The sequence below is a fragment of the Pilosibacter fragilis genome, from assembly GCF_032490495.1.
Lineage (GTDB): Bacteria > Bacillota > Clostridia > Lachnospirales > Lachnospiraceae > Pilosibacter > Pilosibacter fragilis.
Genome location: NZ_JAVYJB010000008.1, coordinates 57672 through 115342 on the forward strand (window position 1 = coordinate 57672; position 57671 = coordinate 115342).

The 57671-nt window shown below is 48.2% G+C and carries 52 protein-coding genes, 1 tRNA gene, 1 pseudogene and 1 riboswitch (2 of these 55 cut by a window edge); of the genes and pseudogenes, 50 read left to right on the forward strand and 4 right to left on the reverse strand.

The features are described from left to right. The 20 genes from ABCW45_RS09350 to ABCW45_RS09445 all read left to right on the forward strand — a co-directional run. Positions 1-125, forward strand: partial view of a plasmid recombination protein gene (locus ABCW45_RS09350; RefSeq protein WP_117484573.1) — the final stretch only. The gene continues 1165 nt to the left of window position 1, outside the view; 125 of the gene's 1290 nt are visible here — the last part of the coding sequence; the start codon falls outside the window, past its left edge; its stop codon occupies positions 123-125. 15 nt (positions 126-140) lie between these two features. Further along, positions 141-326: a hypothetical protein gene (locus tag ABCW45_RS09355; RefSeq protein WP_117484572.1), complete on the forward strand. Its 186-nt coding sequence runs from the start codon at positions 141-143 to the stop codon at positions 324-326. Positions 327-414: 88 nt separating this feature from the next. Continuing rightward, complete coding sequence (locus tag ABCW45_RS09360; RefSeq protein WP_040894231.1) at positions 415-645, forward strand: helix-turn-helix domain-containing protein; 231 nt, start codon at positions 415-417, stop codon at positions 643-645. Continuing rightward, positions 617-2584, forward strand: coding sequence for a recombinase family protein (locus ABCW45_RS09365; RefSeq protein WP_485020647.1), 1968 nt, complete (start codon positions 617-619; stop codon positions 2582-2584). The genes ABCW45_RS09360 and ABCW45_RS09365 overlap by 29 nt, the downstream gene beginning before the upstream one ends. Before the next feature lie 183 nt (positions 2585-2767). After that, the gene (locus tag ABCW45_RS09370; RefSeq protein WP_343220710.1) at positions 2768-4018 is read left to right on the forward strand and encodes a hypothetical protein; all 1251 of its coding nucleotides are present in this window, start codon (positions 2768-2770) and stop codon (positions 4016-4018) included. A 123-nt stretch (positions 4019-4141) separates the two neighbouring features. Continuing rightward, on the forward strand, positions 4142-5089 hold the full coding sequence (locus tag ABCW45_RS09375) for a hypothetical protein (protein ID WP_117484570.1): 948 nt from the start codon (positions 4142-4144) through the stop codon (positions 5087-5089). A 117-nt stretch (positions 5090-5206) separates the two neighbouring features. Then, positions 5207-6565, forward strand: a complete 1359-nt coding sequence (locus tag ABCW45_RS09380) for a YodL domain-containing protein (protein ID WP_117484569.1) — start codon at positions 5207-5209, stop codon at positions 6563-6565. 9 nt (positions 6566-6574) lie between these two features. Beyond that, entirely contained in the window at positions 6575-6745 is a 171-nt protein-coding gene (locus ABCW45_RS09385) for a hypothetical protein (protein ID WP_165860058.1), read from the forward strand. Between the two features lie 51 nt (positions 6746-6796). Further along, positions 6797-7729, forward strand: coding sequence for a hypothetical protein (locus ABCW45_RS09390; protein WP_015554928.1), 933 nt, complete (start codon positions 6797-6799; stop codon positions 7727-7729). Then, positions 7729-8496 (forward strand): hypothetical protein, encoded by a 768-nt coding sequence (locus ABCW45_RS09395; RefSeq protein ID WP_117567912.1) that lies wholly within the window; start codon positions 7729-7731, stop codon positions 8494-8496. The genes ABCW45_RS09390 and ABCW45_RS09395 overlap by 1 nt, the downstream gene beginning before the upstream one ends. A 390-nt stretch (positions 8497-8886) precedes the next feature. After that, entirely contained in the window at positions 8887-9633 is a 747-nt protein-coding gene (locus ABCW45_RS09400) for a PepSY domain-containing protein (protein ID WP_343220711.1), read from the forward strand. Positions 9634-9880: 247 nt separating this feature from the next. Next, positions 9881-11161 (forward strand): glycosyl hydrolase family 65 domain-containing protein, encoded by a 1281-nt coding sequence (locus ABCW45_RS09405; protein ID WP_343220746.1) that lies wholly within the window; start codon positions 9881-9883, stop codon positions 11159-11161. 202 nt (positions 11162-11363) lie between these two features. Then, positions 11364-12203, forward strand: a complete 840-nt coding sequence (locus ABCW45_RS09410) for a tyrosine-type recombinase/integrase (RefSeq protein WP_181968083.1) — start codon at positions 11364-11366, stop codon at positions 12201-12203. Between the two features lie 634 nt (positions 12204-12837). Then, positions 12838-13068, forward strand: coding sequence for a PepSY domain-containing protein (locus ABCW45_RS09415; protein ID WP_147326504.1), 231 nt, complete (start codon positions 12838-12840; stop codon positions 13066-13068). A 45-nt stretch (positions 13069-13113) separates the two neighbouring features. Next, on the forward strand, positions 13114-13818 hold the full coding sequence (locus ABCW45_RS09420; RefSeq protein ID WP_343220712.1) for a hypothetical protein: 705 nt from the start codon (positions 13114-13116) through the stop codon (positions 13816-13818). After that, a complete protein-coding gene (gene lepB, locus ABCW45_RS09425) occupies positions 13811-14359 on the forward strand; it encodes a signal peptidase I (protein WP_117469893.1) in 549 nt (182 codons plus the stop codon). Before ABCW45_RS09420 ends, lepB begins: the two co-directional genes overlap by 8 nt. 69 nt (positions 14360-14428) lie before the next feature. Further along, positions 14429-15217 carry an EAL domain-containing protein gene (locus ABCW45_RS09430; RefSeq protein ID WP_343220713.1) on the forward strand — a complete coding sequence of 263 codons (789 nt, stop codon included), beginning with the start codon at positions 14429-14431 and terminating at the stop codon, positions 15215-15217. A 23-nt stretch (positions 15218-15240) separates the two neighbouring features. Continuing rightward, on the forward strand, positions 15241-15399 hold the full coding sequence (locus ABCW45_RS09435) for a hypothetical protein (RefSeq protein ID WP_181968492.1): 159 nt from the start codon (positions 15241-15243) through the stop codon (positions 15397-15399). 44 nt (positions 15400-15443) lie between these two features. Next, entirely contained in the window at positions 15444-23183 is a 7740-nt protein-coding gene (locus tag ABCW45_RS09440; protein WP_343220714.1) for a hypothetical protein, read from the forward strand. 14 nt (positions 23184-23197) lie between these two features. Next, positions 23198-23395 carry a hypothetical protein gene (locus ABCW45_RS09445; RefSeq protein ID WP_117485702.1) on the forward strand — a complete coding sequence of 66 codons (198 nt, stop codon included), beginning with the start codon at positions 23198-23200 and terminating at the stop codon, positions 23393-23395. Positions 23396-23654: 259 nt separating this feature from the next. Here the strand turns inward: ABCW45_RS09445 and ABCW45_RS09450 are convergent. Both ABCW45_RS09450 and ABCW45_RS09455 read right to left on the reverse strand, forming a co-directional pair. Further along, a pseudogene (locus tag ABCW45_RS09450) lies at positions 23655-23771 on the reverse strand (IS66 family transposase); the annotation flags it as partial. A 30-nt stretch (positions 23772-23801) separates the two neighbouring features. After that, positions 23802-24134, reverse strand: coding sequence for a winged helix-turn-helix transcriptional regulator (locus tag ABCW45_RS09455; protein WP_117469890.1), 333 nt, complete (start codon positions 24132-24134; stop codon positions 23802-23804). Positions 24135-24341: 207 nt separating this feature from the next. On the opposite strand from ABCW45_RS09455, the gene ABCW45_RS09460 reads away from it, so the two are divergent. From ABCW45_RS09460 to ABCW45_RS09495, 8 genes are all read left to right on the forward strand, one after another. Next, positions 24342-24719 (forward strand): hypothetical protein, encoded by a 378-nt coding sequence (locus ABCW45_RS09460; protein ID WP_343220715.1) that lies wholly within the window; start codon positions 24342-24344, stop codon positions 24717-24719. Between the two features lie 112 nt (positions 24720-24831). Beyond that, positions 24832-25227, forward strand: coding sequence for a pyridoxamine 5'-phosphate oxidase family protein (locus ABCW45_RS09465; protein ID WP_343220716.1), 396 nt, complete (start codon positions 24832-24834; stop codon positions 25225-25227). Positions 25228-25245: 18 nt separating this feature from the next. Further along, a riboswitch (FMN riboswitch) is annotated at positions 25246-25360 on the forward strand. A gap of 9 nt (positions 25361-25369) precedes the next feature. Beyond that, a complete protein-coding gene (locus ABCW45_RS09470; protein ID WP_343220717.1) occupies positions 25370-25705 on the forward strand; it encodes a ferredoxin family protein in 336 nt (111 codons plus the stop codon). Positions 25706-25707: 2 nt separating this feature from the next. Further along, positions 25708-26487: a protein-ADP-ribose hydrolase gene (locus tag ABCW45_RS09475; protein WP_343220718.1), complete on the forward strand. Its 780-nt coding sequence runs from the start codon at positions 25708-25710 to the stop codon at positions 26485-26487. Continuing rightward, positions 26432-27298: an SIR2 family NAD-dependent protein deacylase gene (locus ABCW45_RS09480; protein WP_343220719.1), complete on the forward strand. Its 867-nt coding sequence runs from the start codon at positions 26432-26434 to the stop codon at positions 27296-27298. Before ABCW45_RS09475 ends, ABCW45_RS09480 begins: the two co-directional genes overlap by 56 nt. A 298-nt stretch (positions 27299-27596) precedes the next feature. Beyond that, entirely contained in the window at positions 27597-28211 is a 615-nt protein-coding gene (locus ABCW45_RS09485; protein WP_117469886.1) for a DUF6088 family protein, read from the forward strand. Beyond that, positions 28208-29206, forward strand: a complete 999-nt coding sequence (locus tag ABCW45_RS09490) for a nucleotidyl transferase AbiEii/AbiGii toxin family protein (RefSeq protein WP_117469885.1) — start codon at positions 28208-28210, stop codon at positions 29204-29206. The genes ABCW45_RS09485 and ABCW45_RS09490 overlap by 4 nt, the downstream gene beginning before the upstream one ends. A gap of 149 nt (positions 29207-29355) precedes the next feature. Next, the gene (locus ABCW45_RS09495; protein ID WP_343220720.1) at positions 29356-30126 is read left to right on the forward strand and encodes a TraX family protein; all 771 of its coding nucleotides are present in this window, start codon (positions 29356-29358) and stop codon (positions 30124-30126) included. Between the two features lie 89 nt (positions 30127-30215). Here ABCW45_RS09495 and ABCW45_RS09500 read toward each other — a convergent pair whose 3' ends face one another. Then, positions 30216-32144 (reverse strand): S9 family peptidase, encoded by a 1929-nt coding sequence (locus ABCW45_RS09500; protein ID WP_343220721.1) that lies wholly within the window; start codon positions 32142-32144, stop codon positions 30216-30218. 377 nt (positions 32145-32521) lie between these two features. Between ABCW45_RS09500 and ABCW45_RS09505 the strand changes: the two genes are divergently transcribed. From ABCW45_RS09505 to ABCW45_RS09585, 17 genes are all read left to right on the forward strand, one after another. Further along, positions 32522-33250 (forward strand): YebC/PmpR family DNA-binding transcriptional regulator, encoded by a 729-nt coding sequence (locus tag ABCW45_RS09505; protein ID WP_015554900.1) that lies wholly within the window; start codon positions 32522-32524, stop codon positions 33248-33250. 126 nt (positions 33251-33376) lie between these two features. Further along, positions 33377-35002, forward strand: a complete 1626-nt coding sequence (locus ABCW45_RS09510; protein ID WP_425518600.1) for a Na+/H+ antiporter NhaC family protein — start codon at positions 33377-33379, stop codon at positions 35000-35002. Between the two features lie 145 nt (positions 35003-35147). Then, a tRNA-Pro gene (locus ABCW45_RS09515) sits at positions 35148-35221 on the forward strand. Positions 35222-35380: 159 nt separating this feature from the next. Next, positions 35381-35755, forward strand: a complete 375-nt coding sequence (locus ABCW45_RS09520; RefSeq protein WP_117469921.1) for a DUF3783 domain-containing protein — start codon at positions 35381-35383, stop codon at positions 35753-35755. 76 nt (positions 35756-35831) lie between these two features. Next, a complete protein-coding gene (gene pap / locus ABCW45_RS09525) occupies positions 35832-37313 on the forward strand; it encodes a polyphosphate:AMP phosphotransferase (protein WP_117552210.1) in 1482 nt (493 codons plus the stop codon). Beyond that, entirely contained in the window at positions 37310-38539 is a 1230-nt protein-coding gene (locus ABCW45_RS09530) for a BaiN/RdsA family NAD(P)/FAD-dependent oxidoreductase (protein ID WP_343220722.1), read from the forward strand. The genes pap and ABCW45_RS09530 overlap by 4 nt, the downstream gene beginning before the upstream one ends. A 102-nt stretch (positions 38540-38641) precedes the next feature. Next, complete coding sequence (gene cmk, locus ABCW45_RS09535; protein ID WP_117469881.1) at positions 38642-39313, forward strand: (d)CMP kinase; 672 nt, start codon at positions 38642-38644, stop codon at positions 39311-39313. Between the two features lies 1 nt (position 39314). Continuing rightward, positions 39315-40160, forward strand: coding sequence for a 4-hydroxy-3-methylbut-2-enyl diphosphate reductase (ispH, locus tag ABCW45_RS09540; protein ID WP_117469880.1), 846 nt, complete (start codon positions 39315-39317; stop codon positions 40158-40160). Further along, positions 40148-41227: a 30S ribosomal protein S1 gene (gene rpsA, locus ABCW45_RS09545; protein ID WP_117469879.1), complete on the forward strand. Its 1080-nt coding sequence runs from the start codon at positions 40148-40150 to the stop codon at positions 41225-41227. Before ispH ends, rpsA begins: the two co-directional genes overlap by 13 nt. 396 nt (positions 41228-41623) lie before the next feature. Then, positions 41624-42373, forward strand: coding sequence for a hypothetical protein (locus ABCW45_RS09550; RefSeq protein ID WP_343220723.1), 750 nt, complete (start codon positions 41624-41626; stop codon positions 42371-42373). Between the two features lie 82 nt (positions 42374-42455). Further along, positions 42456-42686 (forward strand): alpha/beta-type small acid-soluble spore protein, encoded by a 231-nt coding sequence (locus ABCW45_RS09555; protein ID WP_117484334.1) that lies wholly within the window; start codon positions 42456-42458, stop codon positions 42684-42686. A gap of 88 nt (positions 42687-42774) precedes the next feature. Next, the gene (locus tag ABCW45_RS09560) at positions 42775-43983 is read left to right on the forward strand and encodes a cobalt-precorrin 5A hydrolase (protein ID WP_343220724.1); all 1209 of its coding nucleotides are present in this window, start codon (positions 42775-42777) and stop codon (positions 43981-43983) included. A 12-nt stretch (positions 43984-43995) separates the two neighbouring features. Next, a complete protein-coding gene (locus ABCW45_RS09565) occupies positions 43996-45231 on the forward strand; it encodes a bifunctional adenosylcobinamide kinase/adenosylcobinamide-phosphate guanylyltransferase (protein WP_343220725.1) in 1236 nt (411 codons plus the stop codon). Next, positions 45228-46319: a pyridoxal phosphate-dependent aminotransferase gene (locus ABCW45_RS09570; RefSeq protein WP_117484331.1), complete on the forward strand. Its 1092-nt coding sequence runs from the start codon at positions 45228-45230 to the stop codon at positions 46317-46319. Before ABCW45_RS09565 ends, ABCW45_RS09570 begins: the two co-directional genes overlap by 4 nt. Positions 46320-46575: 256 nt before the next feature. Next, positions 46576-48030: an IMP dehydrogenase gene (gene guaB / locus ABCW45_RS09575; protein WP_117484330.1), complete on the forward strand. Its 1455-nt coding sequence runs from the start codon at positions 46576-46578 to the stop codon at positions 48028-48030. A gap of 114 nt (positions 48031-48144) precedes the next feature. Then, entirely contained in the window at positions 48145-49044 is a 900-nt protein-coding gene (locus ABCW45_RS09580) for an AEC family transporter (protein WP_343220726.1), read from the forward strand. Between the two features lie 201 nt (positions 49045-49245). Then, positions 49246-50799 carry an ABC-F family ATP-binding cassette domain-containing protein gene (locus ABCW45_RS09585; protein ID WP_117469872.1) on the forward strand — a complete coding sequence of 518 codons (1554 nt, stop codon included), beginning with the start codon at positions 49246-49248 and terminating at the stop codon, positions 50797-50799. 125 nt (positions 50800-50924) lie between these two features. Here the strand turns inward: ABCW45_RS09585 and ABCW45_RS09590 are convergent, their stop codons facing one another. Next, entirely contained in the window at positions 50925-52343 is a 1419-nt protein-coding gene (locus tag ABCW45_RS09590; RefSeq protein WP_117552202.1) for a spore germination protein, read from the reverse strand. 850 nt (positions 52344-53193) lie between these two features. Here ABCW45_RS09590 and ABCW45_RS09595 point away from each other — a divergent pair. The 5 genes from ABCW45_RS09595 to ABCW45_RS09615 form a co-directional block, all read left to right on the forward strand. Next, positions 53194-55125 carry an NAD(+) synthase gene (locus ABCW45_RS09595; protein ID WP_343220727.1) on the forward strand — a complete coding sequence of 644 codons (1932 nt, stop codon included), beginning with the start codon at positions 53194-53196 and terminating at the stop codon, positions 55123-55125. Next, entirely contained in the window at positions 55122-55904 is a 783-nt protein-coding gene (locus tag ABCW45_RS09600) for a TrmH family RNA methyltransferase (protein WP_117566429.1), read from the forward strand. Before ABCW45_RS09595 ends, ABCW45_RS09600 begins: the two co-directional genes overlap by 4 nt. 12 nt (positions 55905-55916) lie before the next feature. Further along, complete coding sequence (locus ABCW45_RS09605; protein ID WP_015554883.1) at positions 55917-56366, forward strand: NfeD family protein; 450 nt, start codon at positions 55917-55919, stop codon at positions 56364-56366. Positions 56367-56465: 99 nt separating this feature from the next. Next, positions 56466-57401: an SPFH domain-containing protein gene (locus tag ABCW45_RS09610; RefSeq protein ID WP_015554882.1), complete on the forward strand. Its 936-nt coding sequence runs from the start codon at positions 56466-56468 to the stop codon at positions 57399-57401. Then, positions 57385-57671 carry the 5' portion of a patatin-like phospholipase family protein gene (locus tag ABCW45_RS09615; RefSeq protein WP_343220728.1) on the forward strand. Its footprint extends 859 nt past the window's final position, so 287 of the gene's 1146 nt are visible here — the first part of the coding sequence; it begins with the start codon at positions 57385-57387; the stop codon falls past the right edge of the window. The genes ABCW45_RS09610 and ABCW45_RS09615 overlap by 17 nt, the downstream gene beginning before the upstream one ends.

Genomic DNA, 57671 nt, shown 5'->3' on the forward strand with positions numbered 1-57671 from the left:
TGGATGCACTGGAAATCGCATCCGAAAGGGTTCGGGCTTTTCTTGATGTTGTCCTCAGCAGAGGAAAGGAAACACAGGAACACAAAGCACCTGCCCGGAAGCGTGGGCAGGATATGGAACTTTGACGGAGGAATTGCCTATTGAAGAAATATTATGAGGAAGCGAAATATAATGCGGCATTTGACCGCTGTGTGGATGTTATGAGCCAGATGCTCCAGAAATATGGACATCAGGTTTTGGATAAATTGGAACAGGACGCTTCGCAGGAAGTGGAGCATTCCGAGGAAAGTAATCAAGCGCAGCCTTTGACGGATAAGGCTGCGTAAAAATTTACAATTTACACGTTGCGTACTTGTTGCGGATATGCTATAATATGTACGCAACGTGTATTTTTGCTTTTAGGGAGATAGGCAGATGGATTGTAAAAACAGAATTATAAAGTTGCGGGAAAGCACGGGATTAAACCGGAAGGACTTTTGCAAGTTGGTTCATATCCCATACCGGACGATGACCGAGTGGGAATTGGACAACCGCCATGCACCGGATTATGTGCTGTGGCTTTTGGAGTATTATATCCGTAACGAAGGACTTGTGGTAAAAGAAATGAACGAAGGAGGTGGCGATTCTGAAAAAGAAACAACTTAAATGTTATCTATATACGAGAGTGTCCACCTCCATGCAGGTTGACGGGTACAGTTTGGATGCCCAACGTGACAAGCTGCGGAAGTATGCGGCATACGAGGATATGATCGTTGCCGGGGAGTATTCTGACGAAGGATTTTCCGGCAAGAACATCCAAGGACGGCAGGAGTTTCAACGGATGCTGAATGACATCCAGGACGGCAAAGATGATGTTTCTTATGTGTTGGTCTTTAAGCTGTCCCGATTTGGCAGAAATGCAGCGGACGTTCTGAACTCTTTGCAACTCATGCAGGATTTCGGTGTCAATCTGATCTGCGTGGAGGATGGCATTGACAGCTCCAAGGATGCAGGAAAGCTGATGATCTCTGTGCTGTCTGCGGTGGCAGAGATTGAGCGAGAAAATATCCGCACACAGACAATGGCAGGACGTGAGCAAAAGGCTCGTGAGGGCAAATGGAACGGCGGTTTCGCTCCATATGGATACAAACTGGAAAATGGAAACCTTGTCATTGCAGAGGATGAAGTGGAAGTAATTCGTGTCATTTATGACCGCTACATTCACACTAATGAGGGTGTTGCAGGAGTTGCAAAATATCTGAACCGCAATGGTTATACTAAGAAACTAAGACAGAATAATACCATTCCGGGATTTTCAAGAGATTTTGTGAAAAATGTATTGTACAATCCTGTTTATATGGGAAAGATTGCTTACGGCAGACGAAGAACAGAAAAGAAACAGGGTACAAGAAACGAGATGCACGTGGTTGAGCAGTCGGAGTTCCCGGTTTATGAAGGACAACACGAAGCTATCATTTCCGAAGAGGATTGGTATCTGGCACAGGAAAAGCGCAAGATCAATTTCTTTAAGAGGGAAAAGGTTAACAATCCAGACCACGCACACATCCTGTCCGGTATCTTGAAATGCCCATGCTGCGGAAAGAGTATGTACGGCAATATCGCCAAGGCGCACAGCAAGGACAAGAAAACACGGTATTATTACTACTGCAAAAATACGGTTACACCGACAGGGCATGAGTGCAGTTTCCGTCTGAATATCGAGCAGACGGAAATCAACAAATTTGTGGCGAAGGTTATCTCCGCTATGGTCAATAATCCACGGTTTGTAGAAGCGATTCAGGCGAAAATCGGAACAGCAGTTGATACAGAAGATATGGAACGGCAGATTGCTGTCCTACAAGGGCGGCTAAAGCAAGCCTTTGGAACGAAAAGCCGCTTGGAGCGTCAGATGGATACCTTGGACATCAATGATGCCCACTATGACAGAAAGATTTTGGACTTGCAGCGCCGCTATGATGAGCAGTATGATACCATAGAGGAAATCGAAGTTCAGATTGGCGAATTGCAAAGTCAGATCCGCAGCATCCAGCAGGAGAAGATTTCCGGAGACAATATCTATCGCTTGTTGCTGGCATTTGATGAAGTCTACCATTCCGCAACGGAAGCGGAGCAGAAGGAGTTTATGAAGGCCTTTATCGAGCGAATTGAGATGTTCCCGGAGAAAAGGAAAGACGGAAGCTGGATAAAGAAGATCGTATTCAATTTTCCTGTGCCTGTTGATGGTGAGGAAGTGAAAGAACTTCCCTTGGAAACTGAAACAACTGTCGAGACTGTTGTCCTTTTGGGTAGGAAAATGGTCGATGATAGGAATATTGAATATGAGTATGTTGATTATGAGCCTAAAGATAACGAATATATGCGTAATACAAAGGGTTCAGCAACGTATGCAGAGATAAAATCATGGATAAAGGAACAGTATAATGTTTCTGTATCGAATCTGTATATTGCACAGGTGAAAGATTCATGCGGATTTGAGAAGCGTGAAAACTATAATACAGGTGCGGAAGGGCACAAGGTGCCACAATGTCCTGATGAAAAGCGTGAGCTGATTATGGAAGCATTTAAGCATTTCAGGATGATATAAATTGTAATACTGTATAAAAATTCAGTGAGAGAAGATGGAGATTGTATCTGTCTTCTCTTTTTTTGTATGTGTGAAAAAAATTTTTTTAAGCTAAAAAGCCTGATAAATGAACAGATTTGCGAAAGAACGTGTTTCCATTGTGTAGGAAAGCCTTGCAAATAGAAGGACATCAAGAATAAACTCATGGAAAAGGGAGTACCGGAAGGAGAAATTGCATTTATCCATGATGCGAATACAGAACTGAGAAAAGCGGAGCTGTTTGCAAAAGTAAGAAGCGGACAGGTTCGTTTTTTATTGGGTTCCACAGCAAAAATGGGAGCCGGAACCAATGTGCAGGACAGGCTTATCGCACTGCACCATCTGGATGTGCCGTGGAGACCTTCTGACATTGAACAGCAGGAGGGACGAATCTTACGACAGGGCAATCAGAATGACAAGGTTAAGATCTTTCGTTATGTTACGGAAGGTACGTTTGACAGTTACTCCTGGCAGCTCATAGAGAACAAGCAGAAATTCATCGGCCAGATCATGACCAGTAAATCCCCGGTGCGAAGCTGCGAGGATGTGGATGAAGCGGCACTTTCCTATGCAGAGGTAAAGGCACTTGCCACAGGCAACCCATATATCAAGGAAAAGATGGATCTGGACATTCAGGTATCGAAGCTGAAACTGATGAAGGCGAACCATACAAGCCAGAAATACCGTCTGGAAGATAACATTACCAAGCATTACCCGCAGCAGATCGCTATTTTCAAGGAGCGGATCAATGGTTTTACTGCGGATATGCAAAAATATGAGCAGAATAAGCCATTAGATAAAGAACAGTTCTCTATAACCATCGGGGGAAAGGCATATACCGATAAAAAAGAAGCCGGAACTGCCATCATTGCCATGTGTAAGGAAATCAGGGGCATCAATGCCAGTGCCGATGTGGGGGAATATCTTGGATTTAAGCTGAATGTGACCTTTGATTCTTTCAACAATAAATTCGTGATGAATGTCAAAGGTGCCATGAGCCATCCGATGGAAGTCGGCGCTGATCCCCTCGGCAATATTACCCGTATCAACAATGCACTGGAAGCAATGCCGGCACAGCTTGAGGAAGCACAGACGAAACTTTCCAATGTGGAACATCAGCTGGAAACAGCGAAAGCAGAGGTAAATAAGCCGTTTGCACAGGAAGCGGAGCTTAGTGAGAAGCTGGATCGTCTGACTGCCCTGAATGCTCTTCTGAACATGGATGAAAAGGGGAATGATGCGATTGGAATGGACGAGGAAGGGCAGGAAGCAGAACCGGAAAGAAAACTTGCAGACCGACCAGCAGAACGGACTTCATTGAAGGGGAGACTCACCGAAATGAAGGCAAGGGTGTCCGGGATACCTGCAGGAAGGGATGCAGTGGATAAGACAAGAGGAAATGAAACGATACGATAGAAAAATGTTTATGGAAAATTCAGTTGATTCCGCACAGGCTCTCGCTTATAATAATATTAAGGCAGAGAGCCTTTTGAGGAAATAGAAAGGTGCTATGCACAGTACAAAAGGAGGAATGCCGACTTGAATACAGAAATAACAAATGCTGTGAATGCAGCGGGAGATAAAGCACAGTATGATGCCCGTGTCAAAAGGATATTAGCACAAAAGAATATTCTGGCACATATTTTGGTAAAGACAGTTGACGAGTTCAAGGGAATGAAGCCGGAGGATGTAGTAACATACATTGAAGGTGAACCAAAAGTTGGGATTGTACCGGTTGAACCAGGATTGACGAATGTAGAAAAAATAGATGCCACTGGGCAGAGGATTGTTGGACTAAATACAGAGAATGCCGAGATCAATGAGGGACTGGTCAGATTCGATATTATTTTTTATGTCCGCATGAAAAATGGTCTTTCCCAGATTATCGTGAATGTCGAAGCTCAAAAGGATGAACCCGACAAATATAAGCTATTAAATCGGGCAATCTTTTATGTGAGCAGGCTTGTCTCTTCACAAAAAGAGAGAGATTTTGTAAACACGAATTATGATGACATAAAACAGGTATTCAGCATTTGGATCTGCATGAATATGGATTGCAACAGCTTAAGCCATATTCATCTTACGAAGGATGAGATGCTGAGTCCATATGACTGGAAGGGCAATATGGATCTGCTGAATATCGTTTTAATTGGAATTACGAATGATATTCCAGATCATGAGGAAAAATATGAAATGCATCGTTTGATTGGTGCACTTCTCTCAAGCGAATTGAAAGAGCAGGAAAAACTGGATATTATAGAACATGAGTATAATATCCCAATCAGCAGTGAATTTAGAGAGGATGTGAGAATTATGTGTAATCTGAGTACAGGAATTGAAGAAAGAGCCACAGAAAAAACGAGTGAAAAATTTATTATGAATATGTATAAAAAAGGTTATACATTAGATCAGATCGCAGACGTGGCAGAAACCAGTGTGGAGGTTGTGGAAGCAATCGTTAAGAAGAAAGAACCCGTGATGGCATAAGTAACAAGTAAATACCAAAGAAACAAGCAGTAGATCAGTAAATGATTTGCTGCTTTTTCTTTTATCAAGGCAGTCCATTGTGGGCTGCCTTTTATCATGCAAAAATGGAGGTAATCTATGACAGATAATCAGACAGAAAAACAAAAAGTACAGGAACTTACAGACAAGGATGTGGAGCTTACTATGATGGATGCGCAGAAAGGGATTGATGCATTGCAGGATTCGGAGACAGAAATCAATAAATCACAGAAACAGCAAGAAGCTTCTGATGCACGAAAGGCTGCACAGTTACTCCATGGAAGTATGGATAAATATGGCATTTACCAGTTAAAGAATAATCCTGAACTGGATAAGTTCCGCTTTGAAGGAACGGAAAGTCTGAAACGTATGGGAATCACCAAGTATAATTTTGATACCATAGTGCCGGAGAATTATGAACAGGTGTATATGGGGGAATTGTCTGAATTCCGGGGAAGGACGCAGGGGGAAACACTGGAAGCCATCTATACGAAGTTCAATAATGACCACCCGGCAGACTACAAGGCACATTCTCTTTCTGTCAGTGACATTGTGGTACTGCATGAAAACAGAGAAAACAGCGCACATTTTGTGGATACGTTCGGATTTACCGGTCTGCCACAATTTCTGCATGAACTGGAAGAGAAAGCAGAAGATCTTACGGTCACATTTACTGTGGCAGAGTGTGGAGAATTTCATGGCATCGGAGCATATTATAAGGATATTCCAACCATTGAAGATGCTATCCGGATTTACCGGAAAATGGATCCGGCACGGTTAAATGGAGTTCCGGCAATCGGAGTGAATCTTCATGTAGAGGGAACCGACTGCCTGGAGGATGACCAGGTGGATCTTCTTACCGGAAAGACGATTGATGTAGATTTTCTCAACTATATGCCGGATGTGAGAGATCATCCGAGCGTGCAGGACGCTATTAAAAAGCTGGTAGAAGCATTCCCGGAGAAAGAGGTCAATGACCGGGAAACGAAAGAGCAGAAAATACAGGCACTTGCGGGAGAACTTGACCGGTTATCCTATGAGATGGATCCTTATGAGTATAGCGATACAGTATCGGATCAGGAAGCGCAGGTGCAAAGGATCGCAGAAGATATACGCAATGGAAACATCGGACATTTGCGGAATTTTTTGCAGACTTCCATAGAAGAAGGCACCGATGAGAACAGTGAGCAGAGAGCCAAAGAGCTGCTTGTAAAACTGGCAGAGTACAAGCCGCTTGCGAAGGTCGAGGAAATGGAAGAGCAGAATTATAACATGATTGACAATGTGCTTAACAATGGTGTGGAAAAATTTAATCGTAAAGAAGATAAGCAGAAGCTGCAGCAGGGTCGCATATCGTTGAAAGAGCGTCTTTGCACAAAGCAATGTGAAGTTTCGGAAAAACAAGTCAGAGATCCGCAGGATCAGAATAAAGTTAAAAAGAATAGCAGGGAGATGTAGACAATTAGTTTGGTTACTTATGTAGGTCAGAATATCTCTGTTACCGAAACTTCCACATCATTCTATAACGAAAGACAGAAAGTTCAGGTAAGCCTTTCAAAGGCAGACATTATTGAACCAGTATCCGGTCACGGAAAAAGGAAATATAAATTCAAAATAACTCAAAAACTTGACTTTTAACATTGGCTAAGTTAAAATAAAACAAATTAAGTTAAAAGGAGAATGAGAAATATGCTTACAAGCGTATTCGGGATTTCTATAAAATATGAAGCATGGAATCATCAGGATTCTTTGCCTGTTTATATTGCAGGGAGTTATGATTTTCATACAGCATATATTGGAAACAGACGCTGTATAATGCTTGCTCCAACAGAAGAACTTGCCACACTTCCGGCATTGAAAAAACAAATTGTAAAAATACAGCAGATTGATAATGTGCCAGTCGTATTTGAACTTACAACGGTATCAAATTATCGAAGAAAAAGCCTTATAGAAAATAATATACCATTTATTACTGATAAGCAGGTCTTTCTTCCTTTCATTGGGACAATGCTTTCTGATGAAAAAGAACCCCAAAAGCTGACGAGTAAGTTTGTTTACTCCACGCAGCAGTTGTTTTTATTTTATCTGTACAGTAAGAAAAAACGATTGTATACTTCAGAAGCCGGAAAAGTGCTTCCGTTTACAGCAATGACCTTGACCAGAGCAGTGAAGCAGTTGGAAACGACAGATTTGTTTCTTGTAGCAAAAGACGGTGTCAATAAGTTTATTGAGTCAAAATATAAGCGAGATGAATTATTTGAAAAAGCAAAAGTATATTTGACGACTCCTGTTCGAAAAACAGGATATATAGATAAGACGCAAGTTACAGAAAATATGGTCTTTGCAGGGGAAACAGCACTTTCTAAAAAAACAATGCTAAATCCAAGCCGAGTTGTTACCTATGCAATTAGTGAGAAAGATTATGATAAAGCCTTGCTGACTGATGAATTGATAGACCCGGATAAACAGGTCAGCCTTGAATTATGGGCATACAACCCAAAACAATTTTCAGAGGATAACAGTGCTGATGATATTTCACTTGTTTTATCTTTTACAAATACAAATGATGAAAGAATTGAAGAAGCAGTAGATGAATTGCAGGAAAGAAGGTTGCATGAGTAATGGTCAGTGGATTTACAAAATTTAAGGAAAGATTTCAAGGTTTTGAAAATCAATATGTCATCATCGGTGGGACGGCGTGTGATTTGATTATGGAAAATGAAGAATTACCATTTCGTGCTACAAAAGATGTAGATATTGTATTGATTGTTGAATCCATAACAGCGGAGTTTGGCAGGCAGTTTTGGGAGTATGTCAAAGAAGCAGGATATGAGCATTTGAATAAAAGCACTGGAAATGCACAGTTTTATCGTTTCACATCTCCGAAAAGTAAAGAATATCCATATATGATAGAAATATTTTCCAGAAATCCGGATTTTATTATATTGGAAGATGATGCAGTTCTCACTCCGCTTCCGATCGATGATGAAATATCCAGTTTGTCGGCAATCCTTTTAAATGAAGCATATTATGAATTGTTAAAAACCGGACAAATGATGGTTGATGGCATTCCGGTATTAAGTCCGACTTGCCTGATTCCATTTAAGACGAAAGCATGGCTGGATTTAAAGGAACGCAAGTTGAATGGAGAGCAGGTCGATAGCAAAAACATAAAGAAACATAAAAACGATGTGTTCCGATTAGCACAGTTAATCACAGCCAATACAAGGCAAGTCCTCAGTCCGGAAATAGCAGAGGATATGAAAAAGTTCTTATCTGAAATAGCTGATGAAACAGTGGATTTAAAGTCCTTGGGTATAAGGGGAACAGATAAGAAGAAAATGACAGAAATGCTATACCAGTGTTATGGGTTGAAGGATAATACATAGTAAGGAGTGGATTGCCGGAATTTGCTGCTTTTTATTTTTATCAGGGTAGTCCATAGTGGACTGCCTTTTGTTATACAAAATGGAGACAATCAGGGAATCCGTAAAAAGAGGCATGGGCGGCGCAATTTACGGTATTGCAAGTGTTACTATATTTGTTAGATTTTTACAAATATACCCTGTACACAAAAATTTCACTTGTAATCTGGCAGGATATCGGCTACACTTTACGCATTCCAATCTGATAGGAGGATAAGAAAGAGTATGAGAAAGAAATGGATTTTTACCGGAGCGGCATTTGCACTTGCAATGACCCTGACCGGATGCAGAGATAATGCAGCGGCAAGTATTCCGTAGCAAAGCAGCCAGGAGCAGACGAAGGAGCAGACACAGATGATCCCTATGGAGGAGGCACAGGAAGCGGCGTTAAAAGCAGCGGATATTGAAGCGGCAGATGCAGACATTTCAGCCACGACCTTAAGTGAGGTGGCGGGAGTGGCCTGCTATAAGGTGGAATTTACTTCCGGAGAGTATGCCTACTCCTACACGATCAATGCAGAGACAGGAGCTGTCATGGAAATGAGCAGCCAGGAACAGAATGCACAGGCTTCCGGGACACAGACGGAGGTAGCAGACTCCGCTGCCCCTGCTCCGGCACAGACCTCAGCCGCTGCTCCGGCACAGAATGCAACAGGTACCGGAACCGTGGATGAAGCAGCAGCACAGAAGATTGCACTGGAGCATGCCGGAGTGAAGGCAGCGGATGCAACGATCACCAAGTCAAAGCTTGATTATGAAGACGGACGTCAGGTATATGACATTGAATGGTATGCAGGCGGTGCCAAGTATGACTATGAGATTGCGACAGACACCGGAGAGATCATCAGCTCCGCATATGAAGAAAAAACGATGGGAGCAGACAGCAGGAACGTTACGGTCAGTGAGGCAGATGCAAAGAAAACAGCCCTTGACCGTGTAAGCGGTGCAACAGACAAGGATCTCTATGAATGGAAGCTTGATTATGATGACGGACGTCCGGAATATGAAGGAAAGATCATCTACGGTGGAACGGAATACGAATTCACGATTGATGCATCGACCGGATCCGTAATGGAGTGGGATGCTGAGAAGGTCCGTTAAGACAGGAGAAGTAGTTGCGTACAAAGATTATCAATGAGCAGTTAACAGATTTATTCTATAACTTTATCGAGATGGAAGACCGTATTGCGGCCAATGACCGGTATGCAGACTTAAACAGCTCGGATATGCGGTTTTTGTCCGCCGTAGGAAAAGGGAGCCACCCAAGGACCATCACCCAGGTCGGTGATTACCTGCGTGTCGGGAGACAGACGGCACACCATGCATCCAGCAGCCTCATCCGGAGAGGATATCAGAACCTGCGGAGGCAAAGCGTCTGCTCATCTACCGTGGCAGGGGCTTACAGGGAGCGAAGACCAAGGCATACCGAAACGGATATAAGGGAGCCATGTATCCCTGGGAGGCTGCCAGACCGGAGTACGGGGAGACCACCCCGGAAAGAGGCATGGCAGATCCGCAGACAGGGGAGAGAACCGCCATCTATACCGGGAAAAAGGAACTGCATATCTCAGCAGATATCAGCCATGCCGTATGGAAATATTATCAGGCTACTGGTGATGAAGAGTTCATGAAGCAGTGGGGCGATGAGATCATTCTGGCTACTGCAGTATTCTGGGCAGACCGTGTGGAATGGGACGAGGATGGCAGGGTATGCCATATCCGTGATGTGATCGGACCGGATGAGTACAAACAGCGGTTGACGGACAATACCTATACCAACTACATGGCACGGAATAACCTCCGCCTGGCGGTGCAGATCGCAGAAAGACTGGAAAAAGAGGATCCGGAATATCTGGAAGAGCTGAATAACCGCTGGGAGATCTGTGAGATGCTGCCAAAGATCCGCAGGGCGGCGGAAGGAATATATCTGCCGCCTGTGGGAAAGGATGGCATCCTTCCCCAGTTTGCCGGTTACGGGAAGCTGCAGGAGATGGATCTTAGCTACTACAAGAGCTTTGGAAAAAACGCAGCCGCCGAAATACGGAAGGAACATACCGTTATGGAGCTTGAGAGCTTCCGGGTGCATAAACAGGCAGACCTCGTCCTGCTATTGCAGCTGTTCCCGGAACTCCCGGAAGAAGCCGGTGGGACACAGCGCAGGCAGGTACGGGAGAAAAACTACGAGTTTTATGAAAAACACACGCTCCATGAAGCATCCTACAGCTTTGCCACCCATTCCCTGATGGCAGCTTCCTTGGGAAGGACACAGGAAGCCTATGAGCTGTTCCGCCAGTGCTGCGATGTGGATCTGAGCTCCGATGGAGAGAATGCACCGGCAGGAATCTATGCAGCCTGCATGGGCGGCATCTGGCAGTGTGTGGTAGAGGGCTTCTGCGGGGTACGGATCGAGGAAGATGCCCTGCGGATCGATCCCTGCCTTCCCGAAACGTGGGAAAGCGTGAAATTCCGCATCTGTTACCGGAAAAGCACCCTGGATATCAAGGTAACGAAGAATGCGCTGACCGTCAATAACAGGAGCAGCCACCCGGTACCGCTTAGCTTCCGTGGGGAAGCGGTGTGCCTGGATGGCACCGTGAGCAGGATCTTCCCGCTCCATTCCCCGGAATAAAACAGCATGACAGAACGCAGACAGGAACAACCTGTGCACTCTAAGGAGTGTACAGGTTGTTTTGCTTTGAACACTGCTCATGCGCAAAGAGTCCGCAGGCAAACTCGTTATTGCTGGAAAAAGGATAGGAATCCACCATCCGGTATACCATAATGTGGACAGGAAGACCCGGGTAGAACCGGACGGAAGGAGACTGGTGAAAATGACAGAAATCGGAGAAGAGACACTGAAGCAGTACAGGGGATATCTGGCGGATCGGGAAAAAAGCATCGCCACCATTGACAAATATCTGCGGGATATCCGTACCTTCCTGCAGTGGATGGGAGAAAACCGGAGCATTACCAAGGAAAAAGTGATCGCCTACAAGGCATGGCTGCAGGAGCATTACAAAACGAGCAGTGCAAACAGCATGCTGGTAGCCCTGAATGGATTTCTGGACTTTATGGGAGAAACGCAGAGCCGGGTGAAGACGGTAAAGGTACAGAAGCAGATGTTCCGTTCCACAGAAAAGGAAATGAGCAGGGCAGAATACAAAAAGCTGATCGAAAAGGCTTACCGGATGGGACGGGAGCAGACCGCACTCATCATGGAGACCATCGGAGCGACCGGGATCCGGATCAGTGAATTGAAATATATCACCGTAGCCGCTGTGAAAAGCGGGAAAACAGAGGTTTCCTGCAAGGGAAAGAAAAGACAGGTGTATCTGGTGAAAGAGCTGAGGGAGAAGCTGCTCAAATACTGCAGAAAAAAAGGGATCTGTAAGGGAAGTGTGTTCGTCAGCCGCTTCGGGAATCCACTGGACCGCAGTAATATCTGGTCGCAGATGAAAGCCATCGGTGCCGCAGCCGGAATCTGTCCGGATAAGGTATTCCCCCATAACCTCCGCCACCTTTTTGCCAGGGTGTTCTGGGAAAAATGGAAGGATCTTTTTTACCTGGCGGATATACTGGGACACAGCAATGTCAACACGACCAGGATCTATACCATGACCACTGTTAAGAACCATGGAAGACGGATGCAGGTGCTGGGATTAGTAACATAAGCTTACCGATCAGGTCTGAATCAGAGCGGAATAAGAGAAGAATCAGAGCAGATGTGAGAAAAATCGGGGCAGAAAAACAAAAATACCACATAATCTGCATTATGTGGTAGGAATCGTATCCAAAAGCTGTGTCTATACATAATGGTATGTTTCCTTACCTGGAAACATTGTCCAAAAGTACTATAATTTCTCTCTGCGATTCATATATACCAAAAATAAATTTGTATGTCAATGATATAATTCGACTTTTTTCGCAGAAAATTGTGCAGATCTGATACAGAATCCGTAAAGGATCTATTTTCACAATACGTTCACTGTATAAAACGTATTTTTAAGGCGTTTTGCATAAGACAATCCCTGTCTGCTTCTACCACATAATGCAGATTATGTGGTATTGACCGGAAATATTGCCCGCATACAATTTTGTCCCCAATATTCGGCAGCTTGTCTTTGCATGGAGCAGATCGTTCGCTCAGTGGCAGTCCACAGTAACAGCCCTCCGTTATGAATAATGTGTGTAAAAGAATTGTGTAACAGAATTCTCCTTTAAAATGTTCCCCTTCCCGGATTTTTTCGGGGGGGGCAAACATTTTGTAACGAAATTCAGTACAAAACGAAAGACGTGATGATGCGTATGGAAGGAAAGGAACATCTGAACAGGATCAGCAGAGAAACGGCAATGCAGATTGCCGGCAGAGAGTTACCCCGGGTAGAAAAGATCCATTTATGGGTTTTTCCTGCTCTTTCCTATGAAGAAGGAATTCCGGTGTACCTTCTGAAAGCGTATGCCGACCTGACTTCTTACGATATCATCCTGGATGCAAGGAATGGAAACATTATCAAAAGGACAGAACGCTGTCTGTAAGGAATGAAAATAGATACTTAAGGATAAAACGGAAAGGAAACCAGAATGAGTGAGGAAACCAGAAAGACTGCCAGAGTACAGGCAGGGGAAGAAGCAGTGGAGACCGTGAATGAAAAGACCCTGATGGATCAGCTGGATTCGATGAAAACAGCATTCCGTGGTTATGACAAGGAAGCTACCTGCGAACTGCTGCAGACGCTCATCCGGTCGATGGAGACAGAGAAGAAGGAAGAACACCGTGTCCTGCTCCAGAAGAACCAGAGACTGGTGAAAGAAAAGGAAGCACTGACCACGCAGATGGCAGAGCTTCTGATGAAGGTGGACTCCCTGGAATCGGAAAACCAGCGGATGATGGAACAGCAGAATACCATGCAGAAGAAATATGAGGAGCTGGCAGAAAAGCTGAGCAGGATTTCGGAAAATGCCATTGAACGGGAAACCGAGCTTTCCGCTTACCATCTGCGGGAACAGCAGATGAAGGAACGGGAAGCTGCCCTGTTAAAAATGGAGTCGCAGAAAGAAGCGGAGCTGGAGCAGATAAAGAAAGAGTTCCAGGAGGGGCTGGAGGCAGAGAAAGCAGAAATCCTTGCGCAGGCAGAAGAGGAAGCGGAAGGGGTAAACAATCGGGCAGAGCAGCTGCGGAGGAAGTTACAGGACTTCCGGCAGATCATCAATGTGATACTGGACTTTGACCCGGAAAACGGGGTGCAGACAGACTCTTTGGAAAGTGCAGGAGTACCGCATGACTGAGCTGGAATTTGAACTGGAGTTTAAGAAACGGAAACTGCAGAAACGAAAACAGCGCAGGATGGAGCTTCTGATCATCGGTGCACACCTGGGCGTGGTACTTGTACTGCTCTACTGGATGTTTGGCATCGGCATGGTACACGGCAGATCCATGCGCCCCGCTTACCGGGATGGAGATCTGTTTCTGTACCAGAGACGGCTCTTTCGGGAGCCGGATTATGGAGATGTGGTGGTCATCCACAGGCAGGATCTGGAACGGGACATTGTAAAGCGCATTGCAGGCAAGCCGGGAGATGTGATCGATCTGGATGACCTGGGACACCTGACCAGAAATGGGGAACGGGCAGCGGAAACGGAAATCCTGTTCGGGGAACAGGACAGGGATGACTGGATCACCTTGCCCTATACCGTACCGGAAGGATGCTACTTCTGTCTGGGGGATAACCGCCCGAGGTCAGAAGACAGCAGAGAGCTTGGAGCATTCCGCAGGCGGGAGATTACCGGGAAGGTTCTCGCACAGTTCCGGCTGTCATCGGTAAAGTGACCATTCGGGAATCTGCCCGGAGCTTTCGTACAAAAGAAAAATACCAACATGAGAAATAAGGAGAACGGCATGGAACTGTTGAAGGAGGATGGCTGTATCGGCGAAAAGGCATTCCATGGGGAAAAGGAGTGCTTTTTCCAGCCATTTTACAACGTGGAGAAAAAGAGGATCTGGGGAGCGGAAGCCCTGTTCCGTCTGAAGGATAAAAACGGCAATTACTACAACATGGATCAGCTTGCAGCAAAAGCGGAAGAAGAAGGATGGATCGCTGAGATCGACAGATGGGTGTTCCGGGAAGCCTGCAGAAGGATCCCGGAGCTGAGAGCCTACGGACTTAAGAGGATCAACATCAACTTATCCCCGGAGGTCTGTGAGGTTCCGGAGACCGTACCTAACATCATGCAGATACTCAGAAAGTATGAAGTATCAAGAAGTGAGGTCTGCATGGAGATCACCGAGATGTGCAAGGTCAGGAATGCAGAGAATTTCAGCTGCATGGTGGAACAGCTGAGCAGCCAGGGGATCCGGCTGGCGTTAGATGACTTCGGCAAAGGGGAGAGCAACCTGCTTCGGCTGTCCCAGATCCCGTTCCAGACCCTGAAGCTCGATAAGGAACTGGTCTGGGAAACGGAGGGAAGCAGGATGGCAGAGGATCTGGTCGAAGAGATAATCCGTATTGCACACCGTCATAACATCCAGGTCACGGCAGAAGGAATTGAGACACTGGACCAGGCGAGAACCCTGGCATCCTGGGGATGTGATTACCTGCAGGGGTATCTCATCGCACCGCCTCTCAGCTATGGGAAGCTTCTCACCTTCCTTAAGGAAAACGGAAAAAGGAACTTCCTGGAAGAATAAATAAGGATAAGAAGGAGAAACCGATGAAAAAGGAAAACAATGGATCAAGACCCCTCAGGGAGGAACTGAACAGTTCTGCCGTATCCGAGCAGAATGCAGCCGCATCCCCGGAACTGGCAAACCAGGCACAGATCTTAAAAGAACTGACGGAACATTTTCAGGTACGCAAAGGTACCTGTTGATTTTACATAGATTTTAATGAATACGATGCAAAAGGAGAGAACGTATGAAAAAGCGTAAAGGAAAGACGAAACGATGGCTTGCCGGAATCCTGTCGGCAGTGCTGGTAATCGGATCCATCAATCTTGTGGATGCTTTAGAAGGAAGTAATGGGGAAAGTGCACTGTATGATGCACCGGAGCTTACCATCACGCAGGGAGCCACAGACTATGATCTGATGAAAGACATTACCTATGACAGCAGCATGTATGAACTGGCTGTAGTGAATGATGGCGGATTTGATGTCAATACCGTGGGAGACTATGAGGTAACCTATTCCCTGACTTCCAAGGATGATGGAACGTTGGAGCCGGGAGATTCGGGGGATGCTTCCAATTCGGATAATGAAAACAAAGACCAGAACAGTGGAGACAATCAGGGAGGGGATAACACCCAGACCGGCGATAACTCTGATAATGCGGGTTCTGATAACGGATCCGACAGTTCTGACAGCAGCAATGGAGGAGACAGTGCGGATGCCGGACAGGGAGATACGGGTTCTGACAGCAGCAATGCAGAAGACAGCATGGATGCCGGACAGGGAGATACGAACTCTGACAGCAGCAATGCAGGAGACAGCACGGATGCCGGACAGGGAGATACGAGTTCCGACAGCAGCAATGCAGAAGATACTGCAGATGCGGTCAGCGGAGAGGATGCAGTACAGAGTGAGGAGAATACCGGAGATACCGGTGTACTGGGTGTATCCAGGCCGAGAACGGGTGTAGATATGAGCTATCAGTCAGAGCCCGTGGGTGCGGAAGCCGTTGATGTAACAAAAGGGGATGACACCAATACCGTTGATACGCAGGAAAAGCAGGTCATCACCTTTACAAGAACGGTTCATGTAGTAGCGGCTTCTGAGGACAAAGAACCCGTGTATGTAGCACGGGAACTGGTGCTGACACAGGGAGAAGAAGACTACGACCTGACAGATGACATTCTTTATGATGACGTAAAATATACACTGGAAGTAGTAGAACTTGGTGGTTTCGATATTAACAAGATCGGCTCCTACGAAGTGACCTATTCCCTTACACCTGTGACAACAGAAGAGACACAGGGAAATGGACAGGATGACACACAGGATAACCAGGTCATCACATTTCAGAGAACGGTTACTGTGAAAGCAGCCGTGGAAGAAACCGGGGAGTTTGAAGTTCCGGAACTCTACCTGGAGCAGGGGCAGGAAGACTATGACCTTGCGGCAGGACTTGTTTATGATGAAAATAAGTACAAACTGAATATAAAGGATGATGGAAATTTTGACATTATGCTTTCGGGAGAGTACAAGGTGACATTTGTTCTTAATCCGCTGGAAGAGAATCCGGATTCTGAGAACAATACAGGCGATGCGGATACTTCTGATCCGGATCAGACGGATGGAGATCAGAGTGAAAAAGTACTTGGCGCTACCCGGAGTATGGACAGCTCTGCTGAAAATGCAGATGATAAAACAGAAAACAAAAATACAGAAGATAACAATACAGAAGATAACAATACAGAAGATAATAATACAGAAGATAATAATACAGAAGATAACAATACAGAAAATGATAATGTAGAAGATAAGAAAGAAGAAAATGACAATACAGCCAACACGGACCAGGCGGAGGATACTTTTGTAATCCCGGATGGAATTACTACCTTCACCAGACGTGTTGTGGTCACACCGGGAATCGCATTGTTATCAGCCGGCAATACCATCAACAATAATTATCCTTGGTCTCCTAATATGACCGATAGCAGTGTCACACTGAGTGCACCGAAAGATGATACCTATGCGGGAACTCCGGTATTACAGTGGACGAATACAAACACCCTTGGAAAAGCTGATATAACGGACAATTCCTGGGAGAATGTTCCTGGCGTAACGGTAGTAAACAAAAATGTTACCCTGTCAGGGGCTAGTCTTGTAGATGGTAAGTGGTATCGTTTTAAATTTAGTGATGACGATTATAGCGAAGCTGTGAGGCTAGTATCTTCGAATGGTGGGGGATATAGAGGTGGTCAAAAATGGCCTCTTTCTAAACAATTTTGGAACTTTAAATGGTCATCCTGGTATATTTCTAATGATAACGTTATGTATACACCGTCAAAGACGGGTTTTGTAAGCAAATGTGGTTTTGATATTTGCTTTTATTATAATGGGTATTGGAATGCTACTTCTTTCAAAGGGGAGTGGTCTACAATTACTACATCCACGGCGGCTAATGAAATTTCCATCTATGACGCACAAACGCATTTTAAAAGTTCTCCTATCCGTTTTTACTTTGAAGACTATACGATATTTTTAAACATAAAACCAGCGGATAAAGCTTATAGCATCGCTACAGATATTTGCCTGGGGAATAAATCGAATATTGGAACATATTATGACTCGCTTAACATGAGAGCTACTGATAATAGAAAAATACATCAGTTTGATTTTGTGGGTAAGCAGCCAGATGACCCCTATCAGCCAAATCAGATGACAATGGTAGTAAAAAGTTACACAGAATTATGCAAATGGGCAGCAGAGAGACATAACGATGCAGTTTTTTTTAAGAATAATCCTGTTGTGGAAAGTTCACAAGATGCAGGCATCTCTCTGAGCTGGGAAAATCAGAATGATATTTTAGTATCTATTTCGCTGACAACATTAGAAAATAGCTCCATTGTTATTCAAAATGTCAAGTTTGAATCCGGAAATGGAACTTTCACAGAGCCAGGCAAAAAGCAGGAGTATCTGTTTTTTGATAATGAAGTGTTGGGAACGCAGCAGGTATACCCTCCTGTGAAAAACACCAACAAGGTAATTGAGAAGATCCCTGCTGTTAGACCAAATAATAATGCTGAAAAATTCCAAGGATGGAAATTAGCTGTTTCCGGTACTCCGGATGGTGATATTGATCTCAATAAGCTATATACTGACGATGAAGTGGCAGCGCTGAAGTATAAGGATGTTTATAAGACCATGACCTTTACGGCACAGTATGGTGAGGAACAGGCACAGATCTTTACAGGAGGGACAACAGCAGCCAAGAAATATGCTTCTGTTGAACAGGCTTTAAAAGATGCTGCATCCGGTGACACGGTCAGGATCATTAAAGATGGAAAAATAACCCCAACCACGGCAGACGGCGTAGAGGCAGCAAAGGATGTTACGTTAGAGCATTATAACGATGCCACCAGATTCTATAAGACGACAGTTTCCTCGAAGATTGCCGTGGATGAGGACAGCGTGGTAACCCTGATGGATGGAAAACTAGAGCTTTCTGCAAATGCATCCGTTAAGGTACTCAATCCGACCGATGGGCAGACTTATCAGGTAACAGCTCCAGACTGCACTTCATGGGTAACTGTAGACGATAAGGATAAGGGAGACTCCCCTTATTTTATGGGAGAGGCGGATGGAACTGTAAAAATAGATGCAGTGACCTATTCGTATCAGAATCTGAGTCAAAATAAGCTGGCAATGGTTTACATTCCACAGGGAATGAAAAATAATGATCAGGTAACAAAAGCTGAAGTCGCAGCAGATCAGCAGGCAACCATTGAGGTGGACGACACGAATTCAGTAGTATTGAAAGGAACTGGATCTCAAGGCAATACCGTAACTGTTGAGAGGCGTACAACTGATTCGAAGGTGGATGTAAAACTGCCTTCAGGCGCACAAGGTACAATCTTTGGACATGCCGTAGGGGCAGCTCCGGCAGGCGGCGTAACAGTCAGCCAGAGCAGTGCAGAAAATACAGGATATCCGGACAGGGATTATATCGTAATAGCTGTTGCGGGAGAGAAAGTCACAGTAGATGGTATTGAATATGTTGCAACGGAAAACAAGCAGAAGTTTTATCTTGGAACATTTAAAGCAATCGTAACCATAGGAAGCAATGCTGAGATTACAAGTGGTAAGGAGCAGACTGATGTTGGTTATTTAAAAACTTATACTGTAAAAATCAGTCCAAAAGCAGATTATGATCTGGATCAGGACAACTTTATCGTTACTATGAAGGAAAGCGATACAGGGACTGTTAAGAATTTGACATTTGCAGATGTGTGCAGGGTAGATCCGGCAGATGGAAGCATTACAGTTACGATTCCAAATGTCAGTGGAGACATTACAGTGAATGCTGCGGCAAAACGGCAGATGACAACCTTAAAAGTAACAGGTCTTGCAGCAGGAAAGGCAAAGGGAAGCTTCAAGGCGGTAGATGCATCTGGTAATGAATACAAACTGGAGCAGGATGGCAGCATCAATGTAAACCGCAATGAGGAACTCACCCTTATATTTACGCCAAATGATTTTTCAAATCCTTATTATTCAGATCTTACCGGGGAGAAGGGAGAAAGTTTCTCTATCCTGACAGCATTGAAGGAGACAACAAACAATAAAGATTTATTTGCAGGAGCAAAAACGTTTAACTGGAAAGAAAAGAGTTATGAATTAAAGTACACACCGACAACTTCAGATGTGACACTGGAAGCTGTATTCACACCGTCCCATATCGTACATGTTCATGTGACAGGTGGTACGGCAGAAGTGAAAGATACAGGGCTTGTAACAAAAGAATCAGGTGCGGACCAGTTCCAGCATGTCATTGTGAAAGACAATGAAACAGTAGAGCTGGAGTTAAAAGATACAACAGGAACAGCCACTACTTATAAAAAGGCATATTGGAGCAACGTGGATGGCAGTGATGATACCGATGTATCCAATCAGGCTTTCACAGGAAATGGAACAAGCTATACTTACACAACACAGGCGGTAGGCAAACCACAGGCATTAAATATTACATTTGAAGAGGGACAGACCGTAGATGTAAAAGTGACACATGGAAAACTTGTGACTGGAAATGATGGTGTGGCGTGGAATGATAAAGGAAACAGTACATACCAGACGATTGTGAAGAATAATGGAGCATTGAAGGTCAATATTAAGCCAGAGGATGGTTACGGATTAAAGAGCATTACGGTTAATAATGTGGCAATTGATATTGATGCGGCAATCAAGAGTGGGGAAATCACATGGGATGGTACAACGAAGACCTATTCCCATACATTCGCAAAAGTTTATCAGGCATGGAATGTTACGGTGGACTTTGAAAAACTGCATGAGATCGTTTTTCAAGATCAAAAGGGCAATATCTTAAATAAGACAGAGCATATTACAGTGATTGATGGAGATACGATTCCGGCAGCAATCTTTACCAAAATGCAGGAAGAAGCAGATAAGTCAAAGGCTGAAAATGAGAGCCTCTTTGTATGGGTTGATAAAACAGACAGAACAAAGATCTATAATGAAACAACTGTGATGACTGCACAGACTGCGGATGTCGTGAACTTAATCTCGGTATACCGGATGAACGTGATCAAGGGGGCAGATGGAAGCGTTATTGCAGCAGATGATTTTGTCATTCATGTGAACGATGTCAGAAAGCTTACGGACACAGAGGCAGTGACACTCGCAAATGTGACTGCTTATGATCATTCCGGTTCAGACATCAGTAATATGGTGACTGTGGAACAAACAAAATTAGAGGAATTAAAGAAAAAGACTAAGGGAACATATGTGGATGCTTTGACCTTTATGATTGCAGCATCAGGATTGACGACAGGCGTAGAAGTGGAAGTGACGGATGATAATCCGACCATTACGGGAAAGACTGCATATACGCTGACTTTCAAGGGAAGAGCAAATGAGACTTATAAGTATCAGGAGCTGGATGCCCAGGGAACCCCGACAGGTAATGTATCAACCATACTTACGGATGGGGATGGAAAAGCAACCATCACAGGCCTGAAGAAAGCAACACCATATCAGATCAGTCATAAGAAATATGGTTCTGTAAACGGCAAAACAGCCCTCGTGGATGCAAAAGATATCGCAAAGCAGTTTGCGGATGACGGTGACCAGACAACGACAAATGGAAAAACCGATAAGGATGAGAAAGCATCTAATAATAATGTAGATGTTGTAGTGGATGCTGACGGCAACTACAAGGTCATCGTGAAGAAAGACATCGACCACACAGTTGAGATCCCTGACACATGGGGTGAGGTCAAGATCGACTTAAATGATAAGACCATCACAGGTGACAAGGCAGATGATAATAATGAGGCAAAACCGGGACTGGAATTTGTCAAGGATGTTAACAGCAACGAACATCCGGGAACGAATCTTGAAATCGTAAACGGTACGATCAAAGGTGGAGACGGTTCTGCTAAACATCCAGATGGAGCAGCCGGTATCGGAGCCAGTGGTGATACAGCAGATGCCGGACTTATCATTGGAAACAATGCAAACGTGATTGGTGGTAACGGTGCAAATGGTACCGAAGGCAAAGATGGAGGAAATGGTGGAGCCGGTATTGACGGTAACGGCAAAATCACTCCAACAGTCAATGGAACTGTAACTGGCGGCAATGGCGGTAAAGGCGGAGATTCTGCAGTCGGTATCCCTGGCAATGGTGGAAACGGTGGAACTGGAATCAGCGCAGACAATAAGACCATCACCATCAATCCCGGTGGAACCGTCAAAGGCGGTGATGCAGGAAGCGGCGGAAGCGCAACAGGAGGTAACACGAATCCTGGTGGCAACGGCGGTAACGGCGGTACAGGAACCGAGACCACACAGCCCGGAAAGACCGATAATAACGGTGGAACAACATCGGGTGGAAATGGCGGAGACGGCGGAAACTCCAACAACGGCAACGGTGGAAACGGAGGAAACGGCGGCAGCGGCTCCACAGGGGAAAATAATAACAACGGCGGCACCAGCAGTGGCGGCAACGGCGGAAATGGCGGCGACTCTGACAAGGGTAACGGCGGATCCGGCGGTAATGGAGGAAGCTCAGGCGAAACCGGAGGAAACGGTGGTAACAACACCGGCGGCAACGGTGGAAATGGCGGAGATTCCAACAGCGGCAATGGAGGATCCGGCGGAAACGGTGGAGACTCCAACAGCGGCACCGGAGGAAACGGTGGAAATGGCGGAGACTCCAATAACGGCACCGGAGGCAACGGCGGAAATGGCGGTGGCTCCAACAACGGCACCGGAGGCAACGGCGGAAATGGCGGTAACTCCAACAACGGCAATGGAGGAAACGGCGGAAACGGCGGAGACTCTAACAGCGGAAACAATGGAAACGGCGGCAGCTCCGGCAGTAACGGTAACAGACCCGGCGGAAATGGCGGCGGCTCCAACAATGGCAATGGAGGAAACGGCGGTAACAACGGCGGAGGAAACGGCGGTAACAACGGCGGAGACAACTCTGGAAACAACGGTGGAGACAACTCTGGAAACAACGGTGGAGACAACGGCGGCAATAACGGCGGAGATAACTCCAATAACAATTCCGGAAGTACAGGTAACACAGGTAATACACCAGATGCAGGTAATACAGCCGGCAATGATTCCGGAAATAATGCCCATAAAGGAAATAAAGGAAACAGTACCGGCAACAGTAATGCCGGACAGAAGGATCCGGCAGAGGATGACAGCCTGAACGATGCTGCGGATGAAAGCAGCCTGACAGGTGATGCAGATGGCAGCGATGCAGACGGAAGTGATGCAGATGGCATACAGGAAGAGGAGAGCATCCATGCAGACAGCGACAGCGTTGAGAATGGTACGGACAGTGACAGCCATATACCGTTTGGTGAATGTGGTTTCCACTGGATCCCCATTGTATGGCTCCTTGTAATCCTGGGTTATACCGTAGTACGTGTGAAGAAGCTCCGTGATGAGTCGGAAGAAGCCTAAGGAGGAAAACAGACATGGAAAACACGAAACCGAATAAGAAATTATACATTGTAGTGGAAGTCATACTGTTTGCAGTATATATCCTGATAGGTGTCCTGCTGTTCGTCACGGAAAAGCACTGTGCTGCAGACGCATTCATCTTCTGGATCGGACTTGTGATCGCAGCAGTCTGTGCAGTAGTGCTGGGAATCCATGAGAACAGAAGGATCTAAGAAGTAAAAAAGAAGAAGTAATTTTAAGAAAACCAAATGGCTGTGATGGCTGTTTGGTTTTCTTGCGCTAAAAAGACCGGAAAGGATCATCGGATATCCCGTGAACCGGTTCGTCCTGAGACAGATCCTTTGTAAGCGCTGAATAACCCACCGTCTTTCCATTCCAGCTAATTCATGCGACAATCATTCTAATCCAAGTGAGTTAAGACATTGGACAAGTTTGGTTCAAAGTGAAGTGTTGCTTGTCCAGTATACTCACACCATTGATGGTATCGATCATCTGCCAGTTCTTCTTACCGACACAGAATCCGCGGATTGCACGTTCTGATGCATTGTTGTCCATCGGAACATCTCCATCGGTCAGGAAAACCCGAAGCAGCACGGTAAAGGTACTGCTTCGGGTTTTTTACTGTTTGGCCTTATATGCTTCGCCCCATGCCCGCATGGAATCCAGAATGGGTTTCAGACTTTTTCCGAGTTCCGTCAGAGAATACTCCACTCTCGGCGGTACTTCGGCGTAGACCTTGCGGTTTACAAGTCCGCTTTCCTCCATTGTCCGGAGCTGGGCGGTCAAGACCTTCTGAGACACATTGCCTACGGACTTTTTCAGTTCGCCGAACCGCTTTGTTCCCGGCATCAGGTCACGCAGGATCAGCACCTTCCACTTATCCCCGATGAGGGTCAGCGTAGTCTCCACAGGACATGCAGGGAGTTCTTTTTTTGCGCTTGTTTCGTTCATTAAAAAAATCTCCATAAAATTTTTCAAGTGCCAAATTGCCGGAAAACCCAGTAATGGCGCAATCGTTTCTTCTTGGTAACTACATATTAGTTTCTATTTGGTAACTACAGCACAATAATGTGCTTACTTCACGAATTGGAGCTACGGTATTATTATAATGCCAGAGGCAAACGAAAGCAAGCCCAATTACCAAGGAGGTTACTCAAAATGAAAAAATTTCTTTCTCTCACGCTGGCTCTTGCCATGCTCGGCACGGCCCTCACCGGCTGTGGATCCAAGGACGCCGCATCCCAAACATCCGCTGAAAGCACCCAGCAGACGGCGCCTGTCCGGCAGGAACAGAGCCAGGCTGAAAAGGCACTGGCGCTCATCAACACCTTTGCCACGAGCGATACAGACACTGCCCGCAGCCTGCTATCTGATGGCTACATCCAGCACAATCTGGCATACGGCACCGGTGCCGGTGAGCAGGTCGCCTTTGACATCTTTCGCTTTGACGAGAATGGCAGGATCGCCGAGCACTGGGACGTGATGGAGACCATCGCAGAACAGTCCACCTGGCAGAATCAGAACGGCAAGTTCTGATCGTTACCCGGAGGTAACCATACCACAATATTGTGCGTACTTCACAAGCCGTACAAATCGCATTACAATCAAAACATCAAGAGAAAACAACAAATTTTTGGAGGTATTTATCATGAATAAAGTCGTAGAATTTCTGAATGCCAACCCTGTACAGTATCTGGCTACCGTTGGTCGTGACGGTAAGGCAAAGTGCCGCCCGTTTATGTTCGCCGGCGAACTGGACGGCAAGCTGTGGTTCTGCACCAACAACACTAAGGACGTCTACAAGGATATGCAGGCAAACCCGGAGATCGAGATTTCCGTTTCAAGCCCGGAGTATGCATGGATCCGCCTGCACGGCAAGGCTGTGTTTGAGAACAACATGGCTGCCAAGGAAATGTGCATCCAGAACCCCATCGTGAAAGGTCAGTACGGCGAGGCTGCCAACCCCATCTTTGAGGTGTTCTATCTGGAAAATGCCCACGGCGTTATCGCGGACTTCTCCGGAAACCCTCCCTACGAGTTCTAAGGAAATAAGACAGAATATTGCGATCTTTGAGGCGGGGTGCAACTCCCCACCGGCGGTAAAGTCCGCAAACCGAAAGGCATGATACGGCGAGATTCCGTAACCGACGGCATAGTCCGGATGAAAGAAGATAGAAGAATGCCCGATGGTCTATCACAGCCATCGGGCATTACACGATTCCGGCAATACCCGCAGTGCATTAGAGGTGTTCTGCCTGTATGAAGCGGATGGCGAGTATTTTGACATCAGCGATCCGGAACACATCGTCCGGGACAGCTTCACCATTGGAAAAGAAGCACAGGAAGCGCCGGGCTACTATGTGGGGGAAGGCTGGATCGGCTGCAAGCTGTGCTATTCCGTCTGTCCCCAGAAGTATATCGACATCACAAAGAAGCCGGTAGTTATCGACCAACACCATTGCTTGCATTGCGGGCAATGTGCGAAAATTTGCCCCAAACAGGTTATCGAAAAGAGGGTTTGACTATGAACCAGAGTGAAAAAAGACAGTTTCTCATCCAGGCACTTTTGAAAGAACGCCCGGAATATCGGGATATGAGGATTCCAACAGAGCCGGAGAGCCAGCGCCAGCTTTTGCGGGGACTGATGAATATTCGTGCGCCACGGCGTATGGGTGCGGAGTTTCTGAAAACTCAGGACGAATATCTGCAAGCTGAAACCGCCGCAAAGGGCATTACCGATATTGACGACCTGATGCCTGTTCAGCCGGGGCTGTATTTCTGGCAGGGGGATATTACAACGCTTCGGTGTGATGCCATCGTCAATGCGGCAAACTCCGGCATGACCGGCTGCTATATCCCGAACCACCGCTGCATCGACAACGCCATTCATACCTATGCGGGCGTGGAGCTGCGGCTTGCCTGTGCGGAGCTGATGGGGCAGCAGGGCTATCCCGAGCCCACCGGACAGGCAAAGATCACCCCTGCATTTAATCTGCCCTGCAAATATGTCCTGCACACGGTTGGGCCGATCATTGAAGGGGGTGTGACACGGCGTGACCGGGAGCTGTTGGCCTCCTGCTACCGCTCCTGCTTGGAGCTGGCGGCGGAAAGTAGTCTGGAAAGTGTGGCGTTCTGCTGTATTTCTACAGGAGAGTTTCATTTTCCCAACGAGCAGGCGGCGCAAATCGCCGTGGAAACCGTGAAACAGTTTATGAATAGAAATACCGATGTAAAGAAGGTGATCTTCAATGTTTTCAAGGATTTGGACAAAGCCATATACGAAAAGCTGCTCAGAGCAGATTGAGCGATTGAAAGCTGCATTGCAGGACTGTGACGCCGTGGTGATCGGTGCCGGAGCCGGTCTTTCCACCTCAGCCGGATTTGTTTACACCGGCGAACGGTTTGAAAAATACTTTTCCGACTTTGCGGCAAAGTACGGCATCAAGGATATGTATTCCGGCGGCTTTTATCCCTTTGCCATGCCGGAGGAGCATTGGAGCTATTGGAGCCGATACATCTATATCAACCGCTATATGGATGCCCCCAAACCGGTCTACGATGACCTTTTGAAGCTGGTGTCTGACAAGGATTATTTCGTTATCACGACCAACGTGGATCACTGTTTTCAGAAAGCAGGCTTTGATAAAAAGCGGCTGTTTTACACGCAGGGCGATTACGGCCTGTTCCAGTGCAGTGAGCCGTGCTGTCAGGAAACCTTTGATAACGAAGCCGCGATTCGTGAAATGGTCAAGCGGCAGCAGAATATGAAAGTACCGACAGAACTTTTACCCGTCTGCCCTCACTGCGGCAAGCCCATGACCATGAATCTCCGCTGCGATGATACCTTTGTGGAGGACGAAGGCTGGCACAAGGCAGCGGAGCGGTACGAAAATTTTCTCCGCACTCGAAGTGAGCAGAAAATTCTCTTTCTGGAGCTGGGTGTCGGCTACAACACCCCAACCATAGTGAAGTACAGTTTCTGGCGCATGGCTCATGACTGGAAAGATGCCACTTATGCCTGTCTCAATTATGGAGAGGCGTATGCGCCTGACGAAATCAGAAAGAAGTCCATTTGTATCAATGGAGATATTGGAGAAATCCTGTCTCAGATTTAAGAAAAGTCAATATTGTTCTTAACGTGGGCGTTTCACTTTAACCAGTGGATGCCCTTTTTTCATACCCATTTTCAAAGGAAAGGAGGTCTTGTAATGGCTGCATTCAGAGTTGAAAAAACGAAAGACTTTACCTCATGTGCAACCATCACCTGCGGAATATGCATCCTATGCTATATCGCGCTCTCCGAATAAACATCAAGATTTTGAAAATAATAAAGTGAAAATTCCGATGTTTGTATTGAAAGCATGTCACGAATAGTATATAATATTCGTGACATCATGAAAGGAGGGCACAGCTGTGGACAATGGATATATGCAGGAAATACGAGCGCGAATTCTTGCTGCTGAGGATGGTGCAGTTTTTGTTGCTCCTGATTTTGCAGATATTGCGGACACCGCAACAATTCGCCAAGGATTGAAGCGGCTTTACCAATCTGGCATTATCCGCAGAATTATCAGAGGCATTTACGAAAAGCCAAAGTACAGCAAACTGCTTGATGAATATGTAGCGGCCGACCCGGATGCAGTTGCCAAAGCATTGGCACGGTGTTACCACTGGACCATTGCCCCATGTGGAAATACGGCCCTGAACCTGTTGGGTCTCTCTACACAGGTAACAGCGGTCTGGTCCTACATCAGCGACGGTCCGTATAAGACCTATGAGTGGAATTCCACCAAGCTGGAATTTAAGCATAGGACCAACAAGGAAATCACGGGTCTGTCTTACATGACGAGTTTGGTGATCCAGGCGCTGAAAACTCTGGGAAGGACCAACGTGACGCCGGAGATCATACAGACGCTTTCTGAAAAGCTGTCCGAGGCTGAAAAGCAAGCCTGTCTGAAAGAGGCAACGGAATCCACGGATTGGGTTTATGATACGATACGAAAAATGTGTGGAGGTGACACACAATGAGGAATGTAGCACGATTGCCGGAAAGCGACCGGCGCGAACTGTTCCGAAATACAGCCGATAAGATGGGTTTGAATGATGCCATCGTAGAGAAAGATTTTTGGGTATGCTTTACGCTGGATTATCTGTTCCACCGCTGCCCGTGGAAAGAGACTATTACCTTCAAAGGCGGCACCAGTCTTTCCAAGGCATTCAATCTGATCAGCCGCTTTTCCGAAGATATTGATCTGATTCTGGATTGGCGGGTGCTGGGATACGGTAAGGACGAGCCATGGGAAAAACGTTCCAACACCAAACAGGATACGTTCAACAAAGAAGCCAATGCTCGGGCAGAGGTTTTTCTTGCGGAGCAGTTTTGTCCCACCATTCAGGCAGAACTTTCTCAGGAGCTTGGCTGTGAGGCGAATATTTACATAGACGAAAAGGACAAACAGACAGTTACCTTTGCCTATCCGCACCTGTTTACAAATCCCGCTACCTTGCAGGTTATTCGTTTGGAGATCGGTGCGCTGGCCGCTTGGACGCCCGCAAAAATCGCTCGGATCGAGCCCTATGCCGCAATCTATTATCCGAAAGTCTTTGCACAAAAGGATACGGCTATTCTGACCGTTGCGCCGGAGCGGACTTTCTGGGAGAAGGCAACGATTCTGCACCATGAAGCCAACAGACCCGAGAGTTCGGAAATGCCGCAGCGTTATTCCCGGCACTACTATGATCTGTACCGTATGTCCATGACACCTGTGAAAGAAGCTGCCTTTGCCCGGGTGGAATTGCTAAAGACAGTGGTGGACTTCAAGATGAAGTTTTATCCGAGAGCCTGGGCAAAGTATCAGGAAGCTATTCCCGGCACCTTGAAGCTTGTTCCCCCGGAGTATCGCTTTGCAGCATTGGCCGCAGATTACGAAGCAATGAAGGATATGCTCTATGGTGATGTGCCGACCTTTGAGACTGTCATGAGCGCAGTCAGCGAATTAGAAAAAGAAATCAACGCACTGTAACAACCTAATATTATAAAGCCACCGGCTAAGCCGATGGTCTTGACTCGTGAGCCCGGCAGGTAGAAGAAACGTTGTCACTGATAAGGATTTGACCAGAGACGGTAAAAGGAAGTATAATTGGACTGAGAGAAAACAACAGGAGTGACAATATGGTAAAAAATCAAGTACATTCATCTCAGTCAGGAACCTTTGACATCAGTGCGGCAATGCTTCATATCATCGCCATGACATTTATGCTGATGGATCATCTCTGGGCTACGCTCCTTCCGGCTCAGGACTGGCTGACCTGCGTAGGAAGGCTCGCGTTTCCCATCTTTGCATTTATGGCAGTGGAAGGATATTTTCACACGCACAGCTTTAAAAAGTACATTCTCCGGCTGCTGCTGTTTGCAGTGCTGTCGGAGATACCCTTTGATCTGATGTATGGCGGAATCTGGTTTTATCCGTTTCATCAGAATGTGATCTGGACGCTGTTGATAGGACTCTCCGGAATCCATTTGATGGAAAAAGTCCGAAAAAAACAAAAGCCGTGGATCTTACTGCCGACGGCGGTTCTGGTCGTGCTGGTTGGAAGTGCACTTGGGACGGTAGGAATGGCAGATTACTATGGTGCCGGTGTATTGACACTGTTTATTTTTTACTTTTTCCGGGGAAGAAAATGGTGGTGTTTTTCCGGACAGCTTCTGGCGCTTTATTGGGTCAACGTAGAGCTGCTGGGAGGTCTGATGTACCCCATCCGGCTTTTTGGGATGGACTTTGAACTCTGCCAGCAGGGACTTGCATTGCTTTCACTGCTTCTGATCTGGTTGTATCGTGGACGGCAGGGCTGCCATACGAAAGTCTTCCAGTATAGCTGTTATGCGTTTTATCCGGTCCATATGCTGATTCTTGCATTGGTGCTGAATTATGTAAATCGATAATGATAAGAACTGCGGCTGCAGGGAATACGACCCTGCAGCCATTTGAAATCTTGTGGCACATATAAAAAAGAGCGGTAGGATCGTTTCCTTTATTTTAAATATTCATCCATCCAGTTAATGATCTCCGTCATCCGGTCGATCCTGTTCTCCGGCTTTCCGCCTCTGGACAGCTCATGGTTTTCTCCATGGAACAGGCAAAGCTTCGACGGGCAGCCGTTCCGCTTGATGGCGCTGAACATGGCGAGTCCTTCTGCCATATAGCAGCGGTAGTCCTCATCAGAGTGGATAAAGAGTGTCGGTGTCTTGCAGTTCGGCGCAAACTGGAGCGGAGACTGCTTCCAGAGAAGCTCCACATCGGTCCTCGTGTTGGTTCCCTGGTTGTTTAAGATGAAGGTGTGTCCGATATCGGAGTTGTGCTCAAAGGATACCCAGTTAGAGATGGAACGCTGGGAAGCGGCGGCATGGAAACGGTCTGTGTGTCCGATGATCCAGTTTGTCATGAATCCGCCGTAGGAGCCGCCTGCGACACCGAGATGTTCCGGATCGATCATCGGGTACCGCCTCAGAACTTCATCCGTGAAATCCATCAGGTTCTGATAGTCCACAGTTCCGTAGATTCCGTTGATATTTCCAAAATCCGTGCCCCGTCCGTCAGATCCTCTCGGATTGCAGAAGAACACGAAATATCCGCGGTTTGCCCACATCTGCATCTCATGATAGTAGACGTCTGAATAAACGGTTCTCGGACCGCCGTGGATAGTTAAGATGCCGGGATAGGACTTTCCTTCCTCGAAACCTGCTGGTTTTAAGACCCATCCGTGGATCTCGTAGCCGTCGCTGGCGGTGAAAGAGAACGCCTCCGGTGTCTGTACATCATATTCGTCGGTGAGCCAGTCATTCATGTGGGTCACCTGCTCGCCGTCTACAAAGAGTTCCGCAATGTGGAGTCCATGGAATTCCATGGAGGCGATGTGTCCGCCCGCAACATCGAAGCTGTCGCAGGAGCTTCCTGCCGTCAGCGGCCCGGAGACGGTGCCGCCCCGGGAGATCTTATAGAGATGGGAAAAATCTCCCACGGTGGAAATATAGTAAAATTCCCCGCCCACAGCCTTAAATGTCTGTCCTGCGCCGAATCTGGAATCGGAGCCCACGGAGGAGCCGCCGATGGAAGATTCATAAGGATGGATCAGCTTCATGGATCCGTCCGCGAGATCCATATGGTAGAAGTCACAGTATTTCGTCGTATCCTTATAGGAGTCATCCGTTGCCGCAATGAGTGCAGTCTTTTCGTCTAAGAGGGAGACAACTCCGGTGCGCATGGAATCCGGCGCGATCAAGGTTTTTGTCTCTCCGGTGGAGAGGTTATAAAGATAAACGCCCGGACGAATCCCCATGACACTCTGTTTCCACGGATATGCCTTGTAGAGCAGGAGGTTTCCAAGGACAGAATACTGGGAGCAGTCAGTCCATTCGTCCGCCACGTAAGTGAGTTTACCGGATCCCATATCATAGATGGCGTAACGGTTCCTCTTCGCGTTCGTGTATCCCTGACCATTGCCCCAGAACGGAAGCTCGTCGAAGACCTCGTAAGATTTCTTTCTCGTATCTCTGTAATTATCATGACGGATCGTCAGAAGGTAACGTCCATCCGGGAGAAGGCGGATCCCTGTGACAGTAGCCGGAATGGACGTGATGCACTGGGCCTCTCCGCCGGACGGAGAGATCTCATAGAGGAAAGAAGTTCCGTTCTCCTTTTCTTTTTTTAAGGCGGCAGTCCGGGCTGCGGTAAAGATCAGGGTATTCTCCGCGGTCCAGCTCCAGGTCTTCGCGTCACCGCTGCAGGTGACACGGGAGACAGTCTTCTTCCCGAGATCATACAGGTACAGGTCAGACAGATAGCCATTGGTCTCCCGGTCCGGTACGGATACCGTGAAGGCGATCTTCGTTCCATCGGGTGAGAAATGTGGGTTGCTCAAAAAACGGAACTTCAGGAATGTGTCGATCTCAATCTTCTTCATCGTCATGTCCTCCATAATTAGTATTTTGTAACAGGAAATCCGAGGAATTCCCTATTATACAAACAGGCACTAATGTGCCAATGATGCGCACTTGCGCAAAAATGCAGGTCAGATGCATCCATCCACAGAATCTGCCGGGCTGACCCCGGAAGATCATAGGCCGGAAGGCACTGGATCGCTATGAAATGAGTATAAATACTCAGAGTGGAATGTGTCAAGGAAAAGTGGAGCAGGGGTATCCGGAAAAAGCGCTTGCCATATCAGAAAAATGATGTTAGAATATTTTAGACTATGTATAATGCGCACGAAAAGATCCTTGGGACTGGTGCACGAGAGATAAAAAAGAGCGAGATGCGAAGAGAAAGGAAGCTGAACCGATGTCAGGACATAATAAATTTTCCAACATCAAACATAAGAAAGAGAAAAATGACGCAGCAAAGGGTAAGATCTTTACCGTAATCGGAAGAGAGATTGCTGTCGCAGTTAAAGAGGGCGGCGCTGATCCGGCTAACAACAGCAAGCTGCGTGATGTGATTGCAAAAGCGAAAGCAAACAACATGCCGAACGATACCATCGACCGCGGTATCAAGAAAGCAGCCGGTGACTTAAACTCCGTAAACTACGAAAACTTAACATATGAGGGATACGGTCCGAGCGGTGTTGCGATCATCGTTGACACACTGACTGACAACAAGAACCGTACCGCAGCAAACGTAAGAAGCGCCTTCACAAAGGGCGGCGGAAACGTAGGCGCACAGGGAAGCGTTTCCTTCATGTTCGACCGCAAGGGCCAGATCGTGATCGACAAAGAAGAGTGTGATATGGATGCCGACGAACTCATGATGGCTGCACTCGATGCAGGCGCTGAGGATTTCTCCGAGGAGGAGGACAGCTACGAGGTTATCACAGATCCGGACAACTTCAGTGCAGTCCGCGAGGCTCTCGAGAAAGCCGGAATCCCGATGGTAGAGGCTGATATTACTATGATCCCGCAGAACTGGGTAGAACTTACTGACGAGGAAGCGATCAAGAAGATGCAGAGAATCCTTGATCTCCTTGACGAGGATGATGACGTACAGGCTGTATACCACAACTGGGATGAATAAAAAATCGTGATTGTGTATGTTGTGATCCCCTTTCACCAGAATTGTACTGATGAGAGGGGATTTCTTCATGTAACAGGAAAATCGGAGAGCGTGGAACTCTCCGGAGACAGGAGGGAGGAGTCCGTTATGACGGATATGAAGAAAAATATAAAAAGGACAGCAGTGCTTTCTGTGGTGCTGGTCCTGATGTTCGCGATAACCGTATTTGGCGCGGAGCAGACAGAAGAGTATGTGCCGGCGGTCTATGCGACGTTCTGGGCGCTCGTTCCGCCGGTCGTGGCGATCGGGCTGGCACTTATCACAAAAGAGGTGTACAGTTCCCTGTTCATCGGTGTTCTTATGGGTGGAATCCTGTATTCCGGTTTCAGCTTTGAGGGAACGATCACCCATATTTTTGAGGACGGAATGATAAACGTTCTCTCTGACAGCTACAATGTGGGAATCCTGATCTTCCTTGTGATCCTTGGCACGATGGTGTGCCTGATGAACCGGGCCGGCGGGTCGGCAGCATTCGGCCAGTTTGCGGCGGATCATATTAAGGGACGCGTGGGTGCGGAGCTTGCGACGATCCTGCTGGGCTGTCTGATCTTTATCGATGATTATTTTAACTGCCTGACCGTGGGAAGCGTGATGCGCCCTGTGACAGACAAATTTAAAGTCTCAAGAGCAAAGCTCGCGTACCTGATTGACGCGACGGCAGCTCCGATCTGCATTATCGCACCGATCTCTTCCTGGGCGGCCGCGGTTACCGGATTTGTTGAGGGCGAGGACGGATTTTCTATCTTCGTGCGGGCGATCCCATACAACTTTTACGCGATCTTGACGATCGTGATGATGATCGGAATGGTACTTTTACGGACAGAATTCGGTTCTATGAAATTTCATGAGAAGAATGCGCTCAAGGGGGACCTTTATACCACGCCGGGACGTCCGTATGACACGGAGAAACAGCCGGAGGTCTCTGTCAGGGGAACCGTTCTGGATCTTCTGATCCCGATCATATCCCTGATCATTTGCTGCATGGTCGGCATGCTCTATACGGGGGGATTTTTCTCAGGAGAGGATTTTGTGACAGCCTTCTCCCAGAGTGACGCGTCCCTGGGACTTACGATGGGAAGCTTTTTCGGACTTTTGATCACCATCGGTCTTTATCAGGTGCGCCGGGTCCTGAAATTCTCTGAGTGCATGGCCTGCATTCCGGAAGGTTTTAAGTCCATGGTCCCGGCGATCATGATCCTGTCCTTCGCGTGGACACTGAAGGCGATGACGGACAGCCTCGGCGCAGATGTCTATGTGGCGACTGTGGTTGCGTCCAGCGCCCGTTCCTTCTTAAATTTCCTTCCGGCGATCATCTTCGTTGTGGGCTGCTTCCTGGCTTTTGCGACGGGAACATCCTGGGGAACCTTCGGGATCCTGATCCCGATCGTTGTTGCTGTGTTTGAAAACAGCAACCCGGATCTTATGATCATCTCCATCTCTGCCTGCATGGCAGGAGCTGTCTGCGGTGACCACTGTTCTCCAATCTCCGACACGACGATCATGGCATCCGCCGGAGCCCAGTGTGAACATGTAAACCATGTGACGACCCAGCTTCCGTATGCGGTCACGGCGGCGGTTGTGTCCTTCGTCTCCTACATTATCGCGGGCTTCGTACAGTCCGCATGGATTGCCCTGCCGATCGCCATTGCGCTTATGGTGGCCACAATGTTTGTGATCCGCGCGGTGAATGGAGTGCTGAAGGAAGAAGCGTGAGTTCCATACGGTCACTGAACGTGCCGGATGGCTCCGGTTTTGAAAGGACCTGCGGAATCTGCGGGTCCTTTTCCTTTTCTGTATGTTTCTGACGATATTTTCCGGTTGCTTTTTTTCCGGTTTCTGGTATAATAATTTCTGTTCCCGGGGTATGGCGTAGCTTGGTAGCGCGCTCGGCTGGGGGCCGAGAGGTCGCAGGTTCAAATCCTGTTGCCCCGATTTTTGATGAGCAGGAGCTGGAATGAACCAGCCCCTGCTTTTGCTTTACCGGTACAGCCAAAAGTTGCAAACAGAAACGGGAATTGCTATAATGAGAACAGTATAATGCCCTGCGGTCCCAATCCGTCGGGGACGAGAAACGGAAAGGTCAGATCATATATGAAACCAATCATTCTTTTATACCATCTGCCGGAAGGCGAGAGACTTGCGAAGATCAAGAGGGCGCTGTTCCCGCTTGGAATGAAGCTGCGGGCTGTGAAAAAGGAAGAGTATCTGGAACCGGTGGGATATCTTGCCGGGGTGAAGGAACTCGTGCCCTGTGGGAAGGTCTATACAGGAGATGACTTTGAAAAAGAGATGATGGTGATGGCGGGACTCACCTCAAAGCAGGTGGACACGGTGATCCTTGCGCTGAGAAAGACGGGGGCCGGACGGATCGACTACAAGGCAGTCCTTACGCCGACGAACCAGAGCTGGAACGCATTGACATTATACGGGGAGCTTGCGAAGGAACACGCGAAAATGAACCGGTAGATCACCGGAATCCGGAAAGGCTGACGATGAACCTGACTGTTTGACAGTCCATAAAATGGAATGGAGGGATCGGTCCATGAGAGATGAGAAGAAACAGCAAAAAGAAGCTCTGAAGGAAGAAATGCTGAGACTCGGGAACCTTCAGCGGGAATGCAAAGAGGAAAAGATTCCTGTCTATATTACCTTTGACGGTTACGACGGTGCCGGAAAGGGCGTGCAGATCGGCCGGCTCATGCAGGCACTGGATCCGAGAGGCTTTGACGTTTACACCGGAGATAAGGATACCGAGGAGGAAGCGCTCCGTCCGTTCCTCTGGCGGTTTGCGGTCCATGCCCCGGCGGATGGGCGGATCACGATCTATGACACAAGCTGGTACCGGAGGGTTCAGGCGGACCGGTTCGAGGGAAAGCTGAATGAAAAGAAAGCAGATGCCGCGTTTGAGGATATCTGCGCGTTTGAGAGATGCCTGGTGGACGGCGGAACCGTTCTCATCAAATTTTTTCTGGATATTTCAGAGAAGGAACAGGAAAAGCGGTTTAAAAAACTTCTGGAATCAAAGGATACCGCATGGCGCGTCACAGAGAAAGAACTTGCGAGAAATGCCCATTACGGAAAATATAAGAAGCTCAGCGATGAGATGATCAGGAGAACGGATATGCCTTATGCTCCCTGGTACGTGATCGACGCGAAGGAAAAGAGCGGGACGGCGCTGGTGGTCATAAAGACGGTGGCAGATGTTCTGGAAAAGGCGCTTGAGAAAAAACGGGCGGGAAAAGAGGCGGAGATCTTTGAGAAACCGGTTCCGCCTGACAGATATGAAAAAGGGATCCTTGCAAAAGCGGACCTGACAAAGCGCCTTGAGGAGGCGGAATACCGGAAAAAACTGGACAAGCTCCAGAAACGGCTGGAAGTGCTCCACGGAGAACTCTACCGTCTGCGGATCCCGGTGATCCTTGGCTTTGAGGGCTGGGATGCCGCCGGAAAGGGAGGAGCGATCAAACGTCTGACGAGCCATCTTGATCCCCGCGGATATAAGGTCTGCCCGACAGCATCCCCGAACGATGTGGAAAAATCCCATCACTATCTCTGGCGCTTCTGGAATCATGTTCCGAAGGCAGGACACATCGCGATCTTTGACCGCACCTGGTACGGAAGAGTCATGGTGGAGCGGATCGAGGGCTTCTGTTCCGAGGAGGACTGGCACCATGCATATCGGGAGATCAACGAGATGGAAGCACATTTTGTGCACTCCGGGGCTCTTGTCTTAAAATTCTGGCTCCAGATCGACAAGGACGAGCAGGAGCGGCGGTTCAATGACCGGATGAAGAACCCGGAAAAACGGTGGAAGATCACGGACGAGGACTGGAGAAACAGGGAAAAGTGGGATGCTTACGTGCTTGCTGTAAATGAAATGCTGGAAAAGACCTCTACAAAGGATGCCCCCTGGATCGTTGTGGAAGGAAATTCCAAGTGGTATGCGCGGATCAAGGTCCTTGAAACTGTGGCGGATGCCATGGAAAAAAAGATAAAAGAAGTGGAAAAGAACAGAAAAAGATGAGCAAAGTAGTGATTATAGGCGGCGGGGCAGCGGGAATGGCTGCTGCCATCGGCGCCGCGGAGTGCGGACATGATGTCTCCGTTTATGAGAAAAATGAGAAGCTTGGAAAAAAGATCTATATCACGGGAAAAGGACGCTGCAATCTGACGAACGGCTGCGATACGGAGGACCTGTTCAGAAATATGGTCTCCAACGGAAAGTTCCTCTACAGTGCCATCTATGGATTCACAAACTTTGATATCGTGGATCTTGTGGAGGCAAACGGCTGCCCGGTGAAGGAAGAACGGGGAGCAAGAATGTTCCCGGTATCGGACCATGCTTCCGATGTGACGGGGGCCTTGGAGCGGAAGATGAAATCTCTTGGCGTAAAGATCTTCTTAAATGAACCGGTCAGGGATATCGTGATCAGGGACGAAAGGGCGGCAGGGATCATTCTGGAAAAATCTGGAAAGAGTGTGGATGCCGATGCAGTGGTGATCGCCACAGGCGGACTTTCCTATCCGTCAACAGGTTCCACGGGGGACGGGTACCGTTTTGCGAAAGAGGCGGGTCACACGGTGACACCTTTGTCACCGGCGCTTGTTCCGTTCGTGTGTGCAGAAGATGATGTAAAAGAACTTCAGGGACTCTCCTTGAGAAACATCGAGGTGACTGTCTGGAACGGAAAGAAAGTGCTCTGGAAAGAGTTCGGCGAGATGCTGTTTACGCATTTTGGCGTCAGTGGACCTGTCGTTTTGAGTGCCAGCAGCTATGCGGCGAAGATCATCAAAAAAACACCGCTCAGAATGGATATCGACCTGAAACCGGCACTCTCAAAAGAGCAGCTGGATGCGAGAATCCTGCGGGATTTCGATGAGGCGAAAAATAAGCAGTTTAAGAACTCCTTAAATCACCTCTTCCCGGCAAAGCTGATCCCGGTGATGATAAAGAGGAGCGGCATCGATCCGGAAAAACAGGTCAATGAGGTGACTGCGGAGGAGAGAAAACGTCTGGTGGATCTCACAAAAGTGTTTTCCGTGACGCTCACAGGACTCCGCGGGTACAATGAGGCAATCGTGACGCAGGGCGGAGTGAATGTGAAGGAAGTGAATCCATCCACTATGGAATCGAAGAAGCTGCAGGGCCTCTATTTTGCGGGCGAGGTTCTGGATCTGGACGGTGTGACCGGCGGATTTAACCTGCAGATCGCCTGGTCGACCGGAATGCTGGCAGGCAGAAGCGTATAGAGCACCGGACCTGAGAAGCAGCTTTGAACCCGTATGGCTGTAAAGATATGGAACCATCACGAATAAATAAAAAATCTTGGAATAAACTAAGGGGAGAATAACATGTCTTTTAATGTAGCAATAGACGGACCGGCAGGAGCCGGAAAGAGCACCGTGGCAAAGTCTGTGGCAGCTCTGAAGAATTTTATCTATGTGGATACCGGAGCAATGTACCGGGCAATGGCGTTATATTTTCTGCGCCAGGGAATCGATAAGACCGACGAGAACGCCATCAACGCGGTACTTGACAAGGTGGAGATCACGATCCGCTACGAGAACGGCGCGCAGCAGGTGATCTTAAACGGCGAGAATGTATCCGGGCTGATCCGCACCGAAGAGGTCGGAAACATGGCTTCAGCCACATCCGTCTACAAGAAGGTCCGTGAGAAGCTCGTGGAACTCCAGAAAGATCTGGCAAAGAAGGCGGACGTGATCATGGATGGACGCGACATCGGAACCTGTGTCCTGCCGGATGCCGATGTGAAGGTATATCTGACCGCAAGCTCCGCAGTCCGGGCGAAACGCCGCTATCATGAGCTTAAGGAGAAAGGAACAGCCTGCGATCTCGATGAGATCGAGAAGGACATCATCGAACGGGATTACCGGGATATGCACCGGGAGAATTCCCCGTTGAAACAGGCGGATGACGCCGTACTCCTTGACAGCTCCGACATGACGTTAAAAGAGGTCGTGGACACGATCACAGCGATGATCGATAAGAAGCAGGGTGCGTAAGATGGAAGTAACAGTTGCAAAGACAGCAGGCTTCTGCTTTGGTGTGAAGCGTGCCGTGGAAAAAGTATATGATCAGATCGGCAGGACGGAAAAAAGGATCTACACCTACGGTCCAATTATCCATAATGAGCAGGTCGTGGGCGATCTCAGGGAAAAGGGTGTGGAGGTCATCGACTCTTTAGAAGAATTGAAGACGATCCGGAACGCTGTTGTTGTGATCCGCTCCCACGGTGTCGGAAAAAATGTCTACGAGATCTTAAAGGAAAACGATGTGGAAATCGTGGATGCCACATGTCCCTATGTGAAAAAGATCCACCGGATCGTCGAAAAACAGTCAGCAGAAGGAAGAAAAGTTCTGATCATAGGCAGTGAGGACCATCCGGAGGTGCAGGGCATCAAGGGATGGGGAGATGAGCGGACAGTGGTCATCGAGGACATGGATGATTTTCTTAAGCTGCAGCTTCCGGAAAATGAGAAGCTTTGTATTGTATCCCAGACGACATTTAATTACAAGAAATTTCAAGATATAGTTGAAAAAATTTCTAAAACGAGGTATGATATAACTGTTTTAAATACGATTTGCAATGCAACACAGGAAAGACAAGTGGAAGCGATGAGGATAGCCTCACAGGTGGACGTGATGCTGGTTATCGGCGGGAAACACAGCTCGAATACCCAGAAGCTATACGATATCTGCCGGAAGGAATGTAAAAACACCTATTACATCCAGACTCTGGGCGACTTTAATCCTGAATGTATTAGTTCTGTGCGCAGTGTAGGTATTACGGCCGGGGCGTCAACCCCAAACAATATTATCGAGGAGGTTCATACTAAATGTCAGAGTTAAGTTTTGAACAAATGTTAGAAGAATCATTAAAAACAATACGTACAGGAGAGGTTGTCACCGGTAAGGTCATTGACGTAAAAGAAGACGAAATCGTTTTAAATATTGGTTACAAGTCTGATGGCATCATTACCCGCAGTGAATACACAAACGAGTCCAACGTAGACTTAAGAAATCTTGTACATGTTGGTGACGAGATGGAAGCCAAAGTCGTAAAGGTGAACGACGGTGAAGGTCAGGTCGCTCTTTCCTACAAGAGACTGGCTGCAGACAGAGGAAATAAGAGACTTGAGGAGGCATTTGAGAACCACGAGGTTCTTACAGCAAAGGTTTCCCAGGTTCTTGACGGCGGTTTAAGTGTGATCGTGGACGAAGCTAGAATCTTTATCCCGGCAAGCCTTGTATCCGACGTATATGAGAAAGATTTATCCAAATATGCTGATAAAGAGATCGAATTCGTGATCACAGAGTTCAATCCGAGAAGAAGAAGAGTCATCGGCGACCGCAAGCAGCTTATCGTTGCTAAGAAGGCTGAGATGCAGAAAGCTCTCTTCGAGAAGATCCATGTAGGTGACAAGGTAGAAGGAACTGTTAAGAACGTAACTGATTTCGGTGCATTCATCGATCTTGGCGGCGCTGACGGTTTACTCCACATCTCCGAGATGTCCTGGGGCAGAATCGAGAACCCGAAGAAGGTCTTCAAGGTTGGCGATAAGGTAACAGCTCTCATCAAAGACATCAACGGTGAGAAGATTGCCCTTTCCATGAAGTTCCCGGAGACAAATCCGTGGGCTGACGCTGCTGAGAAGTACGCAGTAGGCAACGTAGTTACAGGTAAGGTAGCTCGTATGACTGACTTCGGCGCATTCGTTGAGCTTGAGCCGGGCGTAGACGCTCTGCTTCATGTATCCCAGATCTCCAGAGAGCACGTTGCTAAGCCGGCTGATGTACTTTCCATCGGTCAGGAGATCACTGCTAAGATCGTTGATTTCAACGAGGCAGACAGAAAGATCAGCTTAAGCATGAAGGCTCTTGAGGCTGACAACGCACAGGAGCAGACTGAGGAGTAATCCGAAGGTGATTCTTAAATAAGAATTTTCGAGGACATCGTTCTTTGCGGGCGGTGTCCTTTTTTGTAACAGGAAATTCCGAGGAATTCCCTGTACAAAAAACACGAACGCATCAGGACACATCAGAGGCCGCGAAGCCTGCCGCAGAAATGCCGCAAATTGTGTCCACACTACAAAAATGCGTAAGAGATTTGTAATTGAAATCATAGTGTAATCTCAAGGTTTGTATGTTAAGATAACCGTACAAAAGCAAAAGACGGCGGAAGAACCTGAAAAGTTACTGTGAACAGTAACCTTGGAAAATCAGGACGGCCGCAAATCGGTATTTGAAGGAGAACGCTGTAAAACAATGCAGTCCGGCAAAGACCGATACAAGAGAACAGGAGGAATTTTATTATGACGAAAAATATGAAAAGAATGACTGCACTGGCCTGCGCTGCCATGATGATCGCATCTATGGGGATCACCGGATGCGGCAAGGCGGATGGACAGACAAAGGAGGAGACAAAAACGACAGCAGTTGAGACTCCTGCAGGAACTGAGACATCTGCGACTACGGAAAACGAGGCGGGAAAACTTCCGGACGGTACCGGTCAGGAAAGTGGAGCGGCAGACACGGAGTCCGCGAGTGAGTCTGATCCGATGATGGGAACGATCGTTTCTGTGGAAGATGGACAGCTTACGATGCATCGCCAGGATAATGGATTTGATGAGGATGTTGTAATTACGATCGCAGAGGATACGAAGGTTCTGGATGCAGAGAATGGTTATCCGGTGGAACTCGGTGATCTGAAAGAAGGAAATACCATCAGCGCTTATGTAGACGAGGCAATGACGTTGAGCCTTCCGCCGATCGCAAATGGTCTGCTGATCTTAGTACAGGCAGAGGGATATGATTTCCCGAGATACACGAAGGTAAAGGAATTGATGGCTGCAAATACAGAAGGTGAGCGGATCCTCACAGCCGAGAATGGGATCAATTACATGATTACCGCTGAAACAAGACTTCTTCCATATCTGACAAGAAATATTGTCTCCGAGGAAGACCTCACAGAAGGAACCGAGATCCTGATCTGGAATGATGAGAACGGAAATAAAGCAGAAAAGATCGTCGTGTTCCAGGGTGAGAATGGATACGCAAAATAAATAATGGGATCTTGCTAGAAAACAATCTGTATGAAAATGCCGGACAGCGGGCATACTCTCCTTATGGAAGGAGCGTGAGCCTGTGTCGAAGAAAAAAAGAGAACCGGTGGATCCGGAGCACTTAAAGCCGGAGGACCGGATGAAATTCGAGATCGCGAAGGAGCTGGGGCTGGCGGACAAGGTAATCGCCGGTGGCTGGCGGTGTCTTACCGCAAAAGAGAGCGGCAGGATCGGCGGTCTTGTGACAAAAAAGAAGAGAGAAATGTCCGCAAAAACGCAGGACAAGGAGAATTCAGGGGAAAACTGCCATTGAAACAATGGCGGTTTTCTTTTATAATTAGGGGAGAGAGAGGCAGCAGTTCAACGATATGGAAAAATCAGATCTTGGAAGGGAATCAATTATGAATATATCGCTTATTTGTTTTACGAGAGACGGATTTGAGACGATGAAGCGGATCAATGACACCCTTTCCGGAGCTTCTGAAGCTTTCGCGAATGCGTCCTGTCCGGAACATCGTGATAGGAGCGCAAAGACCGAGGACAGATCCTGTGAGGGGGGTACTCTGTATCAGTTTCTGTGGATCGCCGGGCGGTACGCGCTCCAGCTTGCGGCAACGGATGCCGGAGTGCCTTATCAGGCAGTGCCGGAGGGCGGACTTTCGGAGTGGACGAAGGAGGCTTTTCTGCGGGACGATGCTCTTATTTTTGTGGGTGCCTGTGGGATCGCGGTGCGCTCCATTGCGCCATATGTGCGGGATAAATTTCAGGACCCTGCGGTGGTCTGTGTGGATGAGGCGGGACAGTTTGTGATCCCGCTTCTCTCCGGACATGTGGGCGGAGCGAACCGGCTGGCGGAAACAGTGGCTTCCGGGATCGGAGCAGTGCCGGTGGTGACGACGGCGACGGATGTGGAGAAGAAATTTGCGGTGGACGTGTTCGCAAAGGATCATGGATTTGTGATCACGGACCGGAAACTTGCGAAGGAGATTTCGGCTGATATCCTTGCGGGTGAGCCGGTGGGAGTGTTCTCAGATTTCGGATTTTCAGCGTGGAAGAAGATTCCGGAGGGACTTTTTGAGGATCGGATCTGTAAGCGGAATCTCTGGATTACGGTGTCCGGAAAAGAAAAGAAAGGGATTCCGGAGAACCGCGTCCTGCGCCTGATCCCACGGTGTGTGGCACTTGGAATCGGCTGTAAACGCGGGACACCTGTTGAGAAGATCCGGACTGCGGTGGAAAGTGCGATGGAGCGGAACGGGATCGATCTGCGAAGCGTCTTTGCGGCGGCGAGCATCGACATCAAGAAGCAGGAGCAGGGACTCATCGAATTCGCAAAGGAACTTCAGGTGCCGTTTCTGACATTTTCCAGTGAGGAGTTAAATGGACAGCCGGGAGATTTCCCGGAGTCGGAATTTGTGCAAAAGACCACGGGAACCGGAAATGTCTGCGAGCGGTCCGCAGTGGCTGCGTGCAGGCTGGGCGTGAGAGCTTCTGAGTGCAGGATCCTGATCCATAAGGAAGCGGAGGACGGCGTGACAGTGGCCGCAGCGTATTATATGATCGGAAAGTCCGGAGAAAATGCGGATCGGGAAGAAAAATCGAGAGGATAGAGTAGAAAGAATATGATGATCCTGATAAATGGGGGAAGCTCCAGCGGAAAGTCCGCATTTGCAGAGACCCTGATCGTAGAACAGGCAAAGAAAGAAGAGGTGATGGCGGAAGCCGCCGGAAAATCGATGCGCGGCGGCGCCCGGAAAACGGATCTGCGCCATCAGCCGTCCTGTTACCTTGCAACCATGATCGCCTGGGACGAGGAGTGTAGGGAGCGGATCCGAAAACACCGCAAAATGCGGGAAAAAAAGAATTTTATGACCATCGAGTGCCCTGTGGATCTTTCGAAGGCGGAGGTCCCTGCCAGGAGCCGGTGTCTGTTAGAGTGTGTTTCCAATCTTGCGGCGAACGAGATGTACCGCCGGGACATGGAAGATCCGGAGAATGGCGCGATGGAACGGATATTGGAAGGAATCAGGATGATCAGAAAAAATGCGGACTTTCTGGTAGTCGTGACAAATGATGTGTCCGGGGATCAGGGGCCGTACTCGGAGGAGACGGAAGCGTACCGGAAGCTGTTGGGCGGAATCAACTGTGCGTTGGCCGGGGAGGCGGATGAAGTGTACGAGGTGATCTGCGGTGAGCCGGTGATGGTGAAGAAAAAGAAGAGGGAAGATACGGAAGTGGAAGAGAGAAGAACGGATCGATCTGTGGATCGTCAGAGAGGGATCAGGCTTTTTGTAGGAGGCGCGTATCAGGGGAAATCAAACCTTGCGATGCGTGAGGCGGTGACGGAAGAAAACCGCTTCATTCTTGTGGCAGACGGCGAACAGTCACCGTTGGAAGACGCGTTTGATTCGGAGGCTGTTCTGAATCTTCATATCTATATTCGAAGGCTGATAGACACAGTACTGGGTGAGTATGACGCGAAGAGAGAGGATGACAGAGTGTTCTGCGACAGTATCCGCAGTGAAATCAATGAGAGAACTGAAGCTGTGAGGGATCCGGCTGAAAGAACATCTGCCGGAGAAACAAAGATGGTCAGAGTGCAGACGAAAGAAACGGAAGATATCGAGATCCGGATCGAAGAGGTCATGTACCGGTATCTGGATATGATCCTTGAGAAGAATCCCAACGCAGTCATCACCTGCGACGAGATCGGCTGCGGAATCGTTCCCATCGATAAAACAGACCGCCTGTGGCGGGAGATGAGTGGGGACGCCTGCCAGTATCTGGCGGCGCGGGCGGTGAAGGTATGCCGCGTTGTCTGCGGGATCCCGATGGCTTTAAAGGGCGGTGAGACATGATGGAGTACGGACACGGCGGTGATATCTACCGGAACCGGAATGTGGAGCTGGATTTCTCGGTCAACGTAAATCCCTTGGGAATGCCAAATTTTGTCTGGGAGGCAGCCCAGAGGAGCATTGCCTTCTGTACAGGATATCCGGACAGCTCCTGCGAAAACCTGCGGGGACGGTTGTCAGAGCTTACCGGTGTCCCGGAAGATCAGATGATCTTCGGAAACGGGGCGGCGGAATTGATCTTCCGGCTGGTACAGGAGGTACGGCCGAAAAAGGCAGTGATCCCTGCGCCATCTTTCGCGGAGTATGAAACGGCGTTGAGATCCTGTGGGACAGAAATCGCTTTTTTCTATTTAAAAGAGGCGGAATCTTTTTTCTTAAACGTATCGGAATTTCTGGATTTTTTGAGAACAGAGCAGCCGGAGATCATATTTTTATGCACTCCGGCGAATCCCACAGGGGCCATGATCCGTCAGGCAGATCTTTCAAAAATCTTAGACTACTGCAAGAAACATGGGATCCTGCTGGTTCTGGACGAATGCTTTGTGGAATTCCTTGATGAGGAGCGAAGTTGCGGCTGTATCCGTGAATTTCTCGACTGGGAGACCGGAAGACCGGAACATGGCGGAAGCTTATTTCTTCTCCGGGCATTCACAAAGACATATGCCATGGCGGGACTGCGGCTGGGGTATGGATTCTGTACAAGCAGAGAGCTCTTAGAACGGATGGAGGAGAACTGGCAGCCCTGGAGTGTTTCGATCCCGGCGCAGGAAGCGGGATATGCGGCACTTTCGGAAGAACGGATTCCTTTTTTGAAAAAGATGCGGGAGACGGTGGCGAAAGAACGGCAGTATCTTTCTGACGGACTGACGAAAGCAGGCTTCACGGTATTCCACTCGGACGCGAATTTCCTCCTGTTTAAGGACTTCAAGACCGGTCAGGAATCCTGGCTGTACGAATATTTTCTGGAACGGGGGGTCCTGATCCGGTCATGCAGGAATTACAGACTGCTTGACAGACGATTTTACAGGATCTGCGTCCGCTCCCATGAAGAAAACCGGGAATTCCTGGAGATATTAAAGGACTACAGGTAGATCATCCGGAGGGAAAACGCAGCCGTTGGAAGAAAATGAAAGATACGTTGGAAAATGGCAGAAGGATAAAGAAATTTTCTGTATGTTTATAAGCAAAAATAATATAAAATCGCAAAAAAATTATATGAATTGCCTGTTGCTAAAATTCGACAAAGCTGTTATACTCTACAGTAATAACTGGAACTGACGTTATGACGGTTTTTAGTTATATTTTTTTTAAACATAATAAAACAGAAGAAAGAGAGGGAACCATAAAATGGGTAAGATCATTGGTGATGGTATTACATTTGATGATGTGCTCCTTGTACCTGCATATTCTGAAGTAATCCCAAATCAGGTTGATGTTTCAACACACCTGACAAAGAAAGTCAAACTCAATATTCCATTTATGAGTGCCGGCATGGATACCGTTACTGAGCACCGCATGGCGATCGCTATGGCGCGACAGGGCGGAATCGGTATCATTCACAAAAACATGTCGATCGAGGCGCAGGCTGAAGAGGTAGATAAGGTAAAACGTTCTGAAAACGGAGTAATCACAGACCCATTTTATTTGTCCCCGGAACATACATTAAAAGATGCAGATGAGCTGATGGCAAAATTCCGCATTTCCGGTGTTCCGATCACTGAGGGTAAAAAGCTCGTCGGAATCATCACAAACCGTGATCTGAAATTTGAGGAAGATTATTCCAAGAAGATCAAGGAGTGCATGACTTCCGAGCATCTGGTTACAGCTAAAGAAGGCGTAACTATGGAAGAAGCAAAGCGCATTCTTGCAAAGGCAAGAGTCGAGAAGCTTCCGATCGTCGATGAAAACTTTAACTTAAAAGGACTCATTACGATCAAAGATATCGAGAAACAGATCAAGTATCCGAACTCCGCAAAGGATGATCACGGAAGACTTCTCTGCGGTGCTGCAATCGGAATCACAGCAAATGTTCTTGAGAGAACAGAAGCCCTTGTAAATGCAAAGGTCGATGTTGTTGTTCTCGACTCTGCGCACGGACACTCTGCGAACGTTCTCAACTGCGTAAAGATGATCAAGGAGAAATATCCGGATCTTCAGGTAATCGCCGGTAACGTTGCAACGGGTGAGGCTACAAGAGCCCTGATCGAGGCCGGCGTTGACGCTGTCAAGGTTGGTATCGGACCGGGATCGATCTGTACGACACGTGTCGTTGCAGGTATCGGTGTTCCGCAGATCACTGCTGTTATGGACTGCTATGCAGTTGCGAAGGAGTACGGTATTCCGATCATCGCCGACGGCGGTATCAAGTATTCCGGAGATGTTACAAAGGCTCTCGCAGCCGGCGGTAATGTCTGCATGATGGGATCCATGTTCGCGGGCTGCGATGAGAGCCCGGGAGACTTCGAACTTTATCAGGGAAGAAAATATAAAGTTTACCGTGGAATGGGATCTATTTCCGCTATGGAGAACGGCAGTAAGGACCGTTACTTCCAGTCGAACGCGAAGAAGCTTGTTCCGGAAGGCGTCGAAGGACGTGTCGCTTACAAGGGATTCGTTGAGGATACGGTATTCCAGATGCTGGGCGGTCTTCGTGCCGGTATGGGATATTGCGGTGCTCATGATATCAAAGAGCTTCAGGAGAACAGTCATTTTGTTAAGATCTCCGCAGCCGCACTCCGTGAGAGCCATCCGCATGATATCCACATCACAAAAGAGGCTCCGAACTACAGCGTAGACGAATAATTTTAATCCCGAGAGGGCAGCAAAGGGCTGTGCAGGCGGCGGAAACGCTGTTCCCTGCACAGCCTTTTTTCGGACTGTGTGTATTTAGAAATAAGGGACCAGATGGAAAATTTTATGAAGATGCTTTCGACCCAGGCGATCCTGCTCGTGTACATGGCGGTGGGATTTTACTGCAGAAAGCGTGGAATTATTGAAAAAAAGATGCAGGGAAAGCTCACGGATTTTGTTCTCAGGATCACGCTGCCCTGTATGATCTTTAACTCCTTCAGCATGCATATCACATTGGACATGTTAAAACAGGCGGCCCTGTGTCTCGGAGTGGCGTTTTTTATCTGCTTCGCGGCATGGCTCGGTGGAAAAGTTGTCTACAACATGTATCCGAAGGAGAAAAAATCCGTCTTACAGTATGCCACACTCGTCAATAACGCGGCGTTTTTGGGGCTGCCGATCGTGAAGGCGGTGCTCGGCGAGACGGGAATGTTCCTGGCGTCGATCTTTATTATCCCGAACCGTATCTTTATGTGGACGGCGGGAGTATCGATTTTCACGGCGGAGGCGGATAAAAAGGCGGCGTTTAAGAAGGTCATGCTGAATCCGTGCGTGATCGTGATCTTTATCGGACTTTTCAGAAGCTTCACAGACTTTACTCTGTCGGAATTTCTGGCAAAGTCTATCACAGGACTTGGAAACTGTACAACTCCGCTGTCCATGGTCCTGATCGGGACGATGATGACGGAACTGACACTGGCGTCCTTTAAGGACTGGAGTACTGTGTACCTGGCGTTTATGCGCCTTGTGGCACTGCCATTTCTGGCGCTCTTTATCATGCGCCTGTTAAATGCAGATCCGATCATGACAGGGTGCGCGGTGATTCTTACAGCGATGCCTGCGGGAAGCACGACGGCGCTTCTGGCGGAGAAATATGGATCGGATCCGGTGTATGCGTCGAAATGTCTGCTTACCAATACACTGTTCTCTCTGATCACAATTCCGATCATGACATTATTTATATGAGGGTGCTATGTGCCGGTGGCACATGTCCAACACTGACCGAAGCGGAGCGTAGATGCGGGAGCACGTAGTGCGGAGCAATCCGGTATCAGGGAGGTCAAAAGACTTTTTGCCCTCAACATCATTTATATAGGTTTACCTGGGGTTCCAGGAGAAAGGGAAAACGGCTGAATTTTAAGGAAAAGCCGGAATAAAAGAAGTTTTATGAGTATTTTAAATGTAGAACACCTGAGCCATGGTTTCGGAGACCGGGCTATCTTTACGGACGTTTCTTTCCGCCTGTTAAAGGGGGAACATATCGGTCTCATCGGAGCAAACGGTGAGGGAAAGTCCACATTTATGAATATCATCACCGGAAAGATGATGCCGGATGAGGGAAAGGTTGAGTGGTCAAAAAATGTCCGTGTGGGCTACTTGGACCAGCATACCGTGCTTGAGAAGGGTATGACGATCCGCGACGTGCTTAAGAGTGCCTTTTCCTTCCTCTTTGAGATGGAGGAGAAGATGAACGACATCTGCGCGAAGATGGGAGATGCGTCCGAGGATGAGATGAACGCCATGATGGAGGAGCTGGGAACGATCCAGGATCTTCTGATGGCACATGATTTCTATATTATCGACTCCAAAGTGGAGGAGATCGGACGCGCCTTCGGTCTCGATGAGATCGGACTTGACAAGGATGTTGACGAGCTCTCCGGCGGACAGAGAACGAAGGTCCTCCTCGGAAAACTTCTTCTTGAGAAGCCGGATATCCTGCTCCTCGACGAGCCGACAAACTATCTGGATGTACAGCATATCGAGTGGCTGAAGCGGTATCTTCAGGATTACGAGAACGCTTTTATCCTGATCTCCCACGATATCCCGTTTTTAAACAGCGTGGTAAACCTGATCTACCATATGGAGAACCAGAAGCTTGACCGCTATGTGGGTGACTATGACCGGTTCATGGAAGTCTACGAGATGAAAAAGAGCCAGTTGGAGGCAGCTTACAACCGCCAGCAGGCGGAGATCGCGAAGCTTCAGGATTTCGTTGCGAGAAACAAGGCCCGTGTTGCGACGAGAAACATGGCGATGTCGAGACAGAAGAAGCTGGACAAAATGGAGGTCATCGAGCTTGCAAAGGAAAAACCGAAGCCGGAGTTCCATTTCCTGAATGCAAGGGCAACCGGAAAACTGATCTTTGAGACGAAGGATCTTGTGATCGGTTATGATGAACCACTTTCAAAACCGCTTAATTTCCTCATGGAGCGCGGCGAGAAGATCGCGGTCATTGGTGCGAATGGTATCGGAAAAACTACCTTTTTAAAGAGCATTCAGGGGTTGATCCCGGCGATCTCCGGAACCGTTGAGGTCGGTGACTATCAGTTCCCGGGTTACTTCGAGCAGGAGATGGCACCGGGAAATACGACGACCTGTATCGAGGAGATCTGGAAGGAGTTTCCGTCCTACACCCAGTACGAAGTCCGATCTGCCCTTGCAAAGTGCGGCCTGACTACAAAGAATATCGAGAGCCAGGTCCGCGTCCTCTCCGGTGGTGAGCAGGCGAAGGTCCGCCTCTGCAAGCTTATGAACCGGGAGACCAACGTTCTGCTTCTCGACGAGCCGACGAACCATCTGGATGTGGATGCGAAGGACGAGCTTAAGAGAGCACTTTCGGAGTACAAAGGAGCAGTCCTCCTCATCTGCCACGAGCCGGAGTTCTATGACGGACTGGTGTCAAAGGTTTGGGATCTCAGTAAGTGGTCGTTAAAGATTTGATATGTTTACAATTGAAGAAATCCGTGCCCTGCATAACGAAATCTGCAGGACACGGATTTTTTGTGCAATAAGAAATTCCGAGGAATTCCCCATTGCACAAAAGGCACATTCTTTTTTAAGACGATTCATCGCTGGCTTTTCTCTGTATGCGGCAGCCGTCCCCGCAGAAACCGCTTTTTGATCTCCGGCCACGAAAACGGGATCAGCGGATAGATATAGCTCTTTCCGGCGATGGTGCGGTTGAATACGATGGAGCAGACGGCGATGGCGGTGCCGAGGATGAAGCCCCAGACGTTTAAGAGGGAGGTCAGGATCAGCAGGATCACACGCATGAATTTTAGCGCGTAACCCATCTCGAAGCTTGCCTGAGAGTAATTGGCTATGGTGACAAAGGCCATGTAGAGCATGGTTTCGGAATTGAACCAGCCGGATTTTACAGAATATTCGCCGAGAACAATACCGGCGATAACACTTAACGGTGTGGTCAGCATGCTGGGCGTATTGACAGCGGCGAGGCGCAGGCCGTCGATGGCAAATTCCAGGATCAGAAGCTGGAAGATCAGGGGAACGTACATGTCATCCGCCAGCTTGATAAACTCCAGCCAGCCTGGGATCCAGTTCTGGTTCTGCATAAAGAGAAGCCACACCGGGGTCAGAAACAGGGTGAGGAAGGAGACTGTCATCCTGGAGAGACGCAGGTAGGTTCCGGTCACCGGCGGGAAGTAGTAGTCATCTGCCTCCTCGATAATATCGAAGACTGAGGACGGCAGGATCATGCAGGCGGGGGAATTGTCAACAAGGATGACGATGTTTCCCTCCAGAATAGACGCCGCAGCCGTGTCCGGACGTTCAGAAAAACGGAATTTTGGGAACGGGTTGAACCATTTGTGGGGAAAGATACATTCTGCCAGACTTTCCTGATTCATAGTCAGAGCATCTACATGCAGATTTTCGATGCGGTCCTTGATCTTATTTAGCAGGTCCTCGTCCACACGACGTTTCATGTAGCAGATCGCAATGTCTGTGTGGGAGCTTTCTCCGGTCTGCATGATCTCCACCGTGAGATTCACGTCCCGGATCCGGCGGCGGATCAGGGCGGTATTGAAGATCATGGTTTCCACGAAGCCATCCCGGGAGCCTCGGAGCACCTTGTCTTTTTCGGGCTCCGAGACCCCGCGGGCCGGGTAAGTACGGCAGTCGATGAGGATCACCCGGTCATACCCGTCGATCAGGAGACAGGAGAGGCCGGAGAGGAGCTGTGTAAAGATATTTTTATCATCGGTCTCCACGGTGGTCTCGCCGTAATGGACGTACTGCTTTGCGAAATCATGGGCAGATGATGGGAACGAGTCCGGTTTTACGGAGGCGAAATCCTGCATCAGGCGCAGAAGGATCTCGTCCTTTGTGAAGCCGTCAATGAAGTACAGGCAGGCTTTTTTGTCCGCAATAGTGAGAGTGTGGTAGACGATATCGAAGTTTTTTTGGACATCCAGGATCTCGTGAAAGCGGGAGATGTTCTGATCGAAATTGGATGAAATGTTCATGGATATCATGTCCTTTCAAGAGTTATGATGATGTAGAGTGTTGCAAGCGACCGCGCTCGGTGCGAGAATGTGCCAAGGTACATTTCTTTTAAAAAGCAGACCCGGTGATCAATAATCGAAAGGGGCAGTCATGAGTCACGTGAAGGGGGAGTGATTCCTTCAGACGATATTTTGCAGATATTATTTCAAAAAAACATGAAATTATACGGGACATACCTGCGGCCTGCAAACCGCCGAAAATGCGTACTGTATACAAAGTCCCAATTCCACTGGGCAGAACCACCATAGAATAGATTGTTTTTTTGTAAAAACAACGAATCTGCTTTTCCCCAGCGGACATTTGTGCGAAAGATAGTAAATATATACAATAAAATTGTGCAAATTTAACTATATTTACCATAGCATTTCCGGTAATATTTTGTTATACTGCATAAGCATTGAAATTGAAGGGGTATCAATTTCGAGGAACTGTATAATGCAAGGAAATTGTACGTGAATGAAAGGCTGTGCTCAGTGGGGGAGCACAGCCTTTCGCCGTTTAAGCGCTGCCCGTATGCAGTTCAGCGAATGTGAGTGCTTATGCAGGCAAGAGTGCAGCGCACACATATTTGCCAGACTGACGCATGGTCGGACTATTCATGAAATATTTCTTAAACAGATGAAAATCCATAGCCCTTTTCAGAAAAAAAGTGTATAATAAAAAGTAATCATTCAGCCATACGGAAATTTTCAAAACAATAGAAAGCCCGTTTATGACTGAATTGTTGTATAACGGCATATATTCCAAAACTGACTGAAATTCTGCGCTGCAGCGCGGCTATCAAAGTCGGAATGTAATAAGGAGAGCAAAATGAAAGACGGATTTATCCGGGTGGCGGCGGCCACCCCAGATTTAAAGGTTGCAGATCCTGTGTTTAACCGGGAACAGACCTGGAAGATGATGCAGGAGGCAGCATCCCGGGATGTAAAGATCCTGGTGTTCCCGGAGCTCGGTCTCACCGGATACACCTGCAGTGACCTGTTTCTGCAGGACACCCTGATCGATCAGGCGAAGGAAGAACTCTTATGGCTCTTAGACGCATCAAAGGATATGGATATGCTGACCTTCATCGGACTTCCGTGGATGAAGGACGGAAAACTCTACAACGTAGCGGCTGCCATCAAGGATGGCGAGCTTTTAGGCCTTGTTCCGAAGAGACATCTTCCGAACTATTCTGAATTCTATGAGCTACGCCATTTCAACCCGGGTCCGGTAAAACCGGATGTGGTAGAGTGGGGAGAGAGCCTGATCCCGTTTGGAAGCAAGATCCTGTTCCGCTGCACGAATATCCCGGAACTCATAGTCGCCGCAGAACTCTGCGAGGACGTATGGACGATGGATCCACCGAGCGTCTCCCACGCGAAAGCCGGAGCTACCGTGATCGCAAACTGCTCCGCCAGCGATGAGACCACAGGAAAAGCGGGATACCGTGAGACACTGATCGCCGGACAGTCTGCCCGCCTCGTATGTGCGTACATCTATGCCAATGCCGGAGAGGGCGAGTCCACCCAGGACCTCGTCTTCGGCGGACATGATATCATTGCCGAGAACGGAAATATCCTTGCGGAATCCGAGCGTTTCAAAAACGGCATGATCACGGCGGACATCGATCTTTACAGACTTAAAAACGAGAGGAGAAGAATGACCACATGTCAGCCGGGTGCGGAGACTGAGGACTATGATTACATGGACTTCACCTTAAATAAAACGGAGCTCACATTAAAACGCTATGTCGATCCGGCACCTTTCGTTCCGTCAAACGAGAAAGAGAGAACCGCCCGCTGTGAGGAGATCTTAACGATCCAGGCCATGGGCTTAAAGAAACGTCTCGCCCACACCGGTGCCAAGAGCGCAGTTGTAGGAATCTCCGGCGGACTCGACTCCACCCTGGCACTTCTTGTCACAGCGAGAGCCTTCGATATGCTGGGCATTCCGAGAGAAAATATTCTCTCCGTCACGATGCCGTGCTTCGGAACTACGGACAGAACCTACAACAACGCAGTCACGCTCACAAAGAAGCTGGGTGCGACATTAAGAGAGGTAAATATCAGAAAAGCAGTTTCCACCCACTTCGAGGATATCGGACATGATCCGGCGATCCATGATGTGACTTACGAGAACTCCCAGGCAAGATACCGCACCCTGATCCTCATGGACCTTGCGAACAAGACGAACGGCATGGTCATCGGAACAGGAGATATGTCTGAGCTGGCTCTTGGCTGGGCGACCTACAACGGCGACCACATGTCCATGTACGGCGTGAACACGTCTGTTCCGAAGACGCTTGTTCGTCATCTTGTCCGCTACTACGCGGATACCTGCGGCGACAAGGCCCTGGCAGATGTACTCAACGATGTTCTCGATACCCCGGTGAGCCCGGAGCTTCTGCCGCCGGAGGACGGAAAGATCTCCCAGAAGACGGAGGACCTGGTCGGACCTTACGAGCTTCACGATTTCTTCCTCTATTATATTCTCCGTTACGGTTATCATCCGGCGAAGATCTACCGCCTGGCGAAGATCGCTTTCGCGGGAGTTTACGAGGACAAGGTGATCTACAAGTGGTTAAATACCTTCTACCGCCGGTTCTTCGCACAGCAGTTCAAGCGTTCCTGCCTGCCGGACGGCCCGAAGGTCGGATCTGTTGCGGTTTCTCCGAGAGGTGATCTCAGAATGCCGAGCGACGCAGCGAGACGGATCTGGATGGATGAAGTGGAGAAACTTGACCCGGAGGAAGGGAGATGATCACAAGCACAAAAAATGACCAGGTAAAAGCAGTCATTGAATTAAAGAAAAAAGCGAGAGCGAGAAATGAGCAGGGACTTTTCGTCGTCGAGGGAGTGCGGATGGCCGCTGAGCTCCCGAAGGATCAGGTTAAAAGTATCTATGTTTCTGAAACTTTCGCGAAAAATCCGGAGAATGCCGCAATTCTTGCGGAGTACCCGGGATACGAACTTGTCAGCGACTCTGTGTTTGCGGTGATGTCCGACACGCAGACGCCCCAGGGTGTGCTGGCACTTGTCAGACAGTTTTCCTACGGAATGGACGAGCTCTTAAAGAGTGACCGTCCAGCTCATCTGATGGTGCTGGAAAATCTTCAGGATCCAGGAAACCTGGGAACGATCCTGAGAGCCGGAGAGGGCGCGGGGATCACGGGACTCATTATGAGCCGTGATACTGTGGATATCTACAACCCGAAGGTGATCCGTTCCACCATGGGATCCGTGTTCCGTGTCCCGTTCTTCTACACGGACGATCTGGAGCAGACCGTTCTGGATCTGAAAGCGCGGGGGATCCGGGTATTTGCGGCCCATCTCGCAGGAAAGAATAATTACGAGCAGGAAGATTATACTGGTAATACGGCGTTCCTGATCGGAAATGAGGGAAACGGGTTGACAGAAAAGCTTTCCAACATGGCAGACACCTGGGTGAAGATCCCCATGGAGGGAAAGGTGGAGTCCTTAAATGCCGCCATCGCAGCATCGATCCTGATGTTTGAGACGGCAAGACAGCGGCGCGCATAAAGGAGTGATTTTATGGATATGATCGGATGGCTGGTGGCCTTTGTAATTCTGATCGGAATCGAGGCGGCGACCATGGCGCTTACGACGATCTGGTTTGCGGGCGGGGCTGTGTTCGCGTTTTTTGCTGCGGTACTGGAATTTTCCGTGCAGTCGCAGCTTGTGGTGTTCCTGATCGTATCGTTTGTCCTTCTTCTCTTTACAAGACCGCTCGCTATCCGGTTCGTCAACCGGGAGACCGTGAAGACGAATGTGGACGGGCTGATCGGAAGAAAGGCAAAAGTGATCAAAAAAATCGACAACAATGAGCCGTCCGGAGCCGCTGTCATCGACGGCCAGGAGTGGACGGCGAGATCCGCGGATGAAGCGGTGACGATCCCGGTGGGGACCCATGTGGTCATAAAGGAAGTCCGGGGCGTGAAGCTCATTGTGGAGATGATTCCAGAAACAGAGAATAGGAACTGATAAAAAGTTTCCGGCTTGCTCATAGTAATATGAATGGGCTGAAGAAAAAAATGGGGGATAAAGATAATCCCCCATAAAAACATAAAGGAGGACATAAATATGCCAACAATTTTAGTATTAGTACTGATCTTTATCATTCTGCTGATCCTCGTTTCCTGCATCCGCATCGTGCCCCAGGCACAGGCGATGGTAGTGGAGAGACTCGGCGCGTACCTTGAGACATGGAATGTGGGAATCCACTTCAAAGTTCCGTTTATTGACCGCGTTGCAAAGCGGGTCCTCTTAAAAGAGCAGGTCGTTGACTTCGCTCCGCAGCCGGTGATCACAAAGGATAACGTCACCATGAAGATCGATACGGTCGTGTTCTTCCAGATCACAGACCCGAAGCTCTACGCATACGGTGTTGAGAACCCGATCATGGCCATCGAGAATCTGACAGCCACCACGCTTCGAAACATCATCGGTGACCTGGAGCTCGACCAGACCTTAACTTCCCGTGAGACCATCAACACAAAGATGCGTTCCGCCCTGGATGTTGCCACGGACCCGTGGGGCATCAAGGTAAACCGTGTGGAGTTAAAGAATATCATTCCGCCGGCAGCGATCCAGGATGCCATGGAGAAACAGATGAAGGCAGAGCGTGAGCGCCGTGAGGCGATCCTTCGTGCGGAAGGTGAGAAGAAGTCCACGATCCTCGTGGCAGAGGGTAAGAAACAGTCCGCGATCCTCGACGCGGAGGCAGATAAGCAGGCAGCGATCCTTCACGCGGAGGCGGAGAAGGAGAAACGGATCCGCGAGGCAGAAGGCCAGGCGGAGGCGATCATCAAGATCCAGCAGGCGAACGCCGATGGTATCCGCATGATCAAGGAAGCCGGAGCAGACCAGACAGTTTTGCAGTTAAAGAGTCTTGAGGCGTTCGCGAAGGCGGCAGACGGCAAGGCAACAAAGATCATCATCCCGTCTGAGATCCAATCCCTCGCAGGTCTTGTGACAAGTGTAACGGAGATCGCAAAAAAGAGTGAAACTGAGAATTGATCTTGAAAAGGAATATGGAATCGTTTTAGAGGGCGGCGGTGCCAGGGGCGCATACCAGATCGGTGTCTGGAAAGCGCTCCGGGAAGCCGGCATGAAGATAAAGGGTGTCGCGGGAACGTCCGTTGGGGCGTTAAACGGCGCCCTGATCTGCATGGATGATCTCGGGAAGGCGGAGGAGATCTGGGGAAACATGACCTACTCCACCGTGTTCAATGTGGACGATTCCATGATCGGAAAATTAAAGAAATTTGGCGTGCGATCCATGAAAGT

What these genes read in the sequence shown, in the direction of transcription:
- ABCW45_RS09360 (WP_040894231.1), top strand. Translation starts at nt 415, where the DNA reads ATGGATTGTAAAAACAGAATTATAAAGTTGCGGGAAAGCACGGGATTA.
- ABCW45_RS09370 (WP_343220710.1), top strand. Translation starts at nt 2,768, where the DNA reads ATGGAAAAGGGAGTACCGGAAGGAGAAATTGCATTTATCCATGATGCG.
- ABCW45_RS09380 (WP_117484569.1), top strand. Translation starts at nt 5,207, where the DNA reads ATGACAGATAATCAGACAGAAAAACAAAAAGTACAGGAACTTACAGAC.
- ABCW45_RS09390 (WP_015554928.1), top strand. Translation starts at nt 6,797, where the DNA reads ATGCTTACAAGCGTATTCGGGATTTCTATAAAATATGAAGCATGGAAT.
- ABCW45_RS09395 (WP_117567912.1), top strand. Translation starts at nt 7,729, where the DNA reads ATGGTCAGTGGATTTACAAAATTTAAGGAAAGATTTCAAGGTTTTGAA.
- ABCW45_RS09400 (WP_343220711.1), top strand. Translation starts at nt 8,887, where the DNA reads ATGATCCCTATGGAGGAGGCACAGGAAGCGGCGTTAAAAGCAGCGGAT.
- ABCW45_RS09410 (WP_181968083.1), top strand. Translation starts at nt 11,364, where the DNA reads ATGACAGAAATCGGAGAAGAGACACTGAAGCAGTACAGGGGATATCTG.
- ABCW45_RS09415 (WP_147326504.1), top strand. Translation starts at nt 12,838, where the DNA reads ATGGAAGGAAAGGAACATCTGAACAGGATCAGCAGAGAAACGGCAATG.
- ABCW45_RS09420 (WP_343220712.1), top strand. Translation starts at nt 13,114, where the DNA reads ATGAGTGAGGAAACCAGAAAGACTGCCAGAGTACAGGCAGGGGAAGAA.
- lepB (WP_117469893.1), top strand. Translation starts at nt 13,811, where the DNA reads ATGACTGAGCTGGAATTTGAACTGGAGTTTAAGAAACGGAAACTGCAG.
- ABCW45_RS09430 (WP_343220713.1), top strand. Translation starts at nt 14,429, where the DNA reads ATGGAACTGTTGAAGGAGGATGGCTGTATCGGCGAAAAGGCATTCCAT.
- ABCW45_RS09435 (WP_181968492.1), top strand. Translation starts at nt 15,241, where the DNA reads ATGAAAAAGGAAAACAATGGATCAAGACCCCTCAGGGAGGAACTGAAC.
- ABCW45_RS09440 (WP_343220714.1), top strand. Translation starts at nt 15,444, where the DNA reads ATGAAAAAGCGTAAAGGAAAGACGAAACGATGGCTTGCCGGAATCCTG.
- ABCW45_RS09445 (WP_117485702.1), top strand. Translation starts at nt 23,198, where the DNA reads ATGGAAAACACGAAACCGAATAAGAAATTATACATTGTAGTGGAAGTC.
- ABCW45_RS09455 (WP_117469890.1), bottom strand. Translation starts at nt 24,134, where the DNA reads ATGAACGAAACAAGCGCAAAAAAAGAACTCCCTGCATGTCCTGTGGAG.
- ABCW45_RS09460 (WP_343220715.1), top strand. Translation starts at nt 24,342, where the DNA reads ATGAAAAAATTTCTTTCTCTCACGCTGGCTCTTGCCATGCTCGGCACG.
- ABCW45_RS09465 (WP_343220716.1), top strand. Translation starts at nt 24,832, where the DNA reads ATGAATAAAGTCGTAGAATTTCTGAATGCCAACCCTGTACAGTATCTG.
- ABCW45_RS09470 (WP_343220717.1), top strand. Translation starts at nt 25,370, where the DNA reads ATGGTCTATCACAGCCATCGGGCATTACACGATTCCGGCAATACCCGC.
- ABCW45_RS09475 (WP_343220718.1), top strand. Translation starts at nt 25,708, where the DNA reads ATGAACCAGAGTGAAAAAAGACAGTTTCTCATCCAGGCACTTTTGAAA.
- ABCW45_RS09480 (WP_343220719.1), top strand. Translation starts at nt 26,432, where the DNA reads ATGTTTTCAAGGATTTGGACAAAGCCATATACGAAAAGCTGCTCAGAG.
- ABCW45_RS09490 (WP_117469885.1), top strand. Translation starts at nt 28,208, where the DNA reads ATGAGGAATGTAGCACGATTGCCGGAAAGCGACCGGCGCGAACTGTTC.
- ABCW45_RS09495 (WP_343220720.1), top strand. Translation starts at nt 29,356, where the DNA reads ATGGTAAAAAATCAAGTACATTCATCTCAGTCAGGAACCTTTGACATC.
- ABCW45_RS09500 (WP_343220721.1), bottom strand. Translation starts at nt 32,144, where the DNA reads ATGAAGAAGATTGAGATCGACACATTCCTGAAGTTCCGTTTTTTGAGC.
- ABCW45_RS09505 (WP_015554900.1), top strand. Translation starts at nt 32,522, where the DNA reads ATGTCAGGACATAATAAATTTTCCAACATCAAACATAAGAAAGAGAAA.
- ABCW45_RS09510 (WP_425518600.1), top strand. Translation starts at nt 33,377, where the DNA reads ATGACGGATATGAAGAAAAATATAAAAAGGACAGCAGTGCTTTCTGTG.
- ABCW45_RS09520 (WP_117469921.1), top strand. Translation starts at nt 35,381, where the DNA reads ATGAAACCAATCATTCTTTTATACCATCTGCCGGAAGGCGAGAGACTT.
- pap (WP_117552210.1), top strand. Translation starts at nt 35,832, where the DNA reads ATGAGAGATGAGAAGAAACAGCAAAAAGAAGCTCTGAAGGAAGAAATG.
- ABCW45_RS09530 (WP_343220722.1), top strand. Translation starts at nt 37,310, where the DNA reads ATGAGCAAAGTAGTGATTATAGGCGGCGGGGCAGCGGGAATGGCTGCT.
- cmk (WP_117469881.1), top strand. Translation starts at nt 38,642, where the DNA reads ATGTCTTTTAATGTAGCAATAGACGGACCGGCAGGAGCCGGAAAGAGC.
- ispH (WP_117469880.1), top strand. Translation starts at nt 39,315, where the DNA reads ATGGAAGTAACAGTTGCAAAGACAGCAGGCTTCTGCTTTGGTGTGAAG.
- rpsA (WP_117469879.1), top strand. Translation starts at nt 40,148, where the DNA reads ATGTCAGAGTTAAGTTTTGAACAAATGTTAGAAGAATCATTAAAAACA.
- ABCW45_RS09550 (WP_343220723.1), top strand. Translation starts at nt 41,624, where the DNA reads ATGACGAAAAATATGAAAAGAATGACTGCACTGGCCTGCGCTGCCATG.
- ABCW45_RS09560 (WP_343220724.1), top strand. Translation starts at nt 42,775, where the DNA reads ATGAATATATCGCTTATTTGTTTTACGAGAGACGGATTTGAGACGATG.
- ABCW45_RS09565 (WP_343220725.1), top strand. Translation starts at nt 43,996, where the DNA reads ATGATGATCCTGATAAATGGGGGAAGCTCCAGCGGAAAGTCCGCATTT.
- ABCW45_RS09570 (WP_117484331.1), top strand. Translation starts at nt 45,228, where the DNA reads ATGATGGAGTACGGACACGGCGGTGATATCTACCGGAACCGGAATGTG.
- guaB (WP_117484330.1), top strand. Translation starts at nt 46,576, where the DNA reads ATGGGTAAGATCATTGGTGATGGTATTACATTTGATGATGTGCTCCTT.
- ABCW45_RS09580 (WP_343220726.1), top strand. Translation starts at nt 48,145, where the DNA reads ATGAAGATGCTTTCGACCCAGGCGATCCTGCTCGTGTACATGGCGGTG.
- ABCW45_RS09585 (WP_117469872.1), top strand. Translation starts at nt 49,246, where the DNA reads ATGAGTATTTTAAATGTAGAACACCTGAGCCATGGTTTCGGAGACCGG.
- ABCW45_RS09590 (WP_117552202.1), bottom strand. Translation starts at nt 52,343, where the DNA reads ATGAACATTTCATCCAATTTCGATCAGAACATCTCCCGCTTTCACGAG.
- ABCW45_RS09595 (WP_343220727.1), top strand. Translation starts at nt 53,194, where the DNA reads ATGAAAGACGGATTTATCCGGGTGGCGGCGGCCACCCCAGATTTAAAG.
- ABCW45_RS09600 (WP_117566429.1), top strand. Translation starts at nt 55,122, where the DNA reads ATGATCACAAGCACAAAAAATGACCAGGTAAAAGCAGTCATTGAATTA.
- ABCW45_RS09605 (WP_015554883.1), top strand. Translation starts at nt 55,917, where the DNA reads ATGGATATGATCGGATGGCTGGTGGCCTTTGTAATTCTGATCGGAATC.
- ABCW45_RS09610 (WP_015554882.1), top strand. Translation starts at nt 56,466, where the DNA reads ATGCCAACAATTTTAGTATTAGTACTGATCTTTATCATTCTGCTGATC.